The following is a 44,605-nucleotide window of genomic DNA, read 5'->3' on the forward strand; positions in this document are numbered from 1 at the left end:
CCCGCTCGACTCGATCGGCACGGTGCGCGCCGTGCGACAGGTGCGCGAACTGCGCGCCCGCAGCCGGTGGGTCGTGTACCTGACGCCGGGGGTGGACGGGGCCGAGTTCCGGCACGCTGAACGGGGCGGTGCGCACGTCTTCGGCTGTGACGCGGGCGTGTCGCTGGCCGAGGAGTCCCGGCTGGGCGCGCTGGCGGACTGGTTCGACCGGGCCGCAGCGCGGCGGCACGGCCCGCACCGGCCGATCACCACGGCCGACCGGGAGAACGTCGACGCACTGGTTCAGGCCGGCGCGCCGGACACCATGGCCCTGGGCCTCACCCGGCTGGGCCTGACCACGGCCGTGCTCGACCTGGTCGACCGTGGCCCGGAACTCGGCCTCACCCGGGCCGCCGACTTCTACCTCACCCACGTCCGCCGAGCGGCCGACGCGCTCGATGTGGCCACGGCCGACCTGGCCCTCACCGCATCCGCCGCGCGCGACGTGCTGCGGCTGGTGACCAGCGGCCGGATCCGCCCGGAGGATGCGGCCGCACTGATCGAGCGGACCGTCAGCGACCCGGTGACGCCTCCGGAATCGCTGGCCCGGTCGGCAGGCCTGCTCATCGACCGGGACGGCATCCGCGTGGCCGAGGCCGTCCGGGCCGCGATGGACGCCCTGGGTCTGGTACCCGAGCAGGTCAGGCTCAGCAGGGGGAAGGAACGCCGCCGGATCCGCGACCGCCTGCTCGGCGTGATCCGCCGCGAACACCCCGACGTCGCCCCGCGGACCGCCGCCGAACACGTCGAACGGTTGTGGGAACCGCCTGTCTGATCAGCAGGCGGCGATGGTGCCGCCGGCCGGGCGGGAACCGCGCGCACTCCAAGCGGTGGGCGTCACCAACCCCCTTGACGCCAGCGTCCCCTCGACCGGGCCTCGCTGACATCAGACATCCGACGGTCGCGGGCGGTGTGGGCGGCGCACGGAACGGCCGCTGAGCTGGCTTCCGATAAGGTTCACTTATCGGAAGCCAGCTCAACGGACGTCTATATCGTTGCGTTGCATCCAATAACGTTTGATACGACGTTATTCTGCTACGATATCGCCGTGACGATGTCCGAAGTCCACGCGCTGACCTGCAACTACCCCGGCTGCACGCGTCCCGTCCTGCGCACCGGCGGCCCGGGACGGCCCTCCGAGTACTGCGACCTGCCGGAACACACCCGGTGGCGGGCGTGGCGGGAGCGGCAGCGGGTGGCGCAGGCCGAGGAGGCCGGGCAGGAGGTCGTCACCGTGACGAAAGGCCCGCAGGGGATGACCGCGGGCAAGATCAGGGCCGAAGAACTCCTGGAACGGTTCCGGGGGCTGGCCGAGCAGATGTCGACCACGTTGTCCGGGGCGGTCGCGGAATTGTCGGCCATCGCCGACCCCAGCGTGGCCGAGAGCCAGGTGCAGGCCGTCGAGGCGGAGGCCGCACGGCGGGTCGCCGAGGCCGAGGCGGCCGTCGCCGCGGCGGAACGGCGGCGGCGTGACGCCGAACGGGCACGTCAGGCCGCCGAGGCGACCACCGAGGACGCCGTGCGCGCCGCCGAGCAGGCCGAGAACGACGCCGAGGCCGCCCACGAGCAGCGCGACGCGGCCCGCGCCGAGGCCACGGCCGCCGTCGAACGCGCCGAACGCGAGGTCGTCGCCGCCCGCACCGAGGCCGCCGCCACCGTGGAGGAGGTCCGCCGCGACGCCCAGGCCCAGGTGGAACAGGCGCGGGCCGACGCGGTCGCGCACGCCGAGCAGGCCCGGCGGCAGGCGGTGAAGGAGGTCGAGCAGGTCCGGCGCGACACCCGGGTCCTCGTCGAGCAGGCCCAGGCCGACGCCCGCGCCCAGGTGGACCAGGCACGGGAACGCGCCGACCGCGCCGTCGAGGAGGCCCGCGGCCGGGTGGGCACGGCCGAGGCCGCCGCGGCGCAGGCCCGCGCGGACGCCGGCGAGGCACGGGTGCGCGCCGAACGCGCCGAGCAGATCGCCCTGGACGCCCGCGCCGAGCTGGACCGGGCCCGGGCGGAACTCGCCGACGAGCGCCACGACCACCGCGTGCGGCTCGACCAGGCCGACCGGGCCGCGCGGGAACGGCTCGACGCGCTGGAGCAGGCCCGCGCCCAGACCCAGGTCCGGGCCGAGCGCGCCGAACGCCAGCTCGACCGGGTGCAGGCCGAGCTGGACGCCCTCAAGGCCGAGCGCCGGGCTTCCGCGCGTGACGAGCGGGAGGGGCGTGACGAGCGGCAGGAGGGGCGTGGGGATCGGGAGTGACCGACTCCGCCGGTCGCCACACGGCGGGCCGCCGGGTTCACCGGGTGGGCGCGTCCCCGCGGAACAGGTCGAGGTGGCGGCGCACCCAGTCGGCGAAGGGCCGCGGGTCGCGCCCGAGTACCTCCCGCACGTGCCCGCCGACCCCTCGCTCGGCGGGTGTGGGCTCGCCGAGGATCGCCAGCGTGCCTTCGACCACCGCTTCGGGCATGAACCCCAGCATCAGCTCCCGGGCCTGCTCGCGGGTCTGCTCGACGAACCGCACGGGCACGCCCAGCTCCTCGCCGATGGTCGCGGCGCGCTGCCGGGGCGTGGTGGCCTCCGGTCCGGTCAGCTCGTAGACGCGGCCGTCGTGGCCGCCGCGCAGGGCCGCCGCGGCGACCTCGGCGATGTCGGCCGGGTCCACCACCGGCAGGCCGATGTCGCCGAACGGCGCGGCGACCTCCCGCCCGGCGCGGACCGACCCGGCCCACGCGGCGGCGTTGGACGCGAACCCGCCGGGCCGCAGGACCGTCCACGCCGGGAACGACGTCCGCACGAGGTCCTCGACCGCGCGCAGCGGCGCGTGCGACACCGAGTCGGGCCGCGTGCCGGCGGCCTGCGAGGACAGCAGCACCACCCGCTCCACGCCGCCGGCCTTCGCCACGTCGAGGACCGCCCCGACGTCCAGGTGCGCGCCGGCGCCCGACACCAGCAGGAACAGCGCGTCGGCGCCCGCCGCGGCCGGCCGCAGCGTCTCCGGCCGGGTCAGGTCGGCCACCGCGTGCCGCGCCCCCGCCGGTACGTCCGCGGTGCCGCGCGACACCGCCGTCACCTGCTCGCCGGCCTCGGCCAGTGCCCGCACCAGCGGCCGGCCCACGTTGCCGGTAGCTCCCGTCACCACGATCACGAACCTGCTCCTCGCTGTCGCCCGCACCGCTTCCCACCAGGCGTTCTCGTCCGGTGAGGCGGTGCGGGGGAACGCTAACAGCGCCGGTATAGTAGGTACCTAGGAGATAGTGGCTACCCGAGGGGAAGTAAGGTGATCGATCCCCGGCCGACCGACCCGGTCCTGGCGTGCCCGATCGCGCCGGTGGTGGACATCGTGTTCAGCCGGTGGACCACGCCGATCCTGTGGGCGCTGCACGAGTACGGGCGGCAGCGGTTCGTGGAGCTGCACCGCCGCATACCGGCCGTGACGCCGAAGGTGTTGACCCAGCGGTTGCGCCAGCTCGAACGCGACGGGCTGGTCGTGCGCACCTACCACCCCGAGGTGCCGCCGCGGGTGGAGTACGAGATCAGCGCGCTGGGGCTCAGCCTGGCCCCGCTGTTCGCGCACCTGGCCGAGTGGGCGTCGACGCACCTGGGCGACGTGGAGCGGGCCCGCGAGGACTACGACGCGGCGTCCCGCTGACGCAGGCGGACGGGTTTGCCGACCAGGCCGCCGGCCACGAGGCGGTCGATCCCGGGCAGCGCGGACAGCCTCATCAGCGTGCGGCGCGCCCGCAGCCGCAGCGGCGAGTCGGGTAGGAACCAGCGGGCCGCCGAGCGGGCCACGCGCTGCTTGTCGGCCACCACCGGCCGCCACTCGCGTTCGTAGCCGGCGGGGTCGTCCACGTGCCCGGCCAGCACCCACGCCCCGCCCATGCCCAGGGACGCGCCCTGCCCGGCCAGCAGGGACACCGCGCCGCACGCGTCGCCGAGCAGCGCCACCCGGTCCGCCGTCCAGCTCGGCAGCTCCACCTGCGCGACCTGGTCGTAGTAGACCTCCGGCGGGCAGCGCTCCAGCACCCGTGGCACCACCCAGCCCAGTGACCCGTACACCTCGCGCACGGCGGCGCGCGCGTCCGCGGGCAGCCGGGGCGAGGGGTCGCGGTGCACGGTGAACGCGGCGACCCGCCCGTCGCGCAGCCCGTAGAGGCCGACCTGGCGGCCCGTGGTGTCGGTGACGCAGAACCGGCCGGCGACCAGCGCGTGCACCTCGGGGTCGTCGAAGGTGAAGGCGGCGGTGTGGAAGCCGAGGTGGCGGACGTGCCCGTCGCCGAAGACCAGCCGCCGCACGGAGGAGTGCACGCCGTCCGCGCCGACCAGCAGGTCCCCGGCCACGCGGGTGCCGTCGGCCAGGGTCGCGGCGACCCCGTCCGGGCGTCGGTCGACGCCGGCCACGGCCGCGCCGAAGCGCAGGTCCACACCCGCGGGGAGGTCCTCGCGCAGGGCGCGTTCGAGGTCGGGGCGCAGGATGCTCATCAGGCGGCCGTCCAGGGACCGCGCGAGCCGGTCGAACCCGAGCCCGGCGACGCGGCGTCCGCGCGCGTCGACGTAGGCGGCCTCGGCGACGCGGTAGCCGAGTTCGCGCAGGCGGGGCAGCAGGCCCATGCGCTCGGCGGCGTCGTAGCCGGGGCCGAAGAAGTCGATCAGGTAGCCGGTGGTGCGCGGCGAGGGCGCGCGTTCGAGGACGACGACCTCGTGGCCGTCGGTGGCGAGGCGGTGGGCCAGTGCCAGGCCGGCGATGCCCGCCCCGGCGACGACGACCCTCACCGCAGCACCCGGCCCAGGACGGGCACGACGAGGTCGCGGGTGAGGTCCGGTGTCAGCGCGCGGTGCAGCAGGACGCCGTCCACGGCGGCGGCGAGCACGGCGGCGGTCGCCTCGGGGGTGGGCACGCCGCGTTCGGCCAGCCAGGCGGCGAGCGCGGCGCGGAACTCCGCGAGCACCCCGGCGACCGCCCGCCGCAGGTCGTCGTCGCGGGTCGCGGCGAGCAGGGTCTCGGTGAACAGCTCCTGCGGTCCTTGCTCGTCCAGGGCGGTGAGCAGCGCGGACAGGGCGTCCTGCGGGGTGTCGACCGCGTCGAGGACCCGGGACAGGTCGGTCACGGCGGCGCCGAGGGCCTCGACGGAGGCTTCCACGAGCACCGCGGTGAGGGAGTCGAAGTGGTAGTGCACGACGCCGGGGCCGACACCGGCCCGGTCGGCGAGCACGCGGGTGCTGACCGCGCCCCAGCCCTTCTCGGCGATGAGTTCCCGGGCCGCGCGCAGCAGCCGTTGCCTGACCGTCATTTGGACGATCGTACTGGACGATCGTCCAAATTCACAGGCGGACCTCGCCCGGCACCCCCGCGAACCCCAGCAGCCGCGCCCCCTCCTCGCGCACCTCGTCGCGCCCGGCGCGGGTCAGCGGCCGGAACAGCTCGACGTCCAGGCCGGTCGCGGTGAGCCGCCAGGTGCCGTGCACGAAGCCGTCCACCAGCAGGGTCGGCTTGCCGCCGACGACGATCCCGCGCCGGTAGTCCTCCTCGGAGATCACCCGCGTGCGGTCGTCGTGGCCGAGCAGCAGGTTGTCGAACTCGGGCAGGAACCGCGGCGGCGCGGGCACGTCGGGGTCGGGCAGCGGGGCGTCGGGCAGGTCGTGCAGCACGCGCCCGCGTTCGTCGGCGAACACCCGCAGGTCCATCGCCGCCATGACCGGCTTGAGCCGCGTGACGCCCGCCCACGTCTGGACGTCCTTGACCGAGGCGGGGCCGAACGCGGCCAGGTAGCGGCGCACCAGCTCCTCGACGGTCGCGGGCTCGGGCTCGGGTCGGGCGTCGCGGCCCAGCCAGTGCGCGGCGGTCGTCCAGCTCGCCGGCCCGGAGCGGCCCCACACGGCGCGCGGCGGCACCTGCACGGTCGGGAGCAGCAGCGTCGCCGCGTGCGCGAGGGAGGCGGTGTCGAGGCCGGGCCGGCTCGCGCCCAGCAGTTCGCCCAGCTCGGGCCGGGTGCGGGGTCGTTCGGCCATCGAGGCGGCGGCCTCGGCGGTGAGGGCGTCGACATCCAGCCCGTCGAGCACGGCCCCGAACGCCGAGGAGGCCAGCCGCCGGTGCAGGAACGGCCGGAACAGCGGTTCGAACCGGCCGTGGTCGGTGTCGGTAACCAGGTGGATCGTGGCCCGGTGCAGCGGCGCCCGCACCACCCGCCGTGCGAGCAGCGGCGAGGCGAGGTCGTCGGGGACGAACCCGCGCACCCGCGACCACAGGCCGTAGTAGGGGGAGAACGGCTCCTGCGCCTGCACGCCCACCAGGTGCGCGACGACGTCGACGGCCGACCGGTCGGTCCGGTCGAGCAGGAACTGCCGTTCCAACGTGGCCCGGTTCAGCTCGCGAGTGCTCAGCACGCGTTCCTCGATCACCGGGCCACGCTACCGCCGATCGCGGACAACTCCCGTCCTCGATCGGCGTGGGGCGGCAGGTCAGCCGATGTGGTCCTGCCCGATGAGGTCCTGCCCGGCGCGGGCGTTCACGGTGCGGCGCAGCGCCACGGCGTCGGCGCGCACCCGCCCGGGCGCCTCGCGGTCGATCAGCGCCCGGCGCAGCAGGTCGGCCAGCGCGGGCTGGTCGGCGGGGGTGAAGCCGCGCCGGGTGATCTCCTGGGTGCCGACGCGCAGGCCGCGCAGCCCCTCGTCGATGCGCTGCCACGGCAGGCCGATGCCGGAGAGGTAGACGCCGGCCTCGCCGAGCAGCTCGGCCGCCGCGTCGCCGCCGCCCAGCGGCAGCGCGTCGACCGCCAGGTGGTGGGAGCGGGTGAACACGCCGTCGTGGCGGGCCACGTCGAAACCCCGCTCGAACAGGGCCGCGCCGAGGGCCTGGGCGTTGGCGACGCAGGCGGCGGCGTAGTCGGGCCCGGTCTCGGCCAGTTCGGCGGCGGTGACGGCGAGCGCGGCCAGCCGGCCCGCGTCGTAGTTCGCGAGCATGCCGGGGTAGGCGACGTTCGACACGCGTTCGGCCAGGTCGGGGTCGCGGGTGACGACGCAGCCGCCGGAGGGGCCGCCGAAGGACTTGTAGGTGGAGAACGTCATCAGGTGCGCGCCCTCGTGCAGGGGCCGCTGGAACACCCGGCCGGCGACCAGGCCGGCCACGTGCGAGGCGTCGTAGACGAGGATCGCGCCGACCTCGTCGGCGGCGGCGCGCACGGCGGCCACGTCGTGCGGGAACAGCATGAGGCTCGCGCCGATCACCACGATGCGGGGCCGGTGCACGCGCAGGAACCCGGGCAGCTTCGCGTAGTCGATGTCCAGCTCGTCGGGCAGGTAGGGCAGGTCGACGACGGTGAGGCCGCGGATCGCGGGCACGCCCTGGGCGTGGTGGCTGGCGTGGCCGCCGGCGAACTCGGGCAGCACGGCGATCTTGTCGCCGGCGCGGGCGAACGCGGTGTAGACGGCGAGGTTGGCCAGGGTGGCGCTCTGCAACCGCACCTCGGCGTACTCGCCCTCCACCAGCCGCGCGACGAGCATGGGGGCCAGCACTTCGAGGGTGTCGAGGTGGTCGAGGCCCACCTGGTACTTCTCGCCCGGCCAGCCCATGCTGGGCCGCCCGGACAGGGTCGCGCCGTCGACCGCGGCGGCGGCGGGGCTGAGCACGTTGGTGCCCGCGTAGAGCACGATCCCGTCGTCGTCGACCTGGGCGGCGTGGGCGTCGAGGGCCTTGCGGACGGTGTGGGCGACACCGGCGGCGCTCAGGTCGGCGGAGACGGCGGCTTCGACCTCGGCGAGCCTGCGCTGCGCCCGTGGGGAGGCCCAGGGGGCGATCCTGCTGTTCGTCACGTCCCGGAACGCTAGGGCGTGCGCGGCGGCCGGGGCGACCACCGGGGGTCGGGAGTTGTTCCTACAGTTGTCGGATGCAGGAGCTGCTGGACGAGCTGTCCCGCGAGCTGGGGCGCGGCGTGTCGGTGGACGACGTGACCGGGCGGGTGGTGGCGCACAGCGCGCAGACCGACGACGTGGACCCGGCGCGGGTGCGGTCGATCCTGGCGCGGCGGGTGCCGGCGGACGTGGTGGCGTGGCAGGAGCGGCACGGCATCGCCGCCGCGACGGGCCCGGTGGTGGTGCCGGGGAACCCGGAGCTGGGGTTCGCGCGGCGCGTGGGGTTCCCGCTGCGCCACCGCGGGGTGCTGGTGGGCTACCTGTGGGTGCTGGGGGACGGGGACCTGCCGGCGCTGGCGGACCGGTTGCCCACGCTGGCCGCGCAGGTCCCGGCGGGCGACCGAGCCCCGATCCGGGTGGTGGTCGCCCTGGAGCCGAGGGCGGTGCGCACGGTGGCCGCCTCGGACCCGCTGCCGGAGCTGCCCGGTCACGTCGGGGTGAGCGACCCGCACCCGCCGGACCGCGCGGCGGCGGCCTACCAGCAGGCGTCGGCGGCGGCGGAGCTGGCGCGGCTGGACCCGGCGCTGCCCGCGCGGGCCCGCTGGTCGGACCTGGGCGCCTACCGGCTGCTGCTGGGCGACGCGCCGCAGGACGTGCTGGCCGCGCTGTCGCCGGAGTTCGCGCGCACCCTGGAGGTGTACCTGGACTCGGGGTGCGACGCGCGGGCCACCGCGGCGGCGCTGCACCTGCACCGCACGAGCCTGTACTACCGGTTGGGTCGCATCGCCGAGCTGACCGGCCGCGACCTGTCCGACGGGCGGGCCCGGCTGGAGCTGCACCTGGCGCTGAAGCTGGTGCGGCTGGCGCGGCGCCCGTAGGCCGGCCGGGGACCCGCCCGGGGACCCCGTAGGCCACCCGGGGCCAGGGGGGCGGAACCGCCCGACCGGGCGGCTCCCGCGCGCTACGGTGATCACTCCGACGCGAGGAGTGACGTGCACGACGACCTCGTCTCCCTGCTGTACTTACCGCACCGGGAGCTGGAGAACCGGGTGTTCGCCGCGTTGGCGGAGGCCGGGTTCGACGACGTGACGCCCGCGCAGGCGCGGGTGTTCGGGCTGATCGGCCGCGACGGGTCGCGGCTGACCGAGCTGGCCGAGGCGGCGCAGGTGACCAAGCAGACCGCCGGGTTCCTGGTGGACCGGCTCGAACGCGCCGGGTACGTGGAGCGCACCCCGGACCCGACCGACGCGCGGGCCCGGCTGATCCGGGTCGCGCGCCGGGGTCGGGCGGCGATCCCGGTGGGCCTGGCTGCGGTGGCCGAGGTGGAGCGCGAGTGGACCGCGCACCTGGGCCGGGGGCGGATGGCGGTGCTGCGCGACGCGCTGGCGCGGCTGCGCGAGATCACCGACCCCTACGCGTAGCGGTCGCGGAACGCGCGGCTCGCGGCCGGTCCGGCGGCGAAGACGAACCCGTCGCCGTCGACCCTGCGCCCGGTGGCCGCGTCGACCAGCACCGGTTCGACCTCGCGGCGGGTCCCGGCGTCGACGAGGACCATGCTGCGCTCCTCCGGGGCGAGCCGGGAGTTGCCCCAGGCGGCCAGCGCGACCAGCACGGGCCGCAGCGAGCGGCCGAGGTCGGTCAGCACGTACTCGTGGCGCACGGGTCGTTGCTGGTAGGGCCGCTTCTCCAGCAGGCCGTGGTCGACCAGGGCGCGCAGGCGCGCGGTGAGCATGCTGGTGGAGATGCCCAGGTTCTCCTGGAACTGGTCGAAGCGCGTGTAGCCGTCGAACACGTCGTGCAGGATCAGCAGCGTCCACCACTCGCCGACGTAGCCCAGGGCCGTCGACAGCGGGCACTCCCGGTCCTCCAAGCGCACCTTGCTCCCCACCGCGTCACCTCCGCACCCAGTGGGTGCTAATGTCGAAGTTACTTACTTCTACTCTAGCAGTCACAGGGGGAGCGCGGTGGAACTGGCGGCCAGGCACGCCCTGGTCAGGGGGACCGCCGGGATACGGGAGAAACCTGCCAAGTGGTCGGATAGTGCCTGGTCAGGCGTCGTTGTCGGCGAGGGCGCGGTAGAGCGAGGCGACTGAGGGGTGTCGGCCGGCGTTCTTGCCGGTCTTGATGGTCAGCTTCTTGACGATGTCGGGCATCGGGGTGCCCTTGTCGCGGAGCGCGCGGGCGAAGAGCACGTCGTCTTCATCGATCACTTCGGGGCGGCCGCCGTGGTTGCCGCGTGCGGCGGCGGCTTGCTGGCCTTCGAGGGTTTTCTCGCGGATGTAGTCGCGGTCGAGTTGGGCGGCGACGGCGAGCACGGCGAAGAGCATGGAGCCCATGCCGTGCGGGTCATGGATCCCGGTCAGCAGCCCGGTCAGCAGCTCCAGCTGCACCCCGCCACCCTGAAGTTGGGCGGAGAGGGTCATCAGCTCGGCGGCGTTGCGGGCGAGCCGTTTCATCTCGTGCACAGTGAGGATGACCGGCTGGTCCGGTGCGGCGACCTCCGGTCCCTGCGTCCACTTCTTGCCCGGTCCGCGGTCGGCCGGGACGGGCACGGTGAGTTCGTCGCGCAGCGACGGCACGAGGATGAAGCGGGCGGTGTGGTACCTCGCGGCGGTCTTCCCTGTCATTCGCGGGTGCCACGGTCAGCGCGGTTTGCGTAGTCCTGCGACGAGGAGCTCGACCAGTTGGCGTGCGTCGTAGCGGGGGTCGCTGTCGGCGCCTATGCAGAGGTTTCCGACGCCGCGCATGAGTTGGTAGGCATTGAGGCCGGTGCGGATCTCACCGGAGGCGGCGGCTGCGTCGAGGAGCTGGGTGCACACCGGCAGGAGGCGGTCCAGGAAGTAGGCGTGCAGCGTATCGAAGCCGGCGTTGTCGGTCTGCAACGCGACCGCGAGGCCATGCTTGGTAACCAGGAAGTCGACGAAGAGTTCGACCCACCGTCCGAGGGCGACGTGAGGTGTCGGGCTGGTTTCCAGCAGGGCCGGGCCGGCCTCGGCGCAGGCGTCGACCTGGTGGCGGTAGACGGCGATGATGAGATCCGCCCGGGTCGGGAAATGGCGGTAGATCGTGCCCGTTCCGACGCCGGCCTTAGCCGCGATGTCGCGTACCGGCGCTTCCACGCCTGACGTGACGAAGATCGCGGCGGCCGCGTCGAGCAGAGTTTCCTCGTTACGCCGGGCGTCCGCTCGTTTGGGCCGGGCTGCATGCCCTGTGCCCCGGTCGCTGTCGTTCACCGCACCCTTCCCTCCGCTGCCGAGTTTGCTAAACGGGACAACGTTCCGTATCGTTAAACGGGACATGGTTCCGCTTGCTCATGATGCCAGAGCAGGGGTCGATAACCAAGTCATGCGTTGCCATCACGCTCTATCCGCAATGGAGGAACACGACTCATGCAGTACCGCACCTTGGGCCGCACCGGTGTGCAGGTCAGCTCCCTCGCGCTCGGCGCGATGAACTTCGGCAAGATCGGGCGCACCACCCAGGACGAGGTCACCGCCATCGTCGATGCCGCTCTTGAGGGCGGGATCAACGTCATCGACACTGCCGACGCGTACAGCGGCGGCGAGTCGGAAGAGATGGTCGGCAAGGCCATCGCAGGCCGCCGCGAGGACATCGTGCTGGCCACGAAGGCGGGCCTGCCGATGAGCGACGGGCCCAACCATCAGGGCAGTTCGCGCCGCTGGCTGGTCACCGAGCTGGACAACAGCCTGCGCCGCCTCGGTGTCGACCACGTTGATCTCTACCAGATCCACCGGTGGGACCCGAGCACCGGCGACGAGGAGACCCTGTCGGCGTTGACCGACCTGCAACGCGCGGGAAAGATCCGTTACTTCGGCTCCTCGACGTTCCCCGCATACCGCATCGTGCAGGCCCAGTGGGCCGCCCGTGAGTATCACCTGAGCCGTTACGTCACCGAACAGCCCAGCTACTCGATCCTGCAGCGCGGTATCGAAACCCACGTGCTGCCCGTGACCGAGCAGTACGGGCTCGGTGTGCTGGTGTGGAGCCCGTTGGCTTCGGGCTGGCTGTCGGGCGCGATCCGTGAGGGCCGGGACATCACCACCAGCCGCTCCACGTTCATGCTGCAACGCTTCGACACTGCCATCCCCTCCAACCGGGCCAAGCTCGATGCCGTCGAGCAGCTGGCCAAACTCGCTGACGAGGCCGGCCTGACCATGATCCAGCTCGCGCTCGGATTCGTGACCACGCATCCGGCCGTGACCAGCGCGCTCATCGGTCCCCGCACACTGGACCACCTGCACTCGCAACTCGCCGCCGCTGACACCGTGCTCTCCGCCGACGTGCTCGACGCGATCGACGCGATCGTCGCCCCCGGAACCGACCTGGCCGCGCACGAGAAGAATGACACCCCGCCCGCGCTGCTCGACCCGGCACTGCGGCGCCGCTGACCGCCGGGTCCACCGCGCGAACCCAACGGGTAGTGGCCATCAGGAACCCTTCTTCGAGATGATGCGCTGCCGCGTCCGGCGCAGTGCGGCGGCGGCAGGCGATGCGGCCGGGGTGATGCCACCGGGGACAACGCGCCCGGCACCAGGTCGAGTGTGGTGACCGGCACCGCGTCTGGCGGGGATGGATCCAGCACCCAGTCGCCGAACCGGCGGATGGTGTGGGTGATGTACGGGGATATCGTGGCCAGATCGTCGGTGTCGATCGGGTGCCCGTCGGAGGCCAGCGCGTTCGCCGCGGCGGTGATGTCGCAGGCGTTGGAGTAGATCACGCAGTTGGCGAGCAGCTCGTTGAGCTTGATGATCTTCTCCTGGTAGTCCGGGTCGTTGCGCCCGATCGCCTCACCGCCGAAGCGCAGCCACGCGGAGAACCCGTGGAATGCCTCGGCCTTGTTGGTGATCGCGGTGATCTGCTCCCGCAACTGCGCGTCCGCCAGGAACCGCAGCAGCGTGATCGTGCGGATCACCCGCCCCAGCTCACGGAACGCCCTGTAGAGCCGGTTCTCGCGGGAGTTGTTGCCCAGCCGGCGCAGCAGCGTCACCGACGACAACCTGCCTTCGCTGATCGAGATCGCGGTGCGCAGCAGGTCCGTCCAGTGCGTCTCGATCAGGCCCCAGTCGATCACGTTCTCGCCGAACAGCGAGTCGATGTGCTCGAACCCGGTGTCCGCGCTGGGCCGGTAGAAGTTCAGGTCCGCCCAGTTACGGATGCGCGGGAGAAGGTCAAACCCGAGCAGCGCCGCCAGCCCGAAAACAGGCAGCGACTGGCCCTGGGGGTCGGCGTGGATGGTGTCGGGCTGGATGTCGGAGTCGTTGCGCAGCAACCCTTCGATGATGTAGACGGCCTCGTAGCGGATGTGGGACTCGGCGAGGATGTTGTTCTCCCATGTGTCCACCTGCGTGCCGTCGGCGGCGACCACGCGGCCGTCGCCCCACATGCCGGTGAGGTCGAGCTTCGCGTACTCGTTGATCACGTCGGTGGAGGCGGCGTCGATCTTGGCGGAGGTGGTGTGCTTGTTCGCCGCGATCGACAGCTCATGTGCGCTGACCTGGTCGCGCATGTGTCGCGCCACCTGCGCCGGGCCGAGCAGCGTACCGTTGGCGAACACCGTCAGGACGTAGCGGGCCATCGCGTCGCGGATCTTCGGGTCCGACCCGGACGCCGGCCCGAAGTGCCGGGTCCAGCCGAGCAGGTGTGCGGTGCGGGCCAGGATGTCGAGCAGGCCGCGTTCTGGGAGACGCTGGTGGATCGCGTCTTCCAGCGCGAGCGCGGACGGGCGCCGGTCGGCGCCCTTGCGGCGGCGCAGGACCGGGCGGCCGGCCTCGAAGGATAGGTCGGTGTCGTGCGGGAACCCGGCATCCACCACCGCGGCGATGTCACCCAGCGCCGCCCGGTAGTGCGCCGTGAGCTGCTTCGGGTCCGACGGGATCCCGGCCTGGCCACAGAACTGCTCAGCCAGCGGGACACACTCGTCCCAGGACATCAGCTGCGCGTGCGGGTTGGCATAGGAATCGGCTCCGACCACCGCGATGTGCCCGGAGCGCAGCTCGGAGGAGAGGTAGGAGAACACGCACACCTCCAGGTGGCGGCGCACCAGCTTGCCCGGCCGGTCCTTCACCACCAGGATCTTGCGCCACGCCTCGGTGACGAAGTCGATGTCGATCGCCACTGTCACCGCGTCTTCCCCGCGCCCGACGGTGACCTCCTGCGGAACGTACTCGCCGGTGCGGCCCCGGATCGCGTGCAGGAACTCGACAGCGTCCAGCACGCTGTGATCGGCGCTGGTCGGCTCCAGGTCGAGGGTGTCGAGCAGGGTGAACAACGCCGAGCGGTGGCTCTTGTAGAACTTCTCCAGCAGCGGCAGGTAGTTGTTGCCGTGGTGCGCCGCCACCACCTCATGCGCCGCCGACAACCTCTCCACCCCGCCCGCAGCCGCCAACGTCTTGAGCAACAGCCGCCCGGCCCGCTCGGCCACCGCATCACCCGGGCCTCCCCGGCGAAATGCGCGATCTTCGTCGCTGGGATGCCGTCGAGCCACTGCTCGGTCGCGCCGAGCTCGTCGAGCGCCTGAAGGTGGGCCAGGCGCAGCTTGAACTTCCCCAGCGTCGCGGCCTTTGCTGGCGTCTTAAGCCGGTCGAACTCGCTGCGCCGCGATGTCGGGTCCAGCCACAGCAGCCGCGCGAGCCGTCGTCGGTCCGCCGCGTCCAGCCGGGTCGCGACCAACGCGAACAGCCGCGTGTTCGTCTCGGTGCGGATCGCGGAGACCATCTTGTCCAGCGTGGTGAACCCAGGCAGCTCGCGCCGCGCCCGCACCAGCTCCTCCAACGCGACGTTGATCAGGTCGGCGGGGTTGTCCTTCGTGGTGACCGCCTTGCGGATCGCCTTCTCGGCGATCGCGCGCCTCGGCGGGCTTGTAGACCACGTTCAGCCGGTCACGGACGTAGTCGCGGTGGCGCCACAACGTCCGATCCGACTCGTGCGTCGCCGCGACGTCGTCGGCCAGGCCCAGCGCGGTCCGGACATGATTGATCACCACCACCGGCACGTCGGCCAGCTTCGGGAAGTACCCCAGCCGTTGGTAGCACTTCAGCAGCACCACCAACGCCAGGAAGTTCGACTCGCCCTGACTCCGCCCCCGAGCCCACTCAACCTCGTCGGTGACCGGCGTGAACGCCTCCGTCAGCTCACTGACCGACACCACCCGCTTGAACCGCGGATAGGCGGTGCGATCGATCGAAGCCACTCAACACCAGGCCCAGTCAACGGTCGTAACCCAGTGCACCCTAACCAACATCCGCCGCGCCCAGGCCACACGGGCTCTCTAACGATCTCCAGCGCCCTCTACCAGGCCCTACCCGGTTACTTGGCAGGTTTCTCCCGTATCCCGGCGGTCCCCTGGTCACGGGCGGCACGAAGGGCACGGGCGCGGCGGTCGCCGCCCGGCTGGTCGAACTCGGGGCCCGGGTGACCGTCACCGCCCGGCACGCGCCGGCGGCGCCCGCGCCGGGCACGCGGTTCGTGGAGGCCGACACCTCCACCGCCGAGGGCGTGGCGCGGGTCGCCGCCGAGGTCGGCGAGGTCGACGTCCTGGTGCACGTCGTGGGCGGTTCCACCGCGCCGGCGGGCGGTGTGGCCGCGCTCACCGACGAGCACTGGGCGGCCGAACTGGTCCTCAACCTGCTCGGCGCGGTGCGCCTGGACCGCGCCCTGGTGCCGGGGATGGTGGCCCGCGGGCGCGGCGCGGTGGTGCACGTGACCTCCATCCAGCGCGAGATGCCGCTGCCCGAGTCGACGCTCGGCTACGCCGCGGCCAAGGCGGCGCTGACCACCTACAGCAAGGGCCTGGCCACCGAGGTCGCGCCGCACGGCGTGCGGGTCAACACCGTCGCGCCCGGCTTCATCCGCACGACGGCCGCCGACGCGATGGTCGCCCGCCTCGCCCGCGGCCGGGGCGTCACCGAGGCCGAGGCGCTGGAGGGGGTCATGGCCTCCCTGGGCGGCATCCCGCTGGGCCGCCCCGCCCGGCCCGAGGAGGTCACCGACCTGGTGGCGTTCCTGGTCTCGGACCGGGCCTCGGCCATCACCGGGGCGGAGCACCGCATCGACGGCGGCACCGTCCGCACCACCTGACCCGCACGATCTGACCCGCACCCCTCGATCCACCCCCCGAGAGGACCGGCACGACCGCGCTCCCCGCCGGCGGACGACGCAACCCGGCGGTCCGGACGGCCCAATTCCGGCGGTTGTCGGTGACGCTGCGCCCCCGGCCACCTGTATAAGGATCACAGGGGCCGTCCGCCACCAGGCGGGCGGGTGTTCAGGGGGGATCCACACGATGCTGTCCTTGCGACGGCGCGCGTCCGCGCGCGCCCGCATCACCGCGGTCGGCGCCGTCACGGCGCTGTTCGCCGTGCTGACGACCGGGGTCGCGCACGCCGAACCACCGTCGAACGACGACTTCGACCACTCGACGGCCGTCACGGCCTTGCCGTTCACCACCACGCAGGACACGAGCGAGGCGACCGGGGCGGACGACGACCCGTCCTGGTGCCAGTTCTACGACGTCGAAGGCGGCGTCTGGTTCCACCACACCGCGACCGAGGACGGTTACCTGCGCGCCACCACGGTGGGCAGCGACCACAGCACCGTCCTGTCGGCCAACACCGGCGAGCGCGGGAACCTGCGCGCCGCCGACCAGGCCTGCGACATCGGCTCCGACGCCACGATCACGTTCCGCGCCGCGGCGGGCACCACCTACCACTTCTTCGTCGCGGGCTACTCCGTCACCGGCGGCGCGCTGTCGTTCGCCCTGCACCCGGTCCCGGCCGCGGCCAACGACGCGTTCACCGCCGCCGAGCCGGTCACCGCGCTGCCGTTCACCGCGCGCCCGGACCTGTCGACCGCCACGTTCGAGGCCGACGAACCCGAGTCCGACTGCGTCTACGCCGAAACCGTGCCGTCGGTCTGGTACTCCTACACGCCGTCGGCGCGGACGTCGGTCACCGCGCGGGTCGAGCACGACGACGTCGTCGTCAGCGTCTACACCGGCGCGTCACCGCCCGAGCTGACCGAGGTGACCTGCAAGTCCTACTCCTACGACGACCCGACGACCTTCGGCGCCACCGCGGGCACCACCTACTACCTCAGGGTCACCGGCCCGCGGCAGAGCACCCGGCCCACCGCCCTGCACCTGGCCGAGGCACCGCCGCTGCGGCCCTACATCGGCAGGTCGACGTCGGAACCGTCGGTGTACGACGACGTCCACTTCACCGTCGAGTCGAACAACCGGGACGAGGAGCCGCTCAGCGCCACGTGGGACTTCGGCGACGGCACCACGGCCCCGGCCACGACCGGGGGCGTCCGGCACCGCTACACCGCCGACGGCGTCTACACCGTCACCATCGTCGTCACCTCGCCGGACGGCCGCACCGCCACGGCGAGCTCCCGGGTGGAGGTCGTGACGCACGACGTGGGGATCACCCGGTTCGACGTGCCGTCGTCCGCGCGGCAGGGCGAGACCAGGACGATCAAGGTGCACGTGGCGAACACGCGGCACCCCGAGACGGCGACCGTCGTGCTCTACAAGCGCACCAGGGACTACTGGACCGAGGTCGGCACGACGACCCTGCACGTCCCCGCGCACCCGACCCGCAAGGTGCAGTTCCCGTTCGCCCACACCTTCACCCCCGACGACGCCCTCGTCGGCAAGGTCGCCTTCCGGGCGCAGGTCACGCTGCCGTACCCGGTCCGCGACGCCCGCCCGATGGACAACGAGGTCATCTCCATCGCCACGACCGTGACCGGTCCGGCCGCGATGGCCGCCGCCTGACCGCCGCACCACCACTCCCGGGGGAGATCAGAATGACGCTGCCCACCCGGCGGCGGGCGTTCACGCGCCTGCGCACGCCGATCACCGGTCTCGTCGCCGCCGCGATCGCGGTGCTGGCACCGGGCGTCGCGCACGCCGCGCCGCCCGCCAACGACGACTTCGACCAGGCCACCGCCATCACCGCGCTGCCGTTCTCGACCAGGCAGGACACCACGGAGGCCACCAAGGCCGCCGACGACCCGACCGACTGCTACCACTGGGGCACGCGCAGCGTGTGGTTCCGCTACACCGCGACCGAGGACGCCCTGCTCAGGACCACCGTGTCCAGCACCGGGCAGTTGCCGCTCGTGGCCGTCTACACCGGCGAGCGCGGCGCGCTCACGCAGGTACCCGGGAGCTGCCGGAGGGACTACCCGACGAGGGCGTTCCCGGTGACCGCGGGCACGACCTACCACATCGAGGTGTTCGAGTACTCCTACGGCGGGCAGGTCGACTTCCGCCTCGCCACCGCCCCGCCCGCGCCGAACGACGACGTCGCCGCGGCGGCCCCCGTCGTGCTGCCGGCCGAGCTCACCGGCGACCTGAGCCTGGCGTCGACCGAGCCGGACGAGGTCCTGTCCAGCTGCGAGCAGGGCCTCGACCGCTCCGTCTGGTACCGCTACACGCCGGAGCGGACCCGCTCGGTGGCCGTGATGACGGGGTACGGCTCGCCCTCGATCACCGTGTACGAGGGTGCCGCGCCGGACGCGCTGACCGAAGTGGACTGCGTCGACTCCTACTCCGGGTACAGCGCCGTGTTCACCGCCACCGCGGGCCGGACCTACTTCGTCAAGTTCGCCAAGAGCGCCGAGCGGGCCTCGGAGTTCGCCCTGTCCCTGCTGAACGCGCCGGCGGTGCGCCCGGTCGCGTCGCCCTACCCGAACAACCCGTCCACCTTCGACGACGTGCGGTTCACCGCCTACTCCGGAGACCCCCTGAACCGCCCGCTGGTCAGCGGCGAGGTGAGGTTCGGCGACGGCACGTCCGCGCCGATCACCGGCGACGCCCTCGTGCACCGCTACGCCGCCGACGGCGAGTACCGGGTGGAGGTGACCGGCACGACCTCCGACGGGCGCACCGGTACCGGCGTGGAGACCCTGGTGGTCGAGACGCACGACGTGGGGCTGTCCGGCTTCACCGTGCCCGCCTCGGCCCGCGCCGGGCAGACCAAGCCGATCAGGGTGACGCTCGCCAACGGCACGGCCCGCGCCGAAACGGTCGAGGTGGACCTGCTGCGCCTGTCGGAGAGCGGGTACTACACCACCGTGGGCACGCTCAAGCAGTGGCTCGCCGGCGGGTCGCGCGTGGAGCTGCCGTTCGCCTACACCTACACCGCCGCGGACGTCGCGGCGGGCAAGGTGACGTTCAAGGTCCGGGTGGACGTCGACGGCCGGTACGACGGCGACGACAACCCCGCGGACAACGAGGTGGTGGCCGTGACGACGACCGTGCGCGCCGGCGCGACCACCGCGGACGACCCGCACTGCTGCCGCTAGACGGGTGGTGCGCGGGCCGGGGTGGTAGCCGGAGACGGACGAAGGGTGTCCAGGACCCGTTCGCGACGACGGTCCTGGACACCCTTCCCACCGCCCGGGTGCTTCTAGGAGAGCATCCAGCAGTAGAGCCGTTCCCCGCGGTCGCGGGCGTCGCGGGCGAGGTCGAGCAGCTCGGCGACCAGCGGGGCCAGGTCCTCGCCGCGCGTGCCCGCGCCGAACTCCTCGGCGCGGGCCCACTCGTCGGCGAACCGGGGCACGTCGGCGTGCTCCGCGCCGGCCAGGATGTCGCGCGTGGCGGTGTCGAGCTCCACCACCCAGGGCCCGGTCGCCCACGGGTCGTCGTCGTCCTCGGGGCCCAGCGGCCCGGGTGGCGGGGTGGTCGGCCACACGGCCGTCTGGGCGACGAGGCCGGGCCGCCACGGTCGGCCCGCGACGGCGGCGACGAGCTGCCCGAGCAGGACGTCGGGGTCGACGCCCTTGGCCTCGACCCCGACGAACGCGGGACCCTCGCCGTCGAGCACCGCGTCGCCGAGCACTGGGCCGCCGACAGCCGCGCCACCGACCAGTGGGCCGCCGTCCGCGGCGGCCACGGCCCGCACCACCGCCGCCGCGTCGGGCGCGCGGAAGTAGTCGATCAGCACACCCACGGTCTTCCTCCTCCTCTTCGGCAGGTCGGTCAGGACGACAGGAACCGGTCCAGCACCCGGGCGCCGAACCGCAGCCCCTCCACCGGCACGCGCTCGTCCACGCCGTGGGTCAGCGACCGGTAGTCGAAGCCCTCGGGCAGGTAGAGCGGCGCGAACCCGTAGCAGTCGATGCCCAGCCTGCTGAACGCCTTGGCGTCCGTGCCGCCGCCCATGCAGTAGGGCACGACGACGGCCTCGGGGTCCTCGGCGCGCAGCGCGTCGGCCATCGCCGCGAACCACGGCGAGTCGATCGGCGCCTGCACGGGCGGCTGGTGCTGCAGGAACTCCCGCCGCACGTCCGGTCCCAGCGCGGCGTCCACCGCGGCGAGCAGCTCGTCCACGGTGCCGGGCAGGGTGCGCACGTCGATCTCGGCGCTGGCGCTGCCGGGGATGACGTTGACCTTGTAGCCGGCGTCGAGGACGGTCGGGGTGGTGCTGTTGCGGACGGTGTTCTCCACCAGCCGCGCGGCGGGCCCGAAGCGGGCGATGGTGCCGTCGACGTCGTCGAGGTCCACCGGCACGCCCAGCGCGGCCCCGACCTGCTCGATGAACGCCAGCACCGACGGGGTGAGCCGCACCGGGTGCTCGATCGCGGCGATGCGGCCCAGGGCGTTGATGAGCTTGAGCACGGCGTTGTCGTCGTTGCGGCGCGAGCCGTGCCCGGCGCGGCCGGTGGCGGTCAGCCGCAGGTGCGACGTGCCGCGCTCGGCGGTGCCGATGGGGTAGACGCGCTTGTCGAAGGTGCGGTGGGAGAACCCGCCGGACTCGCTGATCGCGGCGGCGCACCCGGCGAAGTGCTCGGCGTGGTGCTCCACGAGCCAGTGCGCGCCGCAGGCCCCGGTGTCCTCCTCGTCGGCGACGAAGGCCAGCACGACGTCGCGGCGCGGTCGCCGCCCCTCGCGGGCCCAGGTGCCGACCACCGACAGGACCATGGCGACCATGTCCTTCATGTCGACCGCGCCGCGCCCCCACAGGTAGCCGTCGCGCTGGACGCCGGCGAAGGGCGGCACGCTCCACTCGGCCGGGTCGGCGGGCACCACGTCGAGGTGGGCCTGCACGAGCAGGGCGGGCAGGGCGGGGTCGGTGCCGGGCACGCGGGCCAGCACGTTGGTGCGGCGCGGCGCGGGTTCGAGCAGGGTCGCGGGCACGCCCGCGGCCTCCAGGTGACCGGCGACGAACTCGGCGGCCTCGCGCTCGCCGTTGGACTCGCCCCGGCCGTGGTTGGTGGTGTCGATGCGCAGCAGGGCCGCGCACAGGTCGACGACGTCCTCAGCCATAAATCCCCTCAACCGCCCCCGCGGCGATCGCCGTGACGACCTTGAACGCCTGCATCGCCCGGGTCGTGGAGGCGGCGTCGAACGCGACCCGGCGGGCGCCGATCAGCTCCACCGTAGGCACCACCGCCGCGGCGGCGGCCAGGTGGGTGGCGTCGAATTCCACCTCGACGCGGCGCGGGCGGGGGTCCGGGGCGGTGCGCCCGGCGCGGACCAGGGACTTCTCCGCGGCGGCGGCGATGCGCTCGGCGGTCACGGCGGGCGGCAGGCACACGGCGGCGTAGCGGCTCACGCACTCCTTCACCGCGACCAGCTCGGCGCGCGGGGCGTAGTCGCGGGCGTCCTCGCAGGTGCGGTCGTCGCCGGTGACCAGCAGGACGGGCACGCCGTGCTCGGCGGCCAGCGCCGCGTTGAGCAGCCCCTCGCTCGCGGGCCGCCCGTCGAGCCACACGCCGGTGATCGAGTTCTCCAGGTAGGTGTGGGCCAGCACACCCTCCTGGCCCGCGCCCGCGTGGTAGCCCAAGAAGGCGACCCCGTCGACTCCGGAGTCGATGCCCTGCATCATCGAGAGGGGTTTGTGCCGCCCGGTGAGCATCCGGGCGCGCGGGTCGAGGTCCTCCAGCAGGAGGTTGCGTTGCGACGAGTGCGCCTCGTTGACCAGCACGTCGGTCGCGCCGCCGGCGAAGGCGCCCGCGACGCAGGCGTTGACATCGCCGGTGAACAGCCGCCGGAAGCGCTGCCACTGCTCGGTCTGCGGCACGACGTCGGCGGTCCAGGTGACCCCCGTCGCGCCCTCCATGTCCGCCGAGATCAAGATCCGCATGCCACCACGGTAACCGCTCGTGGTCGCTTCTTGACGCAGACCTTGTTGCGGTGGTTACTTCTTGACTTCCACTAGGGGCGGAGGCGGTCACGGTGCGCGTGCGACGGCTCGGGGCGATGGCGGCGGCGGTGGGCCTGCTGGTCCTCACACCCACACCGGCGGTGGCCCAGGAGGCCCCACAGGCGGTCACCCTGCGTGTGGCCATCACCCAGCAGGTGGATTCCCTCAACCCGTTCCTGTCGATCTTCCAGGCGGGCACCGAGGTCGGCCGGCTCATGTACGACTACCTGACCGCCTACGACGCCGGCGACCAGCACCCCGTGGAGGGCCTCGCCAAGGAGTGGAAGTCCTCCGACGACCGCCTCACCTGGACCTTCACCATCCCGGAGGGCAAGAAGTGGTCCGACGGCAAACCCGTCACCGCCCGTGACGCGGCGTTCACCTACGACCTGATGATGCGCGACGAGGTCGCCGCCACCGCCAACGGCAGCTTCACCGCCGACTTCGAGTCCGTCACCGCCACCGACGACCGCACCCTGGTCATCAGGACCAGGCAGCCGCAGGCCACCATGCTCGCGCTGGACGTGCCGATCGTGCCCGAGCACGTCTGGTCGCAGGTCGCCGACATCGGCGAGTACCGCAACGACCAGACCCCCGTCGTGGGCAGCGGGCCGTTCGTCCTCACCGAGTACCGGGCCAACGAGTTCATCCGGTTCACGGCGAACCGGGACTACTGGCGCGGCGCGCCCAAGTACGACGAGCTGACCTTCAGCTACTACAAGACCGTCGACGCCGCCGCCCAGGCCCTCGCCAAGGGCGAGGTCGACCTGGTCAACCGGATGGGCCCCGCCCAGTTCGACTCGCTCAAGGACGAGGACGGCGTCACCGTCAACAAGGCCCAGGGCCGCCGGTTCAACGAGATCGTCGTCAACTCCGGCGCCGCCACCCGCGACGGCACCCCCATCGGCGACGGGCACCCCGCGCTCAAGGACGTCGTCGTGCGCCGCGCCATCGCCAAGGCCATCGACCTCGACGCGATCATCGAACGCGTCAACGGCGGCTACGCCCAGCGCGGCACCGGCCCCATCCCGCCCGTGTTCGCCTCCTACCACCTGGCCGAACCCGAGCGGGCCCGCGCGCACGACCCGGCCGCCGCCAACGCCGACCTCGACGCCGCCGGGTACGCCCGCGGCGCCGACGGCACCCGCGTCGGACCCGACGGCCGCCCCCTGGCGCTGCGCCTGCTCGGCCACGCCGGCCGCGCCTACGACGAGCAGACCTCCGAGTTCGTCAAGCGCTCGCTCGCCGACCTCGGCATCCCCGTCGACGTGCAGGTCGTCTCCGACAACCAGCTCAACGAGGCCAGCACCGCCGGCACGTTCGACCTGGTCTTCTCCGGCTGGGGCACCAACCCCGACCCCGACTACATCCTGTCGCTGCACACCTGCGGCCAGCGGCCCAACGCCGACGGCAAGGGCGGCACCACCGACACGTTCTTCTGCGACCCCGAGTACGACGCCCTCTACGCCCAGCAGCGCGCCGAGTTCGACCCGGCCAAGCGCCAGGAGCTGGTCAAGCGCATGCAGCAGCGCTTCTACGACCAGGTGCCCGCGGTGATCCTCGGCTACGACAACGCCCTGGAGGCGTACCGCAGCGACAAGTTCGCGTCCTTCCCCGTGCAGCCCGACCCGGGCGGCGTGATCATGGCCCAGAACGGGGTGTGGGGCTACTACGGCGCCACGCCCACCGACTCGGCGACCGGCGGCGGCACCTCCAACACCGGGCTGATCCTCGCCGTGGTCGGCGGCGCGCTCGTGGTCGCCGCGGCCGGCGTGTTCCTGGTGTCGCGGCGGCGCAGGGCGGGCGCCGGGGACCGCGAGTGATCAAGCACCTCGCGGGCAAGCTCGGCGGCGCCCTGGCCAGCCTCGCGTTCGTGGTCGTGCTCGGGTTCCTGCTGTTCCGGGTCATCCCCGGCGACCCCGTCGTGACCATGACACGGGGCCGCCCGGTGGGCGCCGAGCAGATCGCCGAGCTGCGCGCCCGCCTGGGCGTGGACGAGCCGCTGCCCGAGCAGTTCGCCGACTACCTCGCCGACGCGGTGCGCGGCGACTTCGGCACCTCCTACACCTACAGCCGGCCCGTGCTGGAGCTGATCGGCGAACGGCTGTGGCCCACCGTGCTGCTGGTGGGCACCGCCACCGCGCTGGCCGTGGTGCTCGGGCTGTGGCTGGGCATCCGCGGCGCGTGGCGGCGCGGGTCCCGGTTCGACCGGATCTCCACCGGGGCGGCCCTGGCGCAGTGGGCGATGCCGACGTTCTGGCTGGGCATGCTGCTGTCCATGGCCACCGGCGACCTGTTCCCCTCCGGCGGCATGCGCTACCCCGACACGCCACCGGACTTCCTGTCGCAGTCGCTGGACGTCGCCCACCACCTGGTGCTGCCGTGCCTGACCATGATCGCCGTGGTCTACGCCCAGTACCTGCTGGTCATGCGGTCCTCGCTGCTGGAGGAGATGCACGCCGACTACCTGACCACCGCGCGCGCCAAGGGGCTGCGCGACGACCTGGTGCGCCGCCGCCACGCCGTGCCCAACGCGCTGCTGCCGACCGTGACCCTGGTGTTCCTGCACCTCGGGCTCGTGGTGTCGGGCGCGATCACGGTGGAGACCGTGTTCTCCTGGCCGGGGCTGGGACTGCTGACCTACGAGGCGCTGACCGGACCGGACCTGCCGCTGCTGCAGGGCACGTTCGTGGTGCTGGCGGGAGCGGTGATCTTCATGAACGTGCTGGCCGACCTGGCCTACCGGGTGCTCGACCCGCGGGTGCGTGCGTCGTGACGGCGATCGCGCGGCAACGCCGCCTGGCCGCCGCGAAGGCCACCTGGCGCGAGTTCGCCTCCCAGCGCGGCGGCCTCGTCGGCCTGGTCGGGCTCGGCGTGATCGCGGTGCTGGCGCTGCTCGCGCCGCTGGTGACCGACACGGCCGGGCTGGACGTGACGCGGGTGACGGCCCGCCCGTGGCAGCCGCCGTCGGCGGAGCACTGGCTGGGCACCGACCACAACGGGCGCCCGGTGCTGCTGCTCACCTGGTGGGGCACCCGGATCTCGCTGGTCGTCGGCCTGGCGGCGACCGTGCTGTCCGTGCTCATCGGCACCGTCGTCGGCGTCGCCGCGGCCCACTTCGGCGGCTGGGCGTCGGCGGTGCTGATGCGGTTCACCGACTTCTTCCTCGTGCTGCCCTCCCTGGTGCTGGCCATCGCCCTGTCCACCGTGCTGCCGCGCGGCCTGGGCACGATCGTGCTCGCCATCGGCGTCACGTCGTGGCCCGCGACCGCGCGGCTGGTGCGGGCGCAGACCCTGGCGGTGGAGGCGCGGCCGTTCATCGAACGCGCCCGCGCCCTGGGCGGCGGCCACGCGCACGTCGTGGGCCGGCACGTGCTGCCCGCCGTGCTGCCGCTGGTGTTCGTCAACACCACGCTGACCGTGGCCGGCGCGATCGTCGCGGAGTCGACGCTGTCGTTCCTCGGGCTGGGCGACCCGACGCGCGTGTCGTGGGGGTCGATGCTGCACGCGGCGAACATCAACGGCGCGGTGTCGCAGCGCGCCTGGTGGTTCCTCATCCCGCCCGGCCTGGGCGTGGTGTGCGTGGTGCTGGCGTTCACGCTGGTCGGGCGGGCGCTGGAGACCGTGCTCAACCCGCGGTTGAAGGGGGAGCGGTGAGCCTGCTGGAGCTGCGGGACCTGAGCGTGCGCTACCGGGGCGCGGACGTCGACGCCGTGCGCTCGGTGACCCTGTCCCTGGCGGCGGGGGAGACGCTGGGGTTGGCGGGGGAGTCGGGCTGCGGCAAGTCCACCGTGGCCATGTCGGTGCTGCGGCTGCTGCCGCGCGACGCCCGCGTCGACGGGCAGGTGCTGCTCGACGGCGAGGACGTGCGCACCATGTCGTGGGGCCGGCTGCGCGCGGTGCGGTGGGCGGCGGCGTCCGTGGTCTTCCAGGGCGCGATGCACGCCCTCAACCCGGTGCACCGGGTCGGGGACCAGATCGCCGAGCCGATGCGGCTGCACGGCGTGCGCGGCTCGGTCGCCTCGCTGCTGGAGCAGGTCGAGCTGCCCGCCCGCGCGGCACGGGCCTACCCGCACGAGCTGTCGGGCGGGCAGAAGCAGCGGGTGATGATCGCGATGGCGCTGGCGTGCGAACCGAGGTTGGTCGTGGCCGACGAGCCGACCACCGCGCTGGACGTGGTGGTGCAGGCGCAGGTCCTCGACGTGCTCAAGCGCCTGGTGTCCGAACGCGGCATCGGCCTGGTGATGATCAGCCACGACCTGTCCGTGCTGGCGGCGACGTGCGACCGGCTGGCCGTGATGCGGGACGGCGTCGTCGTGGAGGAGGGCCCGGCGCGCGAGGTCATCCACCACCCCGCGCACCCGCACACCCGTGCCCTGGCCGCCGCGTTCCCCACCGTGGGCGACCCGGCGTCGCGGCACGTCACCCCCTCCGACGCGCCCCCGTCCTCCTCCCCGGCGCTGCTGCGCGCCGAGGGCGTCCGGGTCGACTACGGCCGCAACACCGCCGTGGCCGGCGTGGACCTGGAGGTCCGGGCGGGCGAGGTCCTGGCCCTGGTGGGCCAGTCGGGTTCGGGCAAGACCACCCTCGCCCGCACCCTGCTGGGCCTGCAACGCCCCACCGCCGGCCGGGTCGTCTTCGACGGCCGGCCACTGCCCCGCTCCAGCGCGGGCCTGCGCGCCTACCGCCGCCAGGTGCAGCTGGTGCTCCAGGACCCCACCAGCGCCCTGAACCCGAGGCACTCGGTGTACGAGGCGGTGGCCGAGGGCCTGCGCATCCACGGCGTCGACGGCGACGAGCGGGAACGCGTGGCCGAAGCCCTGTCCCAGGCCGAGCTCCGCCCCCCGGAACGCTTCTTCCCGTCCCTGCCCCACCAGCTCTCCGGCGGCCAGCGGCAACGCGTCGTCATCGCCGGGGCCCTGGCCCTGGGCCCGCGCCTGCTGATCGCCGACGAACCGGTGGCGTCGCTGGACGCCTCGGTGCGCGGCGAGATCCTGGCCCTGCTGCTGCGCCTGCGCCGGGACCTGGACCTGGGCGCCCTGGTGATCACCCACGACCTGGGCCTGGCCTGGACCATCGCCGACCGGGTGGCCGTCATGTACCGGGGCGAGATCGTGGAGCGGGGCACCGTGGAAGAGGTGCTGCTGGCGCCGCGACACGACTACACCCGCACCCTGCTGGCCGCCGTGCCGTCACACCACGTCCCCTGAGCCGCTCTTCTGCGGTCACCCGCGCGCCCTCGTGCCGGATGATCGGTCTCGTGCGGTGGTGGGGAAACCGGGTGAAGGGCGACGTGCAGGGGTCCGTCGTCCAGGCACGCACGATCCAGGGCGACGTCCACCTGCACACCTCCGCTCCGCCGGTGCACAACCCCTACCTCAGAGCCGTGCGGGAACTGGCACCTCGAGAGCTGGTAGGCCGTCGAGACGAACTCGACGCCCTCGCCAACTTCTGCACCTCACCGGTCACCGGGGGACGTTACGGCTGGTGGCGGGGAGAGGCGTGGTCGGGTAAGACGGCCCTGTTGTCCTGGTTCGTCCTGCATCCACCACCAGCGGTGCGGCTGGTCCCGTTCTTCATCGTCGCACGCAGCTCGAAGCAGAACAGCCGCTCGGACTTCGTCGACAACCTGCTGGTACAGCTATCGGCCCTGCTCGGACTCCCATCGCCGCAGCCGCCACCCGCACTCGCGGAGGCGGAAGTGCTCACCCTGCTGGACAGGGCGGCCGAGTGGTGCCACGTACGAGGCGAGCACTTCGTACTCGTCGTCGATGGCTTGGACGAGGACCACGGCGTCGACGGTACGGGTCACGCGCACAGCATCGCCGCCCTCCTGCCTGCTGTTCTACCCGAGGGAATGAAGGTGATCGTGACCGGCCGCGAGTTCCCACCGCTACCGGGCGACGTCCCGGCGCATCACCCATTGCACGACCTGTCGGTCGTCCGCCCACTCAGCCCGTCGCCTGCGGCGAAGGCCATCCGGCACGAGATGGAACGGGACCTGAAGAAGCTCCTGGCAGGCCCGCTGGATGGACAGGACCTGCTTGGTCTGGTCACAGCGTCGGGCGGAGGACTAACCGCTGTGGACCTCGCGGAACTGACCGGCCTTTCGGAGTTGCAGGTCGAGGACCGCCTGCACACCGTTACGGGTCGTAACTTCCAGAACAACCCGGACGTGGCTTCTGAGGGTTACCTTCTGGCGCATGAGGAACTGCAACGGACCGCCTTGGACCTGTTCGGCGCCCGTATCCACGATTACCGGAACCGACTTCACGACTGGGCGGCCACCTACACCGCTCGCATGTGGCCCCCTAACACACCCGAGTACTTGCTGCGGGGCTACTACGCCATGCTCATCGAGACCGGCGATATCGATCGAGCAGTCGTGCACGCGACGGACCCGGCCCGACAGCGCCTCCTCCGTTCTCGTGTTAACGCCGATGGAGCCGCGCTGGCCGACATCACCACCGCTCAGGACTTCCTGCTCCGTCAGGAGGACTCAGATCCCGTTCTGACCGCTCGACTGGCGGTCCACCGGCAGCACCTCCACCGTCTCAACCAGGCCATTCCGTCGTGGTTGCCTGCGGGGTGGACGCGTTTGGGTGACCATGAGCGGGCCGAACAGATGGCCGATTCCATACCGGATCTGCCCGATCGGGTCGCCGCTTTGGTTCTGATGTCGAAAACCGCTCGAGAGGAACAGCCGAGCCTCGCCGCCAAGTTGCTCGAAAAAGCCGCGAAAATAGCCCGCCCACTTAATCAGTACCTTGGCGTGCGCTCGCTGCTCTCCGTGTCGGAGGCGTATGCGGAATCGGGATCAAGTGACCGCGCCCGAGAACTGCTGGATCATGTGGAAAATGAATCACAACGAGCCTTCGCACTGGCTTCATTGGCTGCCGCGACAGATGAAATTGATGAGGCCGCCTCCTTGCTGGCCGAATCGGACAAAATCGAAAAAGCGGCCCGTAAGACTGACGGGGAACTCTTCCCGTTCGCTGAACGGAAGATGAAGGCCAGTCTGGATCATCTCATCGCAACCGTGGCCGCCTCGGCGGTGGTCGGCGACCGTGAACGTGTCGGACAAGCTTTGCGTGAGATCGAAACTCGGCTTACCGGGGACGAAAAAATATTTTCTGTTCGAGCCGCAGTCGCTGCTGCTGATGCGGGCGAATACGACTACGCTTTCCGGTTCGAGCGGCTTGCCCGCGAAGTGTCGGAGGTTCAGTGGGTCACGATGCGCATCATCTACGCCGCCGGCGCCGAGTGTCCCGAGGAGGCCGAGTCGCTGGCGCGCGCAACGGATGACGATGTCGTTCTCTGTGAAAGACTGGCCTACCTGGCGGAAGCGTGGGTTAGACAGCGCGACGAGTCTGACGTCCGACGTTTGATCATTGATATAGAGACTACTGCCGAAAGAATGCCAGAGGTGGCCGCGCGAGGTAGGGGTATGCTATGGGCCGCCTTGGCGTCGGCCAACTCGAGCAACTTCGACCGTGCTATGGAGCTTGCTCGTCAATATGCCTCGTCAGCCCACGAACCAGCGGACCTAGTGCGCGCCATCGCGGCGTCCTTCATGCGTGCGGGCAGGCTCGACGACGGACGTGAAATGCTGATCCTGTCCGAGGAACTGGCTCGGTTCGGCACTGATCATGCCGGAGAGGATCGACGTTGGGTTCTGTGGATCAAAACGGCGGTGGACGTCGGGGATGTCGCCCGAGCCATCCGGCACACTGCCGCATTGGAGGACGAGACGGCACGTTCTGCGGCGTGGACAGCCATCGCAGAAGGAGCCATGGCAGTCGATTCTCTTAATTCTGCCATCCACGCGCTTGAGCTTATCGAGGTCCCGTGGATGCAGCGTCGAGTTCGCCTGGACCTCATTCGCAAATTGACGTCAACAGGCGACCCCGGACAGGCTGAGTCGATTGCTCGCACAACGCCCGACGAGGTGCATCGGGTACAAGCCTTGGCACTTGCCGCTGTTGTCCTGCGCAAACCGGAGTTGCTCGACGAGGCTGTAGAACTCGCAGTATACCCGCCGGGCAATGACGAAGATCTCGCTACTTGGCTAAACCTACTGGAGTATGCGGCAGAACTCGGGGACACGAGGCGGGTAAACGACCTGGCAAAGCGCATCCGTGACGCCGCGCAGGCGCTAACCGAAGAAGTGGAAGCCACCGAAACGCGAACTTCGTCGATCGCGAGTATTACCCACAGCCTACTGTCCGGTCGAATCAGGAAGATAACAAAACTTATCGACCTGCTGTCCGGCCGAATCAGGACGATGACAGAACTCATCGACGAAATTCGCAGCGTAAGAGCATTTTTTCTTCGCACACCGGAACCGGCGTACACCAGCATCATCCCGGAAATCGATGGGCTGCGACTGCAGTTGATCCCGATGGAAGATCGGACACTGTCGTGGGAACTTACCGTCCAGGACTGGCGGTACCACGTGGAGGAGTTGGTCGAGCTCCGGCCGGACGCCTACTCCGCCATCGTCGAGGAGTTGGACGCCCTGGCCGGAGCACGGCCGGGTGGTCCTACAGGTACTTCTTGATCTCCCGCTTGGCCAGCGACATGCGGTGGACCTCGTCGGGGCCGTCGGCCAGGCGCAGGGTCCGCGCGGAGGCCCAGAGTTCGGCCAGGGGGTAGTCCTGGCTCACCCCGCCGGCGCCGTGGGCCTGGATGGCCTTGTCGAGGACCCACTCGGCCATGAGCGGGGTGCCGATCTTGATGGCCTGGATCTCGGTGTGCGCGCCCTTGTTGCCGACGGTGTCCATCAGCCACGCGGTCTTGAGGACGAGCAGGCGGGCCTGTTCGATGCGCACGCGGGACTCGGCGATCCACTCCTGCACGACGCCCTGGCGCGCGAGGGGCTTGCCGAAGGCGACGCGTTCGACCGCGCGGCGGCACATGAGTTCCAGGGCGCGTTCGGCGATGCCGATCAGGCGCATGCAGTGGTGGATGCGGCCGGGGCCGAGGCGGGCCTGGGCGATGGCGAAGCCCTCGCCCTCGCCGGCGATGAGGTTGTCCGCAGGCACGCGGACGTCGTCGAACACGACCTCGGCGTGCCCGCCGTGGGAGGCGTCGGTGTAGCCGAAGACGTGCATGCCGCGCTTGACGTGCACGCCCGGGGTGTCGCGGGGCACGAGGATCATCGCCTGCTGGCGGTGGCGTTCGGCGTCGGGGTCGGTCTTGCCCATGACGATGAACACCGCGCAGTTGGGGTTCATCGCCCCGGAGGACCACCACTTGCGGCCGTTGACCACGTACTCGTCGCCGTCGCGCACGATGCTGGTGGCGATGTTGGTGGCGTCGGAGGAGGCCACGTCGGGTTCGGTCATGCAGAACGCGGAGCGGATCTCGCCGTCGAGCAGGGGGCGCAGCCACTGCTTCTTCTGCTGCTCGGTGCCGAACATGGCCAGCACCTCCATGTTCCCGGTGTCGGGCGCGGCGCAGTTGAGCGCCTCCGGGGCCAGGTGCGGGCTGCGGCCGGTGATCTCGGCCAGGGGCGCGTACTGGAGGTTGGTCAGGCCGGCGCCGTGCTCGGCGTCGGGCAGGAACAGGTTCCACAGGCCCTGGCGGCGGGCCTCGGCCTTGAGGTCCTCGATGACGGCGGGGCGCGCCCACGGGTCGGCGGCCTCGGCGAGCTGGCGCTCGGCGACGGGTTCGGCGGGGTAGACGAACTCGTCCATGAACCGCAGCAGCCTCCCGCGCAGTTCCTCGGTGGTGGGGTCGTAGGCGAAGTCCATCAGTGCTCCCCTGCGGTCGCGGCGAGTCCCTGCCCGACCAGCGGCAGGGTGAGGTGGCCGATCTGGTCGAACCCGGCGCCCACGGTCTTGCCCCGGGTGAAGCGGAAGTGGATGCCCTCCAGGATCACGGCGAGCTTGAAGTAGGCGAACGCCGTGTACCAGGCGAGGTCGCTGACGTCGGCGCCGCTGCGCTCGGCGTAGCGGCGCACCATCTCGTCGGCGGTGGCGAACCCGGGCAGCGTGGGCACGGTGCCGGTGATGGGGTCGTCCTCGCGCGCGCCGATGCCGTTCCAGTACACGCACAGCAGGCCGACGTCGGCGAGCGGGTCGCCGAGGGTGGCCATCTCCCAGTCGAGGACGGCGCCGATGTCGAGCGGGTCGTCGGTGACCAGCACGTTGTCGAGCCGGTAGTCGCCGTGCACGATCGTGGCGCGGGCCGAGCGGGGCACGGTGCGGGCGAGCCGGTCGCGCAGCTCGTCGATGCCGGGCAGGTCGCGGCTGCGGGAGGCGTCGAGCTGCTTGCCCCAGCGGGTGACCTGGCGGGTGAGGAAGCCCTCGGGGCGGCCGAAGTCGGACAGGCCGACCTCGGCGGGGTCGACGGCGTGCAGGTCGGCCAGCACGTCGACGAGCCGGTCGGACAGGGCGCGCGCCTTGTCGGGGGTCATCCAGGGGCACTGGTCGCGGTGGCGCAGGGCCTGCCCGGGGACCTCCTCCATCAGGTAGAACGGCGCGCCGAGGACGTCGACGTCCTCGCACAGCAGCTCGACGCCGGGCACGGGCACGGCGGTGCCGGCGAGGGCGGAGATGACGCGGTGCTCGCGGCCCATGTCGTGGGCGGTGGCGAGCACGTGGCCCAGCGGCGGGCGGCGCAGCACCCAGCGGTGGGTGCCGTCGGTGACCCGGTAGGTGAGGTTGGAGCGGCCGCCGGGGATGAGCTCGCCGGTCAGCGGGCCGGTGCCGAGGTGGGCGGCGAGCCTGTCCAGGTCCAGCCCGGGCAGCCCGGGGGCGGCCGGGTCGGGAGTGGCCGGGTCGGTGGTGGGGTGGTCGGTGGTGGGGTGGTCGGTCATGCCGCGGCTCCCCTGAGCTGGTCGATCACGGCGCGCGTGGAGTCGGCGTCGGTGTGCCGGTGGGCGTGCATGCCCACGGCGCGGGCGCCCTCGACGTTGACGGGGGCGTCGTCGAAGAACGCGCAGCGGTGGGCGGGCAGGCCGAGCCGGTCGAGGGTGTGCTCGAAGATGCGCGGGTCGGGTTTGCGCAGCCCGACGCGGCCGCTGATCACGATGGTGTCGAACAGCTCCAGCAGCAGTTCCTCGGGGTAGCCCTCGCCCCAGCTGTTGGACAGCAGCGCGGTGGTGACGCCGTCGGCGCGCAGCCCGCGGACCAGGTCGACCATCTTCGGGTCGGGGTGGGCGCTGCCGAACATGCGGCGCAGCAGGCCCTGCGCGGCGATCCCCCGGCCGTCGAGGGTGACCAGTTCGGCGGCCAGCAGCGCCTCGAACTCGTGCGTGGTCAGCTCGCCGGTCTCCAGGCGGTGCACGGGGTTGTCCGGGGCGGCCTCGCGCCCCATCCAGCCGCGCATGGTGGCGCCGTAGCGCTCCCGGTCGATGTTCTCGGTGCTCAGCCAGTCCTCGATGAAGGCGGGCACGGAGACCGTGAGCACGCCGCCCCAGTCCAGCACCACCGCGTCGATGCGCCGTTCGTCCACGTCGCGAGGGTACCGACCGGTCGGTATGTGGGCAAGCGGTGTGCGCGGCACGCATTTTCGGAAAACGTGAACGCGGCGTTCATGTTTGACAATTCGCCATTTGCGCGGGCATTCTGCCCACTCCACGCCATTTCCCGCGTCCGCACGCCCTTCACCAGGGCTTCTTCGCCATTCCCGGAGGATTTCCATGCCCGTTCTCGTCACCGGCGCGACCGGCACCGTGGGCGGCGCGGTGGTGCGCCGACTGATCGCCGAGGGGCAGGAGGTCCGCGCGCTCACCCGCGACCTCCGTGCCCGGCTGCCCGCCGGGGTGCAGGTGGTGACGGGCGACTTCACCGACCCGTCGTCGCTGGTCCCGGCGCTGCATGGGGTCGAGCGGGTGCACCTGGTGTCGGTGGACGGCGACGGCCCGGCGATCGTCGACGTGCTGCGCGCGGCGGGCGTGCGGCGGCTCACGCACCTGGGCCACCACGACCCGGGCCGGTCCGACGACGACCCGCTGGAGTCCTGGCACCGGGTGTTCCACCGGGCGATCGAGTCCTCGGGCATCGGGTGGACCCACCTGTTCCCGGGCGAGTTCATGGCCAACACCCGCGAATGGGCGCCCTCGATCCGCGCGGAGGGCGTCGTGCGCGCGCCGTTCGGCGACTGGAACAGCACCCTGGTGCACGAGGACGACATCGCCGCGATCATCGTGCGGGCGCTGCTGACCGAGGGGCACGAGGGGCGCACCTACCGCCCCACCGGGCCGGGACCGGTGCGCCGCCGCGACGCGGTGCGCCTGATCGGCGAGGCCCTCGGGCGGCCGGTCGGGTTCGTCGAACTGACCCCCGACCAGGCGCGCGAGCTGTGGCGCGGGGTCTACCCGCCGCAGGTCGTGGAGTGGTTCCTGGAGATGGGCCGGTACCCGGAGGGCAACAACTGGGTGTCCCCGGACGTCGAGGAGGTGCTGGGTCGCCCGGCGCTGGACTTCGCCCGGTGGGCGCGCGAGCACGCCGACGACTTCCGCTGACCGGTCACGCGGTGCGGCCCGGGGCCGGGGAGGGCGCCGGGAGGAGAGCAGGGCGGGGAGCCGGGAAGGGGGTCGGGTCGGGGTCGGGCCGGGCGTTGCGCAGCCTGATGCCGCTGAACCCGAACGTGCCGCGCACCGCCCGCCGCCAGAACCGCCACAGGTCGGTGGTGAGCCGCAGTTCGATGCCCGCCCCCTCGTGCAGCGCGAGCAGGTCGCCGACGGGTTCGGGGTCGCCGAGCGGTTCGACGGGCACGGTGGCGACGTGGGCGTTGGGCGGGTCGCCGAACGGCCGGAACGCGGCGGCGTCGAGCCGGTAGGCGTAGAGGCGGGCGGTGCGCAGCCGGTCGAGCCAGCCGTACTCGACGACGTGCACGCGCTCGGCGCCCAGCCACGCCCGGTCCTCGGCGGTGGTGGCGGGTCCGGTCCGCACCAGGGCGCGCGGGCACTGGCGGGGGAACCAGTAGTCGGGGGCGCGGTCGTGGTCGACGGCCCACACGTACGGGTCGGCCTGGCGCGCGGTGGGCGCGACGCGCGGTTCGAAGCGGGTGATGGTCGGGTCTTCGGAGAAGTGCAGGACTTGACCGGGTGCCGGGCGCATGACCGGTGATCCTGGCGGGCGCGCGGCCTCCCGGGCCACCGGGAAACCGTCGCCCGGCGGCGGCGCCGCCGGGCCGAGGCCGGCGCCCACCCGGCGAGCCCGGGCACGGGCGGGCGGTGTGCGCGCCGGGCGGACATCGGCAGCCCGTGCCCGGCGCGCACACCGCCGTGTGCTGTCCGAGGTCCCGTACCCCGCGGCACCGTGTGCGGCGGGGCGGGGGATCAGGCGTCGATCTCCTTGCGGCCGGTGTCGGCGGTGCCGATGGCGATCCTGCGCGGCTTGGCCTTCTCCGCGATCGGGATGCGCAGCGTGAGCACGCCGGAGTCGTAGTCGGCGCGGATGTGCTCGGTGTCGAGGGTGTCGCCGAGGAACAGCTGGCGGGAGAACACGCCCAGGGGCCGCTCGGAGACCTGCATCTCGACGCCGTCGGTCCGCCGGTTCGGGCGGCGCTCGGCCTTGACGGTCAGCACGTTGCGCTCGACGTCCAGCTCGATCGCGTCGGCGGTGACGCCGGGCAGGTCGAACTCGACCACGAACTCCTCACCCGCGCGGTAGGCGTCCATCGGCATGGGCGTCGGCCGCGACCAGGTGCCCGGGCCGGAGAGGAACTGCTGCGCCAGCCGGTCCAGCTCCCGGAACGGGTCGGTGCGCATCAACATCGGGAACACCTCCTGGTTGGTCTGGTCAATGCGCTGCGACTCCGGTTCTACCACGTCGTCATCTCGTTGACAACCCTCCTGGTCGTCACTAGGTTGACGTCATGGCGAGCGGTGACTACGAGACCATCCGGGACGCGGTCGAGGGCGACGGGCGCGGCGTCGAGCAGGTGCTGGAGGCGCTGGTGCTGCTGCGCGGGCTGCGCGAGGAGCTGGCCGGGTGGGAGCCGCGGCTGATCGCCTCGGCGCGCGCGATGGGCACCAGCTGGGCCGAGCTGGCGCCGGCGCTGGGCCTGGCCAGCCGGCAGGCCGCCGAGCGCCGCTACCTGCGGTTGCGCCCGTCGGAGGTGGAGGACACGGCCGAGGGCCGGGTGCGCGCCGAGCGGGACAGGCGCGCGGGCGAGCGGGCGGTGTCCCGCTGGGCGCGGGAGAACGCGGGGTCGCTGCGCAGCCTGGCGGGCCAGGTCGGCCGGGTGGACGTGGTGGTGCGCCGCGCTCTGGAGGTGGACGACGTCGTCGCGCTGATCGGGCCGCTGGTGGAGTCGGTGGTGCGGGTGCGGGTGGACAACCCGGAGCTGGCCCGCGAGATCCAGGCGGTCGGCGACCGGGCGGAGGAGGTGCGGCGCGACACGCGGGTGCTGCGGGAGAGCCAGGCCCGCCGCTGACCACCCGGACCGACGGGGGCGGCCGGCCCGGAGCGGGGCGGGCGACCGGCGTCGGGTGTCAGGTGACGGGCAGGGCGCGGGCGAGGAACGAGGTGGTCAGCTCCCAGGCGGCGGCCGCGGCGACCGGGTCGTGGAACCGGGGCGCGACGTTGTTGTGGAAGGCGTGGCCCGCGTCCTCCTGGACGTGGACCTCGGCGCCGGGGTGCCCGGCGACGGCGTCGACGACCGCCTGCACGGCCTCGCGCGGGATGTAGGGGTCGCGGCCGCCGAAGTGGAACTGGACGGGGCAGTCGACCCGCCCCAGCTCGCCGATCCGCTCCGGGACGGTGGAGCCGTAGAAGGACACCACCGCGTCGGGCGTGCCCGCGACGGCCGCTTCGTAGGCCATCGAGCCGCCGAGGCAGAAGCCCAGCACCCCGGCGCGGCCGGTGCGGGTGCGCAGCCCGTCGAGGGTGGCCAGCACGTCGGCGACGCCCAGCGCCGGGTCGAAGCGGGAGGCGACGTCCATCGCCTCGGCGACGCCGGCCTCGTCGTGGCGGCCGACCCAGCCGGGGGTGGTGCGCCGGAACAGCTCGGGTACGGCGACGACGTAGCCCAGCGCGGCGAGGTCGGCCGCGACGGAGCGCAGGTAGTCGTCCAGGCCGAAGATCTCCTGGACGAGGACCAGGCCGGGGCCGTCGCCGGCGGGCGGTTCCCAGACGGGGGCGTCGAACGCGCCGTCGGCTGCTTCGATCTTCACGCCACCACGGTTACCACACCGGTGCGGCCGTCGACCTCGACCGACACGCCCAACGGCAGGGTGAGCTGACCCGCGCAGTGGCCGAAGGGCACGTCGGCGACGATCGGCACGCCGAGGTCGCCGAGCCGGTCGGCGAGCACGGGCGCGGCGTCGCCGCAGTCGGTCCACGAGCCCAGGACGAGCGCGGCGACGTCGGCGAACCACCCGGTGCGCCGCATGCCGGTGAGCATCCGGTCGAGCCGGTAGGGGTCCTCGTCGACGTCTTCGAGCAGCACGACCGCGCCGGGTGGCGGCGGGGTCTCGGCCAGCAGGCTGAGGTTGCCGCCGAACGCGGTGCCGCGGGCGGTGCCGGGCGCGGCGGGGGTGCCGCGCACGCCGGTGACGCCGGTGAACAGCGCGCGGCGCAGGTGCTCGCGGGCGACGTCGTCCTCGACGAACGCCCTGGTGCCGATCATCGGCCCGAACCAGGTGGCGTGCCCGAGCGCCTGGAGGCGGGCGTGCAGCACGGTGGTGTCGCTGGAGCCGGCGAAGACCTTGCGGTGCGCCGCGACGGCGGTCCAGTCGACCAGGTCGACCATGCGCAGGCTGCCGTAGCCGCCGCGGCAGCACAGCACGCCCGCCACGGTCGGGTCCAGCCACGCCCGTTCCAGGTCGCGGGCGCGGTCGGCGTCGCGGCCCGCCAGGTAGGGCAGGTCGGGGTGGGTGTCGAGGACGCCGGGGGCGAGGTGGACGTCGAGGTCCCACGCGCGCAGCCACGCCACGCCCGCGTCGAGCAGGGTCGGGTCGACGGGCCCGGCGGGGCTGATGACGACCACCCGGTCCCCCGCCCGCAGCAGCGGCGGCCCGGCCGGAGCAGGCCCGACCGGCGCGGACCCGACCGCCGAAGGCTCGACCGCCGCAGGTCCGACCGCCGAAGGCTCGACCGCCGCAGGTCCGGCTGCCGCAGCACCGGCCGCCACAGGCGCGGACCCGGCCTCGGGCTCAGGCGCGGCCTTAGGCTCGGGTGCGGTCACCGACGCAGGTCCAGCACCGGCACGTCGGCCGGGGTGAAGCCCAGGACCTGCCCGTAGAAGGACAGCTCGGCCTCCAGGGCGGCGACGATCGTCGCGGCCTTGCGGAAGCCGTGCTGCTCGCCCTCGAAGGTCAGGTAGGCGTGCGGGACGCCGGTGCCGTCCAGCGCCGCGGCGAACCGGTCGGCCTGCTCGGGCGGGCAGATCTCGTCCTCCAGCCCCTGGAGCAGCAGCACGGGCCCGACCAGCTGCCCGACCCGGTGCGACGGGGACCGCTCGGCGTAGCGGTCGGCGGTGGCGGGCCAGGGGCCGACCAGGCCCTCGACGTAGTGGGACTCGAAGTCGTGGGTCTCGCCGCCCGCGGAGGTCCAGCCCTCCAGGTCGAGGATCGGGAAGGCGATCATGGCGCACCGGTAGGTCTTGACCGAGGTCATCGACGCCGCGGCGGTCCAGCCGCCCGCGCTGCCGCCGCGGATGGCCAGCCGCTCGCCGTCCGCGGTGCCCTCGTCGGCCAGCGCCTGGGCGACGGCGGCGCAGTCGTGGACGTCGACGACGCCCCACTGCTCGCGCAGCCGCTCGCGGAAGGCGCGGCCGTAGCCGGTGGAGCCGCCATAGTTGACCGCGACGACGCCGATGCCGCGGCTGGTGAGGTAGGCGATGTCGGCGTCGAGCACCGGCGCGCTGCGGCCGGTGGGGCCGCCGTGGACGTGCACCACGTAGGGCGGCTTCTCCCCGTCGGGGGCGGCGAAGTCGGGGTTGCGCGGCGGGTAGACGTAGGCGGGCACGTCGCCGTCCGGGCCGCTGAACACGCGCTCGACCGGCACGGGCAGGTGCTCGGCGGGCAGCGTCGCGGCGTGCCGGGTGTGGGTGGTCAGGACACCGGTGGACAGGTCCAGCGACACCACGGCGGCCTCGGCGCGCGGCCCGGCGGCGCTGCTGACCAGCACGCCGTCGTGCACGGCGAGGTGGGCGTGCCACGCGGGCAGGTCGACGTCGATGTCGGTGACCGTGCCTGTGCGCTCGTCGAGCACGGCGGGCGCGCCGGAGCGCAGCACCGCGTAGCGACCCCGGTCGATCGCGGCGAACCAGCGGTTGCCCAGCCGCCACATCGGCCCGCCCAGCTCCTCGGCGCACGGGGCGAGGTTGGTGGCGGTGCCGTCGAGGCCGATGCGGAACAGGTTCCACCAGCCGTCCGGGTCGGTGAGGACCAGCAGGTCGGCGCCCTCCCACTCGACCTGGCACACGGCCTCGTCCGGGCCGCCCGCCAGGACGCGGTGGGCGCCGGGGCCGTCGTCGCCGATCCGGGCGACGCACAGCTCGGAGCCGTCCCACGGCATGTTCGGGTGGTCCCAGCCGATCCAGGCCAGGTGGCGGCCGTCGGGCGAGACGCGGGGGCCGGTCATGAAGCGGTGGCCGGCGGCCAGCACCCGCACCGGCGAGCCGTCGAGGGGCACGGCGACCAGTTCGCGGCGCACGTCGGTGCGGGCGTCGCCGGTGACGGTCTCGCGCACGCACCACACCTCGGTGTGGCCGGGGCCGGGGGTGAGGTCGGCGTAGCGCAGCCCGTGCCGGCGCTCCGGTTCGGCGGTGAGCGGCTCGGGCCGCGGGTCGTCGGGGTCGAAGACGTGGATGCGCTGGTCGTCCCAGTCGGTGAACGCCACGCGCGTGCCCCCGGGTGTGTCGAGCACCACCCAGGGCCGTCCGCCGTACTCGTGGACGCGGTTGCGCACGTTCCACGGGGGCGGCAGCAGGTCGTGCCCGTCGCGCACCAGCGCGACCCGGCCGCCCTCGGCGGGGCGTCCCTCGGCCCACCAGGGCACGCCCCGGTGCACGTCGACCCAGTGCGGGCCCCCGCCGGCCGCGGCGGCGTCGGCCGCGCCGATGGGCGATGTCCACGTTCCGTACGGTGCGATCGTCACCACGCGGCCGACCCTATCGGGACGCCGGCGGGGCCGGCCGGCGTCGATCGGCCGGGGTTCGGACCGCGAACGGCGGGGCGGCTCTGCCGATCTTGCTCGCGTGGCCTAGGGTCGTTGCTGTCATGGCACGGGTCATCCACGTATTCCGCCAGCCCGACCGGTTCGTCGCCGGCACAGTCGGGCAACCTGGCGAGCGCACGTTCTACCTCCAGGCCTCCGAGGAGGCCCGGCTGGTCAGCGTGGCGCTGGAGAAGCAACAGGTCGCCGTACTCGCCGAGCGCATCGGCTCGCTGCTGGAGGAGGTGCACCGGCGGTTCGGCGCGGACGTCCCCGAGGCGGTCCCCGACGACCTCCGGGACACCGAACCCCTCGCGGTGCCGGTCGAGGAGGAGTTCAAGGTCGGCACGATGGGCCTGGGCTGGGACGCCGAGTCCCGCGCGGTCGTCATCGAACTGCTCGCGATCACCGAGGAGGAGGTCGACGAGGCGGTCGTCCTCGACGACACCGAGGAGGGTCCCGACGCGGTGCGGGTGTTCCTGAGCCCCGGTGAGGCGCGGGCGTTCGCCGAACGCGCCGAGCGGGTGGTCAAGGCGGGCCGCAAACCGTGCCCGCTGTGCTCGGAGCCGCTGGACCCGGAGGGGCACGTCTGCCCGCGGCAGAACGGCTACCGGCGTTCGGACGAGGGCTGAGCCGAGGGTGCGACCTGGTGACGACGGCGCGCTCGAACTGCTGGAGCACGGGCGCATCGAGGTCGAGGGCCGGTTGGTCGACGCCTCCAACGCGACGCTGTTCTGCGCGATCAGCCTCGACGGGGTGACGGCGCAGTGCGTCTACAAGCCGGTGAGCGGCGAGCGCCCGCTGTGGGACTTCCCCGACGGCACGCTCGCCGGCCGCGAGGTGGCCACCTACCTGGTGTCGGAGGCCGCGGGCCTGCGCCTGGTGCCGCCCACGGTGCTGCGGCCGGGCCCGTTCGGGTCGGGCATGGTGCAGCTGTGGGTGGACACCCGCGAGGACGACGACCTGGTCGACATCGTGCCCGAGGACGAGGTGCGCCCGGGGTGGCGGCCGGTGCTGCGCGCGCACGACCGCTACGGCGAGCCCGCGGTGCTGGTGCACGCCGACCACCCGCGGGTGCGGCTGATGGCGGCGTTCGACGTGGTGGTCAACAACGCCGACCGCAAGGGCGGGCACGTGCTGCACGCCGACGACGGCGCGGTGTTCGGCGTGGACCACGGCATCTGCCTGCACGCCGAGGACAAGCTGCGCACGGTGCTGTGGGGCTGGCTGGGCGAGCCGCTGCCGGACGAGGCGGTGGAGGCGTTGCGGCGGCTGCGGGCGTGGCTGGACACCGGTCCGGGTGACCGGCTGCACGAGCACCTGACCCGCGCGGAGGTGCGGGCGTTGACCGAGCGGCTGGAGAAGCTGCTGGCGGCGGGCGTGTACCCGGAGCCGTCCGGTGACTGGCCGGCGATCCCCTGGCCCGCGTTCTGACCCGACGGACACCCTGACAAGCCGCCGCGTTCGGTGTTGACTTGCCGCGTGGGCGACGTCGAGCTGCGCGAGGTGACGGCGCAGGACGTGCTGCTGTTCTTCGAGCACCAGTGCGACCCTGAGGCGGTGCGCATGGCGGCGTTCACCAGCGCCGACCCGTGGGACCGGGCGGCGTTCCTGGTGCGGTGGGCGCGCAGCCTGGCCGACGACCGGGTGGTGGCGCGCACGGTGCTGTTCGACGGGGTGGTGGTCGGGCACGTGGCGCGGTTCACGCGGTTGGGCGAGCCCGAGGTGACCTTCTGGGTCGACCGGGAGCACTGGGGCAGGGGCCTGGCCACCGAGGCGCTGCGGCTCTACCTCGACCGCGACCCGACGCGCCCGCTCTACGCGCGGGCGGCGGTGGACAACGTGGGCGCGCTGCGGGTGCTGGCCAAGTGCGGGTTCGCGGCGGTCGGCGAGGACGTGGGGTTCGCCGAGGGCCGGGGCCGGGACGTGGAGGAGTTCATCCTGCGCCTGGAGCACCGGTAACGTCGCGGGCCGTGCGATCACACGATTACGGGCGGGACGTGCTGTCGGGGCGCAGGCGCAAGCAGGTGCCGGAGGTGCCCGCGGAGGTCGGCCTGGTGGTGGAGGACCCGGCGTCGGGGTTCTGCGGCGCGGTGGTGCGCTTCGAGCACGACCGGGTGGTGCTGGAGGACCGCCTCGGCCGGCACCGGCTGTTCCCGCTGCGCCCGGCGGCGTTCCTGCTCGACGGGCGGCCGGTGACCCTGACCCGCCCCGCGACCGCCCCGGCCCCGGCGGCGCCGACGCGGTCGGCGTCGGGATCGGTGCGGGTGGAGGGCCTGCGTGCCCGCACCGCGCGCGAGGGCCGCATCTGGGTGGAGGGCCTGCACGACGCGGAGCTGGTGGAGCGGGTGTGGGGGCACGACCTGCGCGTGGAGGGCGTGGTCGTGGAGCCGCTGGACGGGGTGGACGTGCTCGCCGGGCGGGTGGCGGACTTCGGGCCCGGCCCGGGGCGGCGGCTGGGGGTGCTGGTGGACCACCTGGTGGCCGGGTCGAAGGAGTCGCGGCTGGTCGAGGGCGTGCGCGACGAGGACGTGCTGGTCACCGGCCACCCCTACGTGGACGTGTGGCAGGCGGTGAAACCGGCGGCGGTGGGCATCGGGGCGTGGCCGGTGGTGCCGCGCGGGGTGCCGTGGAAGGAGGGGGTGTGCGCGGCGCTGGGCTGGGGCGAGCCGTGGGAGGGGTGGCGGCGCGTGCTGGCGGGGGTGTCGGGGTTCCGCGACCTGGAGACGCCGCTGATCGGCGCGGTGGAGCGGCTGATCGACTTCGTCACCGGGCCTGCGGAAGGGTGAAACGCCACGGGCGCCGCCCCGGGGGTGCGAGGATGGTGGCGTGGCGGCCTTGATCTGGTTGGTCCTCGGTGTCGTGCTGGTGGCGGCCGAGGTCCTCTCCGGCGACTTCGTGCTGGTGATGCTGGGTTTGGCGGCGTTCGGCGCGGCGGGTTCGGCGGCGCTGGGCGCGGACGTGGTGGTCAGCGCGATCGTGTTCGGCGTGGTGTCGCTGGGGCTGGTGGCGGGTGCGCGGCCGGCGATCCGGCGGCGGATGGCGCTGGGCCAGGGCCACCGGTCGGGCGTGGAGGCCCTGGTCGGCGGCACCGCCGTCGTCGTGTCCACAGTGGACGGCCACGGGGGTAGGGTTCGGATCGGCGGCGAGGTGTGGTCGGCGCGGTCGTTGGACCGCGAGGTGATCGAGCCGGGCGCCGAAGTGACAGTTGTCGAGATCTCGGGCGCGACCGCGGTGGTGCTGTCCGGGGCCTGAGCGGAGGCTGGCGAAGTTGACCACGACGTTGATCGTCATCGCGGTCCTGGTGCTGTTCGTGCTCGTCGTGACGGTGAAGTCGGTGCTGGTGATCCCGCAGGCCACGGCCGCGGTGATCGAGCGGCTGGGCCGCTACCGCACGACCGCCGCGCCGGGCCTGAACATCCTGGTGCCGTTCTTCGACCGGGTGCGGGCGCGCATCGACCTGCGCGAGCAGGTGGTGTCCTTCCCGCCGCAGCCGGTGATCACCAAGGACAACCTGACGGTGTCGATCGACACGGTGGTGTACTTCCAGGTCACCGACCCGCGCGCGGCGGTCTACGAGATCTCGAACTACATCGTGGGCGTGGAGCAGCTGGCCACCACGACGCTGCGCAACCTGGTGGGCGGGATGAGCCTGGAGGAGACGCTGACCTCCCGCGACGAGATCAACAACCAGCTGCGCGGGGTGCTCGACGAGGCCACCGGCCGGTGGGGCATCCGGGTGGCGCGCGTCGAGCTCAAGGCGATCGACCCGCCGGCGTCGATCCAGGACTCGATGGAGAAGCAGATGCGCGCGGACCGGGAGAAGCGCGCGATGATCCTCAACGCCGAGGGCCAGCGGGAGGCGTCGATCAAGACCGCCGAGGGCCAGAAGCAGTCGCAGATCCTGTCGGCGGAGGGCGCGAAGCAGGCGGCGATCCTGGCGGCGGAGGCGGAGCGGCAGTCGAGCATCCTGCGGGCGCAGGGCGAGCGGGCGGCCCGCTACCTCCAGGCGCAGGGCCAGGCCAAGGCGATCGAGAAGGTGTTCGCGGCGATCAAGGCGGGCAAGCCGACGCCGGAGGTGCTGGCCTACCAGTACCTGCAGACGCTGCCGCAGATGGCGCAGGGCGACGCGAACAAGGTGTGGCTGGTGCCCTCGGACTACGGCAAGGCGCTGGAGGGGTTCGCGCGGATGCTGGGCGCGCCGGGCGAGGACGGCGTGTTCCGCTACGAGCCGCCGGCGGAGGAGCCCGCGGCGTCGCGCCCCGAGGAGGACGACGCGTCGGTGGCGGACTGGTTCGACACGGCGCCGGACCCGGCGGTGGCCGAGGCGGTGCGCGCGGCGGAGGCGGTGGCCCGCAAGGAGGTGCCCTCGCCGCTGGCCGCGCCGCCCGTGCCGCCGCTGGTGCGGGGCGCGGAGCCGGCGCGGGAGCTGGGCGGCGCCG

General features: G+C 72.9%; 42 protein-coding genes and 2 pseudogenes. 22 read left to right on the forward strand and 22 right to left on the reverse strand.

Annotation, left to right across the window (positions count from 1 at the left end; genetic code table 11):
- Together ACR807_RS22045 and ACR807_RS22050 are read left to right on the forward strand one after the other, a co-directional pair.
- Positions 1-814: hypothetical protein (locus ACR807_RS22045; RefSeq protein ID WP_438923270.1), on the forward strand; the 814-nt coding region annotated here is incomplete at its 5' end.
- Positions 815-1,087: 273 nt separating this feature from the next.
- Positions 1,088-2,284 (forward strand): hypothetical protein, encoded by a 1,197-nt coding sequence (locus tag ACR807_RS22050; protein WP_438923271.1) that lies wholly within the window; start codon positions 1,088-1,090, stop codon positions 2,282-2,284.
- 37 nt (positions 2,285-2,321) lie between these two features.
- On the opposite strand, the gene ACR807_RS22055 is transcribed toward ACR807_RS22050, so the two are convergent.
- Positions 2,322-3,170 (reverse strand): SDR family oxidoreductase, encoded by an 849-nt coding sequence (locus ACR807_RS22055; RefSeq protein WP_438923272.1) that lies wholly within the window; start codon positions 3,168-3,170, stop codon positions 2,322-2,324.
- A 132-nt stretch (positions 3,171-3,302) separates the two neighbouring features.
- Here ACR807_RS22055 and ACR807_RS22060 point away from each other — a divergent pair, with 132 nt between their 5' ends.
- Complete coding sequence (locus tag ACR807_RS22060; RefSeq protein ID WP_438923273.1) at positions 3,303-3,674, forward strand: winged helix-turn-helix transcriptional regulator; 372 nt, start codon at positions 3,303-3,305, stop codon at positions 3,672-3,674.
- Here the strand turns inward: ACR807_RS22060 and ACR807_RS22065 are convergent.
- Genes ACR807_RS22065 through glyA form a run of 4 tightly spaced genes read right to left on the reverse strand, consistent with a single transcriptional unit; the run spans position 3,653 to position 7,834 of the window.
- Positions 3,653-4,798, reverse strand: a complete 1,146-nt coding sequence (locus tag ACR807_RS22065) for an FAD-dependent oxidoreductase (RefSeq protein ID WP_438923274.1) — start codon at positions 4,796-4,798, stop codon at positions 3,653-3,655. The two genes, ACR807_RS22060 and ACR807_RS22065, sit on opposite strands and share 22 nt — an antisense overlap.
- Complete coding sequence (locus tag ACR807_RS22070) at positions 4,795-5,316, reverse strand: TetR/AcrR family transcriptional regulator (RefSeq protein ID WP_438923275.1); 522 nt, start codon at positions 5,314-5,316, stop codon at positions 4,795-4,797. Before ACR807_RS22070 ends, ACR807_RS22065 begins: the two co-directional genes overlap by 4 nt.
- 31 nt (positions 5,317-5,347) lie before the next feature.
- A complete protein-coding gene (locus tag ACR807_RS22075; protein ID WP_438923276.1) occupies positions 5,348-6,424 on the reverse strand; it encodes a winged helix DNA-binding domain-containing protein in 1,077 nt (358 codons plus the stop codon).
- A 60-nt stretch (positions 6,425-6,484) separates the two neighbouring features.
- Complete coding sequence (gene glyA / locus ACR807_RS22080) at positions 6,485-7,834, reverse strand: serine hydroxymethyltransferase (RefSeq protein ID WP_438923277.1); 1,350 nt, start codon at positions 7,832-7,834, stop codon at positions 6,485-6,487.
- 74 nt (positions 7,835-7,908) lie between these two features.
- On the opposite strand from glyA, the gene ACR807_RS22085 reads away from it, so the two are divergent.
- Together ACR807_RS22085 and ACR807_RS22090 are read left to right on the forward strand one after the other, a co-directional pair.
- Complete coding sequence (locus ACR807_RS22085; RefSeq protein WP_438923278.1) at positions 7,909-8,751, forward strand: helix-turn-helix domain-containing protein; 843 nt, start codon at positions 7,909-7,911, stop codon at positions 8,749-8,751.
- A 114-nt stretch (positions 8,752-8,865) separates the two neighbouring features.
- Positions 8,866-9,294, forward strand: coding sequence for a MarR family winged helix-turn-helix transcriptional regulator (locus tag ACR807_RS22090; RefSeq protein WP_438923279.1), 429 nt, complete (start codon positions 8,866-8,868; stop codon positions 9,292-9,294).
- Here ACR807_RS22090 and ACR807_RS22095 read toward each other — a convergent pair.
- The 3 genes from ACR807_RS22095 to ACR807_RS22105 form a co-directional block, all read right to left on the reverse strand.
- Positions 9,285-9,761: a winged helix-turn-helix transcriptional regulator gene (locus ACR807_RS22095; RefSeq protein ID WP_438923280.1), complete on the reverse strand. Its 477-nt coding sequence runs from the start codon at positions 9,759-9,761 to the stop codon at positions 9,285-9,287. The two genes, ACR807_RS22090 and ACR807_RS22095, sit on opposite strands and share 10 nt — an antisense overlap.
- A 160-nt stretch (positions 9,762-9,921) precedes the next feature.
- On the reverse strand, positions 9,922-10,452 hold the full coding sequence (locus ACR807_RS22100; RefSeq protein ID WP_438923281.1) for a recombinase family protein: 531 nt from the start codon (positions 10,450-10,452) through the stop codon (positions 9,922-9,924).
- 63 nt (positions 10,453-10,515) lie between these two features.
- Entirely contained in the window at positions 10,516-11,106 is a 591-nt protein-coding gene (locus ACR807_RS22105) for a TetR/AcrR family transcriptional regulator (protein WP_438923282.1), read from the reverse strand.
- A 156-nt stretch (positions 11,107-11,262) separates the two neighbouring features.
- Here ACR807_RS22105 and ACR807_RS22110 point away from each other — a divergent pair, with 156 nt between their 5' ends.
- Positions 11,263-12,282 (forward strand): aldo/keto reductase, encoded by a 1,020-nt coding sequence (locus ACR807_RS22110; protein ID WP_438923283.1) that lies wholly within the window; start codon positions 11,263-11,265, stop codon positions 12,280-12,282.
- Between the two features lie 257 nt (positions 12,283-12,539).
- Here the strand turns inward: ACR807_RS22110 and ACR807_RS22115 are convergent.
- The 3 genes and pseudogenes from ACR807_RS22115 to ACR807_RS22125 form a co-directional block, all read right to left on the reverse strand.
- A pseudogene (locus ACR807_RS22115) lies at positions 12,540-13,823 on the reverse strand (Tn3 family transposase); the annotation flags it as partial.
- Positions 13,824-14,011: 188 nt separating this feature from the next.
- Positions 14,012-14,734 (reverse strand): DUF4158 domain-containing protein, encoded by a 723-nt coding sequence (locus ACR807_RS22120; protein ID WP_438923308.1) that lies wholly within the window; start codon positions 14,732-14,734, stop codon positions 14,012-14,014.
- 85 nt (positions 14,735-14,819) lie between these two features.
- Positions 14,820-15,083: pseudogene (locus ACR807_RS22125) on the reverse strand (DUF4158 domain-containing protein); the annotation flags it as partial.
- 152 nt (positions 15,084-15,235) lie between these two features.
- Between ACR807_RS22125 and ACR807_RS22130 the strand changes: the two are divergent.
- The 3 genes from ACR807_RS22130 (at position 15,236) to ACR807_RS22140 (ending at position 19,204) form a co-directional block, all read left to right on the forward strand.
- Positions 15,236-15,970, forward strand: a complete 735-nt coding sequence (locus ACR807_RS22130) for an SDR family oxidoreductase (protein ID WP_438923309.1) — start codon at positions 15,236-15,238, stop codon at positions 15,968-15,970.
- A gap of 205 nt (positions 15,971-16,175) precedes the next feature.
- Positions 16,176-17,669: a PKD domain-containing protein gene (locus ACR807_RS22135; RefSeq protein WP_438923284.1), complete on the forward strand. Its 1,494-nt coding sequence runs from the start codon at positions 16,176-16,178 to the stop codon at positions 17,667-17,669.
- Between the two features lie 32 nt (positions 17,670-17,701).
- Positions 17,702-19,204 carry a PKD domain-containing protein gene (locus ACR807_RS22140; RefSeq protein WP_438923285.1) on the forward strand — a complete coding sequence of 501 codons (1,503 nt, stop codon included), beginning with the start codon at positions 17,702-17,704 and terminating at the stop codon, positions 19,202-19,204.
- Between the two features lie 104 nt (positions 19,205-19,308).
- Here ACR807_RS22140 and ACR807_RS22145 read toward each other — a convergent pair whose 3' ends face one another.
- From ACR807_RS22145 to ACR807_RS22155, 3 genes are read right to left on the reverse strand one after another with little or no spacing between them, the layout of a single operon-like run.
- The gene (locus ACR807_RS22145) at positions 19,309-19,851 is read right to left on the reverse strand and encodes a hypothetical protein (RefSeq protein WP_438923286.1); all 543 of its coding nucleotides are present in this window, start codon (positions 19,849-19,851) and stop codon (positions 19,309-19,311) included.
- 29 nt (positions 19,852-19,880) lie between these two features.
- Positions 19,881-21,167, reverse strand: coding sequence for a M20/M25/M40 family metallo-hydrolase (locus tag ACR807_RS22150; RefSeq protein ID WP_438923287.1), 1,287 nt, complete (start codon positions 21,165-21,167; stop codon positions 19,881-19,883).
- Entirely contained in the window at positions 21,160-21,987 is an 828-nt protein-coding gene (locus tag ACR807_RS22155) for a M55 family metallopeptidase (RefSeq protein ID WP_438923288.1), read from the reverse strand. The genes ACR807_RS22150 and ACR807_RS22155 overlap by 8 nt, the downstream gene beginning before the upstream one ends.
- Positions 21,988-22,103: 116 nt before the next feature.
- Here ACR807_RS22155 and ACR807_RS22160 point away from each other — a divergent pair, with 116 nt between their 5' ends.
- The 5 genes from ACR807_RS22160 (at position 22,104) to ACR807_RS22180 (ending at position 30,607) form a co-directional block, all read left to right on the forward strand.
- On the forward strand, positions 22,104-23,870 hold the full coding sequence (locus ACR807_RS22160; RefSeq protein ID WP_438923310.1) for an ABC transporter substrate-binding protein: 1,767 nt from the start codon (positions 22,104-22,106) through the stop codon (positions 23,868-23,870).
- Entirely contained in the window at positions 23,867-24,823 is a 957-nt protein-coding gene (locus ACR807_RS22165; RefSeq protein ID WP_438923289.1) for an ABC transporter permease, read from the forward strand. Before ACR807_RS22160 ends, ACR807_RS22165 begins: the two co-directional genes overlap by 4 nt.
- The gene (locus tag ACR807_RS22170) at positions 24,820-25,704 is read left to right on the forward strand and encodes an ABC transporter permease (RefSeq protein WP_438923290.1); all 885 of its coding nucleotides are present in this window, start codon (positions 24,820-24,822) and stop codon (positions 25,702-25,704) included. Before ACR807_RS22165 ends, ACR807_RS22170 begins: the two co-directional genes overlap by 4 nt.
- A complete protein-coding gene (gene nikE / locus ACR807_RS22175) occupies positions 25,701-27,257 on the forward strand; it encodes a nickel ABC transporter ATP-binding protein NikE (RefSeq protein ID WP_438923291.1) in 1,557 nt (518 codons plus the stop codon). The genes ACR807_RS22170 and nikE overlap by 4 nt, the downstream gene beginning before the upstream one ends.
- A gap of 71 nt (positions 27,258-27,328) precedes the next feature.
- Positions 27,329-30,607, forward strand: coding sequence for a hypothetical protein (locus tag ACR807_RS22180; RefSeq protein WP_438923292.1), 3,279 nt, complete (start codon positions 27,329-27,331; stop codon positions 30,605-30,607).
- Here the strand turns inward: ACR807_RS22180 and ACR807_RS22185 are convergent.
- The 3 genes from ACR807_RS22185 to ACR807_RS22195 are packed head-to-tail and all read right to left on the reverse strand — an operon-like array spanning position 30,591 to position 33,507.
- Positions 30,591-31,802: an acyl-CoA dehydrogenase family protein gene (locus tag ACR807_RS22185; RefSeq protein ID WP_438923293.1), complete on the reverse strand. Its 1,212-nt coding sequence runs from the start codon at positions 31,800-31,802 to the stop codon at positions 30,591-30,593. The two genes, ACR807_RS22180 and ACR807_RS22185, sit on opposite strands and share 17 nt — an antisense overlap.
- The gene (locus ACR807_RS22190; RefSeq protein ID WP_438923294.1) at positions 31,802-32,869 is read right to left on the reverse strand and encodes a phosphotransferase family protein; all 1,068 of its coding nucleotides are present in this window, start codon (positions 32,867-32,869) and stop codon (positions 31,802-31,804) included. Before ACR807_RS22190 ends, ACR807_RS22185 begins: the two co-directional genes overlap by 1 nt.
- Entirely contained in the window at positions 32,866-33,507 is a 642-nt protein-coding gene (locus ACR807_RS22195) for an HAD family hydrolase (RefSeq protein WP_438923295.1), read from the reverse strand. The genes ACR807_RS22190 and ACR807_RS22195 overlap by 4 nt, the downstream gene beginning before the upstream one ends.
- A 187-nt stretch (positions 33,508-33,694) precedes the next feature.
- Between ACR807_RS22195 and ACR807_RS22200 the strand changes: the two genes are divergently transcribed.
- Entirely contained in the window at positions 33,695-34,519 is an 825-nt protein-coding gene (locus ACR807_RS22200; RefSeq protein WP_438923296.1) for an NmrA family NAD(P)-binding protein, read from the forward strand.
- Positions 34,520-34,523: 4 nt separating this feature from the next.
- Here ACR807_RS22200 and ACR807_RS22205 read toward each other — a convergent pair whose 3' ends face one another.
- Entirely contained in the window at positions 34,524-35,117 is a 594-nt protein-coding gene (locus tag ACR807_RS22205) for a DUF6886 family protein (protein WP_438923297.1), read from the reverse strand.
- 221 nt (positions 35,118-35,338) lie between these two features.
- Positions 35,339-35,776, reverse strand: coding sequence for an Hsp20/alpha crystallin family protein (locus tag ACR807_RS22210; RefSeq protein WP_438923311.1), 438 nt, complete (start codon positions 35,774-35,776; stop codon positions 35,339-35,341).
- Positions 35,777-35,877: 101 nt separating this feature from the next.
- On the opposite strand from ACR807_RS22210, the gene ACR807_RS22215 reads away from it, so the two are divergent.
- Positions 35,878-36,438 (forward strand): HSP18 transcriptional regulator, encoded by a 561-nt coding sequence (locus tag ACR807_RS22215; protein ID WP_438923298.1) that lies wholly within the window; start codon positions 35,878-35,880, stop codon positions 36,436-36,438.
- 58 nt (positions 36,439-36,496) lie between these two features.
- Here the strand turns inward: ACR807_RS22215 and ACR807_RS22220 are convergent, their stop codons facing one another.
- The 3 genes from ACR807_RS22220 to ACR807_RS22230 all read right to left on the reverse strand — a co-directional run bounded on the left by ACR807_RS22220 (position 36,497) and on the right by ACR807_RS22230 (position 40,109).
- A complete protein-coding gene (locus ACR807_RS22220) occupies positions 36,497-37,177 on the reverse strand; it encodes a dienelactone hydrolase family protein (protein WP_438923299.1) in 681 nt (226 codons plus the stop codon).
- The gene (locus ACR807_RS22225; RefSeq protein WP_438923300.1) at positions 37,174-37,992 is read right to left on the reverse strand and encodes a S66 peptidase family protein; all 819 of its coding nucleotides are present in this window, start codon (positions 37,990-37,992) and stop codon (positions 37,174-37,176) included. Before ACR807_RS22225 ends, ACR807_RS22220 begins: the two co-directional genes overlap by 4 nt.
- Positions 37,993-38,186: 194 nt before the next feature.
- The gene (locus tag ACR807_RS22230) at positions 38,187-40,109 is read right to left on the reverse strand and encodes a prolyl oligopeptidase family serine peptidase (RefSeq protein ID WP_438923301.1); all 1,923 of its coding nucleotides are present in this window, start codon (positions 40,107-40,109) and stop codon (positions 38,187-38,189) included.
- 119 nt (positions 40,110-40,228) lie between these two features.
- On the opposite strand from ACR807_RS22230, the gene ACR807_RS22235 reads away from it, so the two are divergent.
- The 6 genes from ACR807_RS22235 to ACR807_RS22260 form a co-directional block, all read left to right on the forward strand.
- The gene (locus tag ACR807_RS22235) at positions 40,229-40,795 is read left to right on the forward strand and encodes a DUF3090 domain-containing protein (protein ID WP_438923302.1); all 567 of its coding nucleotides are present in this window, start codon (positions 40,229-40,231) and stop codon (positions 40,793-40,795) included.
- A 7-nt stretch (positions 40,796-40,802) separates the two neighbouring features.
- On the forward strand, positions 40,803-41,597 hold the full coding sequence (locus ACR807_RS22240) for an SCO1664 family protein (RefSeq protein ID WP_438923303.1): 795 nt from the start codon (positions 40,803-40,805) through the stop codon (positions 41,595-41,597).
- A 48-nt stretch (positions 41,598-41,645) separates the two neighbouring features.
- Entirely contained in the window at positions 41,646-42,125 is a 480-nt protein-coding gene (locus tag ACR807_RS22245) for a GNAT family N-acetyltransferase (protein WP_438923304.1), read from the forward strand.
- Positions 42,126-42,136: 11 nt separating this feature from the next.
- On the forward strand, positions 42,137-42,952 hold the full coding sequence (locus tag ACR807_RS22250) for a DUF3097 domain-containing protein (RefSeq protein WP_438923305.1): 816 nt from the start codon (positions 42,137-42,139) through the stop codon (positions 42,950-42,952).
- A 40-nt stretch (positions 42,953-42,992) separates the two neighbouring features.
- On the forward strand, positions 42,993-43,418 hold the full coding sequence (locus tag ACR807_RS22255) for an NfeD family protein (RefSeq protein WP_438923306.1): 426 nt from the start codon (positions 42,993-42,995) through the stop codon (positions 43,416-43,418).
- Between the two features lie 16 nt (positions 43,419-43,434).
- The coding region (locus ACR807_RS22260; RefSeq protein WP_438923307.1) for an SPFH domain-containing protein at positions 43,435-44,605 on the forward strand (1,171 nt) is incomplete at its 3' end.

Source organism: Saccharothrix sabaoui, from assembly GCF_051756985.1.
In the GTDB taxonomy this organism is placed as follows: domain Bacteria; phylum Actinomycetota; class Actinomycetes; order Mycobacteriales; family Pseudonocardiaceae; genus Actinosynnema.

Bases quoted from the DNA above. Each gene is read 5' to 3' on its own strand.
- ACR807_RS22200 (WP_438923296.1), top strand. From the start codon at position 33,695: ATGCCCGTTCTCGTCACCGGCGCGACCGGCACCGTGGGCGGCGCGGTG.
- ACR807_RS22210 (WP_438923311.1), bottom strand. From the start codon at position 35,776: ATGTTGATGCGCACCGACCCGTTCCGGGAGCTGGACCGGCTGGCGCAG.
- ACR807_RS22185 (WP_438923293.1), bottom strand. From the start codon at position 31,802: ATGGACTTCGCCTACGACCCCACCACCGAGGAACTGCGCGGGAGGCTG.
- ACR807_RS22135 (WP_438923284.1), top strand. From the start codon at position 16,176: ATGCTGTCCTTGCGACGGCGCGCGTCCGCGCGCGCCCGCATCACCGCG.
- ACR807_RS22110 (WP_438923283.1), top strand. From the start codon at position 11,263: ATGCAGTACCGCACCTTGGGCCGCACCGGTGTGCAGGTCAGCTCCCTC.
- ACR807_RS22140 (WP_438923285.1), top strand. From the start codon at position 17,702: ATGACGCTGCCCACCCGGCGGCGGGCGTTCACGCGCCTGCGCACGCCG.
- ACR807_RS22085 (WP_438923278.1), top strand. From the start codon at position 7,909: ATGCAGGAGCTGCTGGACGAGCTGTCCCGCGAGCTGGGGCGCGGCGTG.
- ACR807_RS22160 (WP_438923310.1), top strand. From the start codon at position 22,104: ATGGCGGCGGCGGTGGGCCTGCTGGTCCTCACACCCACACCGGCGGTG.
- ACR807_RS22205 (WP_438923297.1), bottom strand. From the start codon at position 35,117: ATGCGCCCGGCACCCGGTCAAGTCCTGCACTTCTCCGAAGACCCGACC.
- ACR807_RS22190 (WP_438923294.1), bottom strand. From the start codon at position 32,869: ATGACCGACCACCCCACCACCGACCACCCCACCACCGACCCGGCCACT.
- ACR807_RS22235 (WP_438923302.1), top strand. From the start codon at position 40,229: ATGGCACGGGTCATCCACGTATTCCGCCAGCCCGACCGGTTCGTCGCC.
- ACR807_RS22070 (WP_438923275.1), bottom strand. From the start codon at position 5,316: ATGACGGTCAGGCAACGGCTGCTGCGCGCGGCCCGGGAACTCATCGCC.
- ACR807_RS22150 (WP_438923287.1), bottom strand. From the start codon at position 21,167: ATGGCTGAGGACGTCGTCGACCTGTGCGCGGCCCTGCTGCGCATCGAC.
- ACR807_RS22155 (WP_438923288.1), bottom strand. From the start codon at position 21,987: ATGCGGATCTTGATCTCGGCGGACATGGAGGGCGCGACGGGGGTCACC.
- ACR807_RS22215 (WP_438923298.1), top strand. From the start codon at position 35,878: ATGGCGAGCGGTGACTACGAGACCATCCGGGACGCGGTCGAGGGCGAC.